Annotated in this window: 55 protein-coding genes (1 of these 55 only partly in view); 19 read left to right on the plus strand and 36 right to left on the minus strand. The window is 72.7% G+C overall.

Annotated features, from left to right (window positions below):
* The coding region (locus ABFX51_RS04820; RefSeq protein ID WP_346052440.1) for a helix-turn-helix domain-containing protein at positions 1-211 on the minus strand (211 nt) is incomplete at its 3' end.
* 93 nt (positions 212-304) lie between these two features.
* On the opposite strand from ABFX51_RS04820, the gene ABFX51_RS04825 reads away from it, so the two are divergent.
* Positions 305-982: a helix-turn-helix transcriptional regulator gene (locus ABFX51_RS04825; RefSeq protein ID WP_346052442.1), complete on the plus strand. Its 678-nt coding sequence runs from the start codon at positions 305-307 to the stop codon at positions 980-982.
* An 8-nt stretch (positions 983-990) separates the two neighbouring features.
* On the opposite strand, the gene ABFX51_RS04830 is transcribed toward ABFX51_RS04825, so the two are convergent.
* The 3 genes from ABFX51_RS04830 to ABFX51_RS04840 are packed head-to-tail and all read right to left on the minus strand — an operon-like array spanning position 991 to position 3,859.
* Complete coding sequence (locus ABFX51_RS04830) at positions 991-2,436, minus strand: carboxylesterase/lipase family protein (protein ID WP_346052444.1); 1,446 nt, start codon at positions 2,434-2,436, stop codon at positions 991-993.
* Positions 2,433-3,143 (minus strand): MFS transporter, encoded by a 711-nt coding sequence (locus tag ABFX51_RS04835; RefSeq protein WP_342743444.1) that lies wholly within the window; start codon positions 3,141-3,143, stop codon positions 2,433-2,435. Before ABFX51_RS04835 ends, ABFX51_RS04830 begins: the two co-directional genes overlap by 4 nt.
* Positions 3,092-3,859: an MFS transporter gene (locus tag ABFX51_RS04840; RefSeq protein WP_346052446.1), complete on the minus strand. Its 768-nt coding sequence runs from the start codon at positions 3,857-3,859 to the stop codon at positions 3,092-3,094. Before ABFX51_RS04840 ends, ABFX51_RS04835 begins: the two co-directional genes overlap by 52 nt.
* A gap of 144 nt (positions 3,860-4,003) precedes the next feature.
* Here ABFX51_RS04840 and ABFX51_RS04845 point away from each other — a divergent pair, with 144 nt between their 5' ends.
* From ABFX51_RS04845 to ABFX51_RS04855, 3 genes are all read left to right on the plus strand, one after another.
* Positions 4,004-4,585 carry a TetR/AcrR family transcriptional regulator gene (locus ABFX51_RS04845; protein WP_091503560.1) on the plus strand — a complete coding sequence of 194 codons (582 nt, stop codon included), beginning with the start codon at positions 4,004-4,006 and terminating at the stop codon, positions 4,583-4,585.
* Between the two features lie 103 nt (positions 4,586-4,688).
* A complete protein-coding gene (locus tag ABFX51_RS04850; RefSeq protein WP_091503558.1) occupies positions 4,689-5,867 on the plus strand; it encodes a glycoside hydrolase family 64 protein in 1,179 nt (392 codons plus the stop codon).
* Between the two features lie 10 nt (positions 5,868-5,877).
* Entirely contained in the window at positions 5,878-6,573 is a 696-nt protein-coding gene (locus ABFX51_RS04855; protein ID WP_091503556.1) for a haloacid dehalogenase type II, read from the plus strand.
* 4 nt (positions 6,574-6,577) lie between these two features.
* Here the strand turns inward: ABFX51_RS04855 and ABFX51_RS04860 are convergent, their stop codons facing one another.
* From ABFX51_RS04860 to ABFX51_RS04870, 3 genes are read right to left on the minus strand one after another with little or no spacing between them, the layout of a single operon-like run.
* A complete protein-coding gene (locus ABFX51_RS04860) occupies positions 6,578-7,756 on the minus strand; it encodes a metal-dependent hydrolase family protein (RefSeq protein ID WP_091503555.1) in 1,179 nt (392 codons plus the stop codon).
* Positions 7,753-9,465: a hydantoinase B/oxoprolinase family protein gene (locus tag ABFX51_RS04865; protein WP_091503553.1), complete on the minus strand. Its 1,713-nt coding sequence runs from the start codon at positions 9,463-9,465 to the stop codon at positions 7,753-7,755. Before ABFX51_RS04865 ends, ABFX51_RS04860 begins: the two co-directional genes overlap by 4 nt.
* The gene (locus tag ABFX51_RS04870) at positions 9,462-11,477 is read right to left on the minus strand and encodes a hydantoinase/oxoprolinase family protein (protein ID WP_091503551.1); all 2,016 of its coding nucleotides are present in this window, start codon (positions 11,475-11,477) and stop codon (positions 9,462-9,464) included. The genes ABFX51_RS04865 and ABFX51_RS04870 overlap by 4 nt, the downstream gene beginning before the upstream one ends.
* A 154-nt stretch (positions 11,478-11,631) precedes the next feature.
* Between ABFX51_RS04870 and ABFX51_RS04875 the strand changes: the two genes are divergently transcribed.
* The 10 genes from ABFX51_RS04875 (at position 11,632) to ABFX51_RS04920 (ending at position 23,188) form a co-directional block, all read left to right on the plus strand.
* Positions 11,632-12,645 (plus strand): sugar ABC transporter substrate-binding protein, encoded by a 1,014-nt coding sequence (locus ABFX51_RS04875; protein ID WP_218153364.1) that lies wholly within the window; start codon positions 11,632-11,634, stop codon positions 12,643-12,645.
* A gap of 2 nt (positions 12,646-12,647) precedes the next feature.
* Positions 12,648-14,147: a sugar ABC transporter ATP-binding protein gene (locus tag ABFX51_RS04880; protein ID WP_091503550.1), complete on the plus strand. Its 1,500-nt coding sequence runs from the start codon at positions 12,648-12,650 to the stop codon at positions 14,145-14,147.
* Positions 14,144-15,139 (plus strand): ABC transporter permease, encoded by a 996-nt coding sequence (locus ABFX51_RS04885; RefSeq protein ID WP_245782816.1) that lies wholly within the window; start codon positions 14,144-14,146, stop codon positions 15,137-15,139. The genes ABFX51_RS04880 and ABFX51_RS04885 overlap by 4 nt, the downstream gene beginning before the upstream one ends.
* An 18-nt stretch (positions 15,140-15,157) precedes the next feature.
* Positions 15,158-16,366, plus strand: coding sequence for a hydantoinase/oxoprolinase N-terminal domain-containing protein (locus ABFX51_RS04890; RefSeq protein ID WP_091503549.1), 1,209 nt, complete (start codon positions 15,158-15,160; stop codon positions 16,364-16,366).
* Positions 16,363-17,463: a DUF917 domain-containing protein gene (locus tag ABFX51_RS04895; RefSeq protein WP_091503548.1), complete on the plus strand. Its 1,101-nt coding sequence runs from the start codon at positions 16,363-16,365 to the stop codon at positions 17,461-17,463. Before ABFX51_RS04890 ends, ABFX51_RS04895 begins: the two co-directional genes overlap by 4 nt.
* Complete coding sequence (locus ABFX51_RS04900; protein WP_091503547.1) at positions 17,460-18,980, plus strand: PucR family transcriptional regulator; 1,521 nt, start codon at positions 17,460-17,462, stop codon at positions 18,978-18,980. Before ABFX51_RS04895 ends, ABFX51_RS04900 begins: the two co-directional genes overlap by 4 nt.
* Before the next feature lie 262 nt (positions 18,981-19,242).
* Entirely contained in the window at positions 19,243-21,717 is a 2,475-nt protein-coding gene (locus tag ABFX51_RS04905; RefSeq protein WP_245782815.1) for a sensor histidine kinase, read from the plus strand.
* Positions 21,717-22,130 carry a roadblock/LC7 domain-containing protein gene (locus ABFX51_RS04910; RefSeq protein WP_091503545.1) on the plus strand — a complete coding sequence of 138 codons (414 nt, stop codon included), beginning with the start codon at positions 21,717-21,719 and terminating at the stop codon, positions 22,128-22,130. The genes ABFX51_RS04905 and ABFX51_RS04910 overlap by 1 nt, the downstream gene beginning before the upstream one ends.
* Positions 22,131-22,152: 22 nt before the next feature.
* Positions 22,153-22,524, plus strand: a complete 372-nt coding sequence (locus ABFX51_RS04915) for a DUF742 domain-containing protein (protein ID WP_091503544.1) — start codon at positions 22,153-22,155, stop codon at positions 22,522-22,524.
* Positions 22,525-22,627: 103 nt separating this feature from the next.
* Positions 22,628-23,188 (plus strand): GTP-binding protein, encoded by a 561-nt coding sequence (locus ABFX51_RS04920; RefSeq protein WP_281245143.1) that lies wholly within the window; start codon positions 22,628-22,630, stop codon positions 23,186-23,188.
* On the opposite strand, the gene ABFX51_RS04925 is transcribed toward ABFX51_RS04920, so the two are convergent.
* The 9 genes from ABFX51_RS04925 to ABFX51_RS04965 all read right to left on the minus strand — a co-directional run bounded on the left by ABFX51_RS04925 (position 23,185) and on the right by ABFX51_RS04965 (position 33,506).
* Positions 23,185-24,861: a hydantoinase B/oxoprolinase family protein gene (locus ABFX51_RS04925; protein WP_091503542.1), complete on the minus strand. Its 1,677-nt coding sequence runs from the start codon at positions 24,859-24,861 to the stop codon at positions 23,185-23,187. The genes ABFX51_RS04920 and ABFX51_RS04925 overlap by 4 nt on opposite strands.
* On the minus strand, positions 24,858-26,903 hold the full coding sequence (locus ABFX51_RS04930; RefSeq protein WP_346052453.1) for a hydantoinase/oxoprolinase family protein: 2,046 nt from the start codon (positions 26,901-26,903) through the stop codon (positions 24,858-24,860). The genes ABFX51_RS04925 and ABFX51_RS04930 overlap by 4 nt, the downstream gene beginning before the upstream one ends.
* Positions 26,904-27,354: 451 nt before the next feature.
* Positions 27,355-28,023, minus strand: a complete 669-nt coding sequence (locus ABFX51_RS04935; protein WP_091503540.1) for a GntR family transcriptional regulator — start codon at positions 28,021-28,023, stop codon at positions 27,355-27,357.
* Positions 28,020-28,886: an ornithine cyclodeaminase family protein gene (locus tag ABFX51_RS04940; protein WP_091503539.1), complete on the minus strand. Its 867-nt coding sequence runs from the start codon at positions 28,884-28,886 to the stop codon at positions 28,020-28,022. The genes ABFX51_RS04935 and ABFX51_RS04940 overlap by 4 nt, the downstream gene beginning before the upstream one ends.
* Entirely contained in the window at positions 28,883-29,884 is a 1,002-nt protein-coding gene (locus tag ABFX51_RS04945) for a proline racemase family protein (RefSeq protein ID WP_091503537.1), read from the minus strand. The genes ABFX51_RS04940 and ABFX51_RS04945 overlap by 4 nt, the downstream gene beginning before the upstream one ends.
* A gap of 2 nt (positions 29,885-29,886) precedes the next feature.
* Positions 29,887-30,771 carry a dihydrodipicolinate synthase family protein gene (locus tag ABFX51_RS04950; protein ID WP_091503536.1) on the minus strand — a complete coding sequence of 295 codons (885 nt, stop codon included), beginning with the start codon at positions 30,769-30,771 and terminating at the stop codon, positions 29,887-29,889.
* Positions 30,768-32,132, minus strand: a complete 1,365-nt coding sequence (locus tag ABFX51_RS04955; RefSeq protein ID WP_346052456.1) for an FAD-dependent oxidoreductase — start codon at positions 32,130-32,132, stop codon at positions 30,768-30,770. The genes ABFX51_RS04950 and ABFX51_RS04955 overlap by 4 nt, the downstream gene beginning before the upstream one ends.
* Positions 32,113-32,379 (minus strand): (2Fe-2S)-binding protein, encoded by a 267-nt coding sequence (locus tag ABFX51_RS04960; RefSeq protein WP_346052458.1) that lies wholly within the window; start codon positions 32,377-32,379, stop codon positions 32,113-32,115. The genes ABFX51_RS04955 and ABFX51_RS04960 overlap by 20 nt, the downstream gene beginning before the upstream one ends.
* Positions 32,376-33,506 (minus strand): NAD(P)/FAD-dependent oxidoreductase, encoded by a 1,131-nt coding sequence (locus ABFX51_RS04965; protein ID WP_346052460.1) that lies wholly within the window; start codon positions 33,504-33,506, stop codon positions 32,376-32,378. The genes ABFX51_RS04960 and ABFX51_RS04965 overlap by 4 nt, the downstream gene beginning before the upstream one ends.
* 48 nt (positions 33,507-33,554) lie before the next feature.
* On the opposite strand from ABFX51_RS04965, the gene ABFX51_RS04970 reads away from it, so the two are divergent.
* Entirely contained in the window at positions 33,555-34,487 is a 933-nt protein-coding gene (locus ABFX51_RS04970; protein ID WP_091503532.1) for a 5'-3' exonuclease, read from the plus strand.
* A 270-nt stretch (positions 34,488-34,757) separates the two neighbouring features.
* Here the strand turns inward: ABFX51_RS04970 and ABFX51_RS04975 are convergent, their stop codons facing one another.
* The 3 genes from ABFX51_RS04975 to ABFX51_RS04985 are packed head-to-tail and all read right to left on the minus strand — an operon-like array spanning position 34,758 to position 36,488.
* Positions 34,758-35,393, minus strand: a complete 636-nt coding sequence (locus ABFX51_RS04975) for a GOLPH3/VPS74 family protein (RefSeq protein WP_091503530.1) — start codon at positions 35,391-35,393, stop codon at positions 34,758-34,760.
* Complete coding sequence (locus ABFX51_RS04980) at positions 35,380-35,598, minus strand: type II toxin-antitoxin system antitoxin (protein ID WP_091503528.1); 219 nt, start codon at positions 35,596-35,598, stop codon at positions 35,380-35,382. The genes ABFX51_RS04975 and ABFX51_RS04980 overlap by 14 nt, the downstream gene beginning before the upstream one ends.
* A gap of 2 nt (positions 35,599-35,600) precedes the next feature.
* On the minus strand, positions 35,601-36,488 hold the full coding sequence (locus ABFX51_RS04985) for an SPFH domain-containing protein (RefSeq protein ID WP_091503527.1): 888 nt from the start codon (positions 36,486-36,488) through the stop codon (positions 35,601-35,603).
* A gap of 82 nt (positions 36,489-36,570) precedes the next feature.
* Between ABFX51_RS04985 and ABFX51_RS04990 the strand changes: the two genes are divergently transcribed.
* Positions 36,571-37,482: an ABC transporter ATP-binding protein gene (locus ABFX51_RS04990; protein WP_091503525.1), complete on the plus strand. Its 912-nt coding sequence runs from the start codon at positions 36,571-36,573 to the stop codon at positions 37,480-37,482.
* The gene (locus ABFX51_RS04995) at positions 37,479-38,666 is read left to right on the plus strand and encodes an ABC transporter permease (protein ID WP_091503524.1); all 1,188 of its coding nucleotides are present in this window, start codon (positions 37,479-37,481) and stop codon (positions 38,664-38,666) included. Before ABFX51_RS04990 ends, ABFX51_RS04995 begins: the two co-directional genes overlap by 4 nt.
* On the opposite strand, the gene ABFX51_RS05000 is transcribed toward ABFX51_RS04995, so the two are convergent.
* From ABFX51_RS05000 to ABFX51_RS05050, 11 genes are all read right to left on the minus strand, one after another.
* Positions 38,657-39,865 carry a GNAT family N-acetyltransferase gene (locus ABFX51_RS05000; protein ID WP_091503522.1) on the minus strand — a complete coding sequence of 403 codons (1,209 nt, stop codon included), beginning with the start codon at positions 39,863-39,865 and terminating at the stop codon, positions 38,657-38,659. The two genes, ABFX51_RS04995 and ABFX51_RS05000, sit on opposite strands and share 10 nt — an antisense overlap.
* A gap of 45 nt (positions 39,866-39,910) precedes the next feature.
* Complete coding sequence (locus ABFX51_RS05005; protein WP_245782814.1) at positions 39,911-40,285, minus strand: DUF4333 domain-containing protein; 375 nt, start codon at positions 40,283-40,285, stop codon at positions 39,911-39,913.
* 35 nt (positions 40,286-40,320) lie between these two features.
* A complete protein-coding gene (locus ABFX51_RS05010; protein WP_091503520.1) occupies positions 40,321-41,520 on the minus strand; it encodes a GNAT family N-acetyltransferase in 1,200 nt (399 codons plus the stop codon).
* 41 nt (positions 41,521-41,561) lie between these two features.
* Positions 41,562-42,200 carry a DUF4333 domain-containing protein gene (locus ABFX51_RS05015; RefSeq protein ID WP_346052465.1) on the minus strand — a complete coding sequence of 213 codons (639 nt, stop codon included), beginning with the start codon at positions 42,198-42,200 and terminating at the stop codon, positions 41,562-41,564.
* Between the two features lie 64 nt (positions 42,201-42,264).
* A complete protein-coding gene (locus ABFX51_RS05020; protein WP_346052467.1) occupies positions 42,265-45,009 on the minus strand; it encodes a DEAD/DEAH box helicase in 2,745 nt (914 codons plus the stop codon).
* Between the two features lie 52 nt (positions 45,010-45,061).
* Positions 45,062-45,907, minus strand: coding sequence for a diacylglycerol/lipid kinase family protein (locus tag ABFX51_RS05025; RefSeq protein WP_346052469.1), 846 nt, complete (start codon positions 45,905-45,907; stop codon positions 45,062-45,064).
* Positions 45,908-46,861 carry a twin-arginine translocase subunit TatC gene (gene tatC / locus ABFX51_RS05030; RefSeq protein WP_346052471.1) on the minus strand — a complete coding sequence of 318 codons (954 nt, stop codon included), beginning with the start codon at positions 46,859-46,861 and terminating at the stop codon, positions 45,908-45,910.
* An 18-nt stretch (positions 46,862-46,879) separates the two neighbouring features.
* A complete protein-coding gene (tatA, locus tag ABFX51_RS05035) occupies positions 46,880-47,167 on the minus strand; it encodes a Sec-independent protein translocase subunit TatA (protein ID WP_346052473.1) in 288 nt (95 codons plus the stop codon).
* A 31-nt stretch (positions 47,168-47,198) separates the two neighbouring features.
* The gene (locus ABFX51_RS05040; RefSeq protein ID WP_346052475.1) at positions 47,199-47,411 is read right to left on the minus strand and encodes a bacteriophage holin; all 213 of its coding nucleotides are present in this window, start codon (positions 47,409-47,411) and stop codon (positions 47,199-47,201) included.
* A gap of 9 nt (positions 47,412-47,420) precedes the next feature.
* Entirely contained in the window at positions 47,421-48,401 is a 981-nt protein-coding gene (locus ABFX51_RS05045; RefSeq protein ID WP_091503508.1) for a helix-turn-helix transcriptional regulator, read from the minus strand.
* Positions 48,398-49,375, minus strand: a complete 978-nt coding sequence (locus ABFX51_RS05050; protein WP_091503506.1) for a helix-turn-helix transcriptional regulator — start codon at positions 49,373-49,375, stop codon at positions 48,398-48,400. Before ABFX51_RS05050 ends, ABFX51_RS05045 begins: the two co-directional genes overlap by 4 nt.
* A 72-nt stretch (positions 49,376-49,447) precedes the next feature.
* Between ABFX51_RS05050 and ABFX51_RS05055 the strand changes: the two genes are divergently transcribed.
* Entirely contained in the window at positions 49,448-50,146 is a 699-nt protein-coding gene (locus ABFX51_RS05055; RefSeq protein WP_091503505.1) for an SDR family oxidoreductase, read from the plus strand.
* On the opposite strand, the gene ABFX51_RS05060 is transcribed toward ABFX51_RS05055, so the two are convergent.
* From ABFX51_RS05060 to dop, 6 genes are all read right to left on the minus strand, one after another.
* Positions 50,134-50,904, minus strand: a complete 771-nt coding sequence (locus ABFX51_RS05060; protein ID WP_091504270.1) for a DUF1684 domain-containing protein — start codon at positions 50,902-50,904, stop codon at positions 50,134-50,136. The two genes, ABFX51_RS05055 and ABFX51_RS05060, sit on opposite strands and share 13 nt — an antisense overlap.
* 11 nt (positions 50,905-50,915) lie before the next feature.
* Positions 50,916-52,274 (minus strand): Pup--protein ligase, encoded by a 1,359-nt coding sequence (gene pafA / locus ABFX51_RS05065; protein WP_346052478.1) that lies wholly within the window; start codon positions 52,272-52,274, stop codon positions 50,916-50,918.
* 157 nt (positions 52,275-52,431) lie between these two features.
* Positions 52,432-53,193 (minus strand): proteasome subunit alpha, encoded by a 762-nt coding sequence (gene prcA, locus ABFX51_RS05070; RefSeq protein ID WP_346052480.1) that lies wholly within the window; start codon positions 53,191-53,193, stop codon positions 52,432-52,434.
* 55 nt (positions 53,194-53,248) lie between these two features.
* Positions 53,249-54,100 carry a proteasome subunit beta gene (gene prcB / locus ABFX51_RS05075; RefSeq protein ID WP_091503500.1) on the minus strand — a complete coding sequence of 284 codons (852 nt, stop codon included), beginning with the start codon at positions 54,098-54,100 and terminating at the stop codon, positions 53,249-53,251.
* Between the two features lie 77 nt (positions 54,101-54,177).
* Positions 54,178-54,372, minus strand: a complete 195-nt coding sequence (locus ABFX51_RS05080; RefSeq protein ID WP_091503498.1) for a ubiquitin-like protein Pup — start codon at positions 54,370-54,372, stop codon at positions 54,178-54,180.
* An 84-nt stretch (positions 54,373-54,456) separates the two neighbouring features.
* The gene (gene dop / locus ABFX51_RS05085) at positions 54,457-55,959 is read right to left on the minus strand and encodes a depupylase/deamidase Dop (RefSeq protein ID WP_346052482.1); all 1,503 of its coding nucleotides are present in this window, start codon (positions 55,957-55,959) and stop codon (positions 54,457-54,459) included.
* 102 nt (positions 55,960-56,061) lie between these two features.
* On the opposite strand from dop, the gene ABFX51_RS05090 reads away from it, so the two are divergent.
* On the plus strand, positions 56,062-56,142 hold the 5' portion of the coding sequence (locus ABFX51_RS05090) for an NUDIX domain-containing protein (protein WP_428832438.1). It continues 471 nt past the right edge of the window; 81 of the gene's 552 nt are visible here — the first part of the coding sequence; its start codon is at positions 56,062-56,064; the stop codon falls past the right edge of the window.

Raw genomic sequence — 56,142 nt, forward strand, 5'->3', positions numbered from 1 at the left:
GGCGCAGCGCGTCGGCGAGCGCGTCGGCCGAACGGCGTTGCGCCGCCTGGGCGCGGCCGCGTTCCAGGTCCCGCAGCGCGCGTTCGCTCATGCCGGAGGCCTTGGCCAGTTCCGCCTGGGTCAGCCCGGCGGCGCGGCGGTGGCGCAGCAGCAGGCGCCCGAACGCCGGGGTGGCGTCCGGGCCGGTGCCGGGATCTTGTGCGTCGTTCACCACCGCCCATTCAACCGGCAGAATTGCCGGTGGTCGAAACCTGCCGGTGGTTCCGCCTCCTCCGCGCGCGGGGGACGGTGTTTGCTGGAGGTCATGTCTTCGCGTATAGCGTGGGCCGAGGGCGGCAACCGTCCCCGGCTGCACTCCGTCCCGCCCCGGCGCCCGGCCGTCCGGGTCGCCATCGTGGCGGCCGATCCGTTCGTCCGCACCGGGATACTGGCCGAGCTGCGGGACAAGCCCGGGGTGCAGGTGGTCGACGCGCGCGAGGACGGCGGGGCCGAGGTGGTGCTCGCGGTCGCCGAGGCGGGCCGTGAACTGGGCGAACTGCTGACGACGACGCCGAACGCGCGGCTGGTGCTCGTCGCGGAGGACACGCGGCCGGCGGAGCTGTGGACGGCGGTGGAGCACGGGCTCGTCGTGCTGGTGCCGCGTGCTGAGGCCACGACGGCCCGCCTGCTGCAGGCGATCGCCGACGCCCACGCCGGCCGCGGTGACGTGCCGCCGGAGCAGCTGGGGCCGTTGCTGCGCGGGCTGTCCCGACTGCACCACGACGTGCTGGCGCCGCGCGACCTGACGCTGAGCGGGCTGTCCCGCCGGGAGGCCGACGTGCTGCGGCTGCTCGCGGAGGGCATGGACACGGCGGAGATCGCGGCGGAGATGACCTACTCCGAGCGGACCGTGAAGAACATCCTGCACAGCCTCCTGTCGCGGCTCGGGCTGCGCAACCGCACGCACGCGGTGGCCTACGCCTTGCGGGAGGGCATGATCTGACGGGTTCGTCACCCCCGTAGCTCCCACGGCATCCGGCTCAGCGCGCCGGGCACCTCGCGCATCCGGTCGTCGAACACCTTGGCGCGCCGGGCGGCGGAGTCGTAGGCGCTCCAGCCGGCGTCGCCGTCGCGCGCGAAACGCACGAACGCGTCGTGCATCGCGGCCGCCAGGTGCGGCGGTGCGTCCGGCCCCAGCAACCGGGCCACGCCGGGGGCCTGGAGGTGGTCGAAGAAGAACGGGAGGTCGGTGCAGTGCGCGGCACCGAGCCCGGGGGCCTGCCACCCGAACTGGTAGGCGTAGACCGGGATCCCGGCCCCGGCGGCCACCTCGGCGAGATCGCGGGCGGGCGCGCGGAAGGTGCGGTCGGTCAGCGCCTGGGCGAGCGCGTGGCCCGGGTTGCCCGTCCGCAGTGCCCGGAGGTAGTGGCGCAGATCCCGGGGTGTGAGCCCGAGGTTGGCGAAACCTTCCTCGCACGCTTCGGTCGACGGGGCGGGTGTCACCTCGCCGAGCATGAAGTTCCACTCCTCGGCGGTCACGCCGATCAGGAGTGCGTCGAGTGCGCCCGGCACGGCGAGCGCTTCGCCCGGCGCCGTCGTGACGACCTCACCGTCGTGGGTGGGCTGCCAGCGGAAGGCGGGTTTTCCGGTACGGCGGGCCCGGTCGTCGACGGCGGCCGGAGGCGCCTGTACTTCCTCGGGCAGCCACGCGGTTTCCAGCTCCAGCCGCCGCCCCAAGGGCACGCGCCCGAGCGCGGCCCGCATGGGCGGAACGCCGAGCTGCGCGGCGAACTCGGCGGAGAGCGCTCGCATCCGGTCCAGTGACGCGAGCAGCGGGGTCCCGGCGCTCATCACGGCCAGCCGGTGGAACAGGCCGCGTGCGGCGGGCACGCCGGAGAGGGCGAGCGCCGCTGTCGCGCCTGACGACTGCCCGGCCACCGTGACGCGATCCGGGTCACCGCCGAACGCCTCGATGTTGTCGCGGACCCACCGCAGTGCCGCGGTGAGGTCGAGCAGCGCGCGGTTCGCGACGCCGTCGTCGAGGATCATGAACCCCTCCGCGGCGAGGCGGTAGTTGGGGACGACGAGCACGACCCCGTCCCGCGCGAAGGTCTCGCCCGTGTACCACGGGCTGGCGTTGCTGCCGGTGAAGAACCCGCCGCCGTGCAGCCACACCACGACGGGAACGCGTGCACCCCGGTCCGCGGGCGCGTACACGTTGAGGTTCAGCGGGTTGCCGCCCACCACGACGGGGTCGGGGAACAGTTCCTGGGCTACCGGCGCGTGAGGCGCCGAAGCACCTGGGGCCGTGGCCGGGAAAACGCCGTCCCACGGCGCGGGCGCGCGGGGTGGGTCGAATCCGGCGCCGGGGTCCTGCGCGTACGGGATGCCCAGGAAGACCGCGGCTCCATCGAGTAGGCGTCCTTCGACGAGGCCGGACGCGGTGCGCACGATCATCGGCGGGCGCTCCGGTTCCCCTCGAGGAAGAGCGCGATCACGGCGGTGGCGACGCTCAGCGCGGCGAGGGCGAGCAGGGCGGCGCGGTACCCGTGCACGACCGCCGCGGGATCGTTCGCCGCGCCGGGCCCGGTGACGGTCGAGGCGAGCGTGACCAGTGCGGCGATGCCGAGCGCTCCCCCGAGCTGGCGGCACATGTTCAGCAGGCCCGAAGCGACCCCGGCGTGGCGTGGATCGACGCCCGTGGTGGCCGCGACGATCCCCGGCATCATCGTCAGGCTCGTCCCGGCGCCGACGACCAGGGTGGGGGCGAGCACGTGGGTGACGTAGGCCGGGTGCGCGGGCAGCCCCGAGAGCCACCACAGCCCGGCGGCGGCGACCAGCGCCCCGCCCACCACGAGCGGGCGCGGGCCGAGCGCGGGGATCAGCCGCTGGGAGACGAGGACGCCGAGACTGATCACGGCCAGCATCGGCAGCAGGGACAGTCCCGCCCGCAGCGCCGTTTCGCCCAGCACCTGCTGGAAGTACAGCGAGAGGAAGAACAACGGCGTGGTGACCACGGCGCCGATGCACACGGTCAGGGCGTTGCCGATCCGGACGTTGCGCCGGGCGAACACCGCAGACGGGATCAACGGTGCGGCGGCCCGGCGCTCGATCACCGCGAACACGGCCAGCAGCACGACCCCGGCCACCAGTGCGGCGAGCACCTGGGCCGCCCCCCAGCCTGGTCGGGCGCCACCGAGATCCCGTAGACGATGGCGGCGACGGCGAGGGTGACCGTGACGGCACCCGGGACGTCGATGCGGGCGCGCTCCCGCGCGAGCGGGGTGGCCAGCAGTGAGGCGCGTGTCGCGACGAGCAGGCACGCGCCGATGGGGACGTTGACGAGCAGCACCCAGCGCCAGCTCAGCGCGGCGGTGAGGACCCCGCCGAGCACGATGCCGGCGGCCCCGGCGCTCGCGGCCGCGACGCCCCACCAGGTCAGGGCGCGGGTCCGGGCGCCGGGGTCGGTGTGGCTGGCGGTAATCAGGCTCAGGCTCGACGGCCCGAGCGCCGCGGCGCCCGCCCCTTGCACGAGACGTGCCACGAGCAGCATCGCACCGTCCGAGGCGAGACCGCCGAGCAGGCTCGCCGCGGTGAACACGACCAGCCCGGCCACGAAGACCCGGCGGCGGCCCAGCAGGTCACCGGCGCGCGACGCGAGCAGCAGCAGACCGCCGAAGGTGATCAGGTAGCCGTTGACGACCCACTGCTGCCCGGCGGGCGACAGGCCGAGACCCGCCTTCATCGCGGGGAGCGCCACGTTCACGATGCTCGAATCGAGCACCACCATGAACTGCGCCAGGCACGCGATGACGGCGACGCCTCTCAGGCTCACCCCCGGTTTGACGAGCTGCTGAGCCGGTTGCGTTACGGAGGACATCGCCCCCACCCTTCTGACCGCAAGTTGACGGATAGCCTGTCCGTCAACCACGGTAGCCAATGCCGGACAGGCTGTCCACCATTGGGTCCGAGAAGCCGGATAGACTGTCCACCAACTCAGGACCTCCTGCGGACAGGACTTCGCGTGACCACGGACAGGCCGACGTTCCCCACCAGGCGGGCCGCCGCAAAGCGGAACCGGGACAAGATCCTCGACGCCGCCCGCGCCGCCTTCGCCGAACCCGGCGTGGAGGTGTCCATGGCGGAGATCGCGCGCCGCGCCGGCGTCGGCATGGCCACCCTCTACCGCAACTTCCCGGGCCGCCGGGAACTGCTCGAAGCCCTCTACGCCGGCGAGGTCGACGCCCTCTGCGAGGCCGCCCGCGCCGACGACGGACAGCCGCCGGGCGAGGCGCTCCTCGCCTGGCTGCACCGGCTCTTCGCCTTCCTGCCCGGCAAACGCCTCATCGTGGCCGAGTTGCTCGAACTCAGCGTGGACGACAGCCCCGTCGTCGACGGCAGCAGGGCCCGGGCGCTCGCCGCGGGCCGGCCGCTGCTGACCGCGGCCCAGGACGCCGCCGAGATCCGCGCGGACCTCACCCTGGAGCAGATCTTCGACCTGGTCGCCGCGATCGCCAAGATCTCCAGCGATCCCCGCTACCTCGAGCCGATGCTGCGGACCATGCTCGACGGCCTGCGCACGCCGGCGGCCGCCCAGCTGGACTGAACCACTGACAGAAAGGTCCAGACAATCCGACTTTCGTCGGTTGACGGTCCCCGAAACCCTTGCCTAGCCTCGGAATCTCCCCGCAATTCAAGGAGGTATTCCGGTGCTCTCCCGCCGCGCCTTCCTGGGCCTGTCCGCCGCCACCGCCGTCACCGCGGGTACCGCGCCCCTCTGGCCCGGCTTCCCCCAGGCCGCCGCCACCCCGGCCACCTTCGCACTCGACCTGGTCAACTCCTCGGGCTCCGGCACCGTCTACGCCTACGTCACCGGCTTCGCGCCGGACAACCGCCTCGTGCTGCTGGCCGCGGACGGGTCGCCCTACTACCCGTCGTCCCCCTCGTCCACGCTCACCCCGCTGCCCGTCGACTGCGCGATCCCCGTGGGCTCGGGGCGCCGCGTCACCGTGCCCCGCATGTACGGCGCCCGCATCTACGTCGTCACCGGCTCGAAGCTGGACTTCTTCCTCAACCCCGGTCCCGCGCTGGTGCACCCCAGCTTCCTGAACACCTCCGACCCCAACTACGGCCGGAACTGGTCCTTCGCCGAGTTCACGTTCAACGACGTGCAGCTGTTCGCCAACATCAGCTACGTCGACTTCGTGGGCCTGCCGCTGGGCATCGCGCTGACGTCCTCCGCCGGCACCCAGTCGGTGCAGGGCCTGCCGGCCGGTTCCGTGGACGCGGTCGCAAGCGCGCTCAGCGGGCAGGGCGGCGCCTGGCCGCAGCTGATCCAGAACGGCCCCGACGGCCGCCCGCTGCGCGTGCTTTCCGCGCACCACAAGGCGAGCCAGTTCGCCGGGTACCTCGACGGCTACATCGACCAGGTGTGGCAGAAGTACTCGAGCCAGACGCTGACGGTCGACCCGCAGAACGGCACCGGGCCCTTCACCGGGCGCGTGACGAACGGCGTGCTCACCTTCAACAACGGCGAGACGTTCAGCAAACCGAGCACCGCCGACGTGTGGAGCTGCGACAGCGGCCCGTTCGCCATCGCCGCGGGCGCGAGCAACGCGCGCAAGGCGATCATCCCCCGCCTCGCCGCCGCGCTGAACCGCACCACGCTCCTGGCCAACCCGAACCAGCCCACCGGCGAGAACCCCGCGCAGTTCTACCAGAACGCGCAGACCAACCACTACGCCCGCGTCGTGCACAGCAGGCTGCCCGGCAACCGCGGCTACGCCTTCCCGTACGACGACGTCACCCCGGGCCCGGACTTCAGCGGCTCGGTGTTCGCCGGCGACCCGCAGGTCCTCACGGTCACGGTGCGCGCTACGCACGCGTGATACTGGCGGGATGACGATCCGCGTACTGGCGTTCGACATCTTCGGCACGACGGTGGACTGGTACACCGGCGTGTCCCGGCAGGCGGCGGAGGTCTTCGGCGAGCTGGGTGTCCGGCTCGACCCGGGGGCCTTCGCCCTGGAGTGGCGGGACAAGTACCTGCCCTCCATGGCCCGCGTGCAGCACGGCGAGCGCGAGTGGGCGTACTTGGACACGCTGCACCGCGAGTCGCTCGACGAGCTGCTCGCCGAACACGGCGTGGACCTCGACGAGGCCGCCCGGCAGCGGCTCGTGCACGCCTGGCACCGGTTGCCCGCGTGGGACGACGTGCCCGACGGCCTGCAGCGGCTGCGGAAGTCCTACACCGTCGCGGCGCTGTCGAACGGCGGGTTCGCGTTGATGACCAACCTGGTCAAGGCCGCGAACCTGCCGTTCGACTGCATCCTCTCGGCCGAGCTGGCCCGCACCTACAAGCCCGACGCCCGCGTGTACCGCACGGCGGCGAGCCTGCTCGACGTCGACCCCGGCGAGGTCCTGATGGTCGCCGCGCACGGCTGGGACCTCGCCGGGGCGGCCGCCGCCGGGCTGCGGACGGCGTTCGTCGAACGTCCTCGTGAGAAGGGCCCGGACCGGGAGGCCGACAAGGACGTCGACGCCGAGTTCTCGGTGCACGACTTCGGCGAACTCGCCGAAAGGCTCGGCGTATAGGTCGTTATACGAGCATTCCGCCTCGCACGACCCGGCGCGGGCCCGCCCACAGCACGGACGGGTCCGTGAACGGGTCGCCGTCGAGCACGAGCAGGTCGGCGGCACAGCCGACCGCGATCCGGCCGAGGTCGGGGCGCCGCAGCAGCGCCGCGTTGACCGACGTGGCGGACCGCAGCACCGCGAGCGGCCCCTCGACCTCGGTCTGCAGCCGCAACCCGTTGAGCTGCTCGTCCTCCAGCACACCCATCAGGTCCGAGCCGAACCCGATCGGCACGCCCGCCGCGCGCGCCAGTTCGACCGCGTGCTTGCCGGATTCCAGCACCTCGCGGTTCTTCTCCCGCGACACCGCGGGCATGCCGAGCTCCTCGCCACGGCGGTCCATCGCGTCGTAGGCGGCGAGTGTCGGCACCAGGAACGCACCGGAAGTCGCCATGAGGGACGCGGTTTCGGCGTCGAGCAGGTTACCGTGTTCGATCGAGCGCACGCCGTTCTCCACCGCGTGCCGGATCGCCTCGGGCGAGTACGCGTGTGCCGCCACGTAGCTCCCGCGGCGCGCCGCCTCCTCCGTCACCGCCCGGATCTCGTCGGGCGAGTACTGCGGCACGCGGATCGGGTCGGTCAGCGAAACCACGCCACCCGACGCCATGATCTTGATGGCGTGCGCCCCGCGCCGGAACCGGTCGCGCACCGCGTGCCGCAGCGCGTCGACGCCGTCCACCACCTCGTTCATGAACTCGTGGCAGCCGCAGAAGTCGCTGTCCGTGCCCCGCGGGTCGCCGTGCCCGCCGGTCTGGCTCAGCGCCGGGCCGGTGTAGAGGTACCGCGGCCCGCTGATCAGGCCTTCCGCCAGTGCACGGGGAATGCCGGGGTCGCCACCGGCGACGTCGCGGACGGTGGTGAACCCGCGTGAAAGCGCTTTCCGCAGCCGGTCGGCGCCGGAGTAGGCGAGGTAGCTGGGCGTCGCCGACTCGATCTCCAGCAGGTCCAGCGAGATGCCGTAGGCGTGGAAGTGCGCGTCGATCAGGCCCGGCACGACCGTGCCGCCCCGCGCGTCGAGCACCTCGTCCGCCTCGAACTCACCGCCGAGCTGGACGATCCGCCCGTCCTCGACGTGCACCGGACCGTCGAGCAGCTCCTCGGACTCGCCGTCGAACACCGCCCCGTTGACCACCGACAGCCTCATGACGCGCTCCGCAGCCGCTGTGTGCCCACCTCGTCGACGGCGAAGGTCTCCGGATCGACGGCCACCCCGTACTCACGGGCCGCGGCTTCCGGCGACACGAACCCGTTGCGGACGTCGCGGGCCACGCGCTCGGGCTCGCGTTCGAACGGGTTGCCGTAGCCGCCACCGCCGCCGGTGTCGTTGACCAGCACCTCGCCCGCGTCGAGGCGGTTGTAGCTGCCGCCCTGGACCACCTCGCGGTCGGTGCCGGGGTTGAGCACGATGCGGTTGTTCTCCCCCGGCTTGCCGCCCGCGATGGGCCACGGCTTGGTCTTCGTCTTGTACACCAGGCAGATCCCGGTCGAGGGCGCGGTGAACCGGTACACGCGGCTCACGCCGACGCCACCTCGGTGCCTGCCCGCGCCGCCCGTGTCGGGCCGGTAGCCGTAGGACTCGATGAACATCGGCGACTTCGTTTCCAGCACTTCGACGGGGTTGTTGCGGCAGCCGGGTTCCGACAGGTGCATGATCCCGTCCTCGCCGTCGCCGCCGGCGTGCGCGCCGAAGCCGACGGCTTCGTTCGTCGCCTCCAGCCAGGATTCGCCGGTGCGCGGGTTGACGCCCAGGCCCATCATCGAGCAGACGTCACCGCCCGAGCACGCGGGCACCTGGTCCGGCATGCCCTGGGCAAGCGCTTTCAGCACCACCTCCCCGGCGAGCAGCCCGGTCCACAGCGTGAACGTCGGCATCGGCGGGACGGCGTGCATCACCGAACCCGGCTCGGTGACCACGCGCAGCGGCCGGAAGTTGCCTGCCACGACCGAGGTGTCCGGGGTGGTGAGCGACTTGAACACCAGGCTGCACAAGGCTTCCGTCTGCCCGAGCGGCAGGTTGATGGGCCCGCGCACGCCGTGCTCGCTGCCGGTCCAGTCGATCACCAGCTCCTCGTCGGTGACGGTGACCGTGACGCGCAGCTTGATCATGCGGTCGAGGTCCACGCCGTCGGAGTCGACGTAGTCCTCGGCGGTCCAGGTGCCCTTGGGCAGCTTCGCCAGCGCCAGCCGGGCCAGCCGCTCGCCGTGGTCGTTGATCGCGTCCATCGCGGCCACGAGGGTGTCCGTGCCGTACTTCGCCGCGATCTCCTGCGTGCGCCGCACCCCCGTGACACACGCGGAAACCTGCGCCTGCAGGTCGCCGATCGTGCGCTCGGGCATCCGGCTGTTGAACCGGATGATGTTGAACACGTCGTCGTTCTGCACGCCCTCGGCGTAGAGCCGGGTGGCGGGGAAGAACAGGCCCTCCTGGTACATGTCCGTGGAGTCCAGGACGTAGCCGGGGTCCTTCTGCTTCAGGTCGAGCACGTGGATGCGGCACGAGGCGAACCCGATGAGCCTGCCCTCGGCGTGGACCGGCGCGAACACCAGCGGGTCGAGCGTGTGCGCGGACGACCAGTACGGGTAGTTCAGCACGAACACGTCGCCCGGCCGCATCGCGTCGGCGCCCAGGAACTTCACCGCCTCCTTGATGCCGTGGTCGTTGCCGCGCGTGAAGATCGCGATGCCCGGCGCGTCCGCGACCACGTCCCCATTGGCGTCGTGGATGCCGATGCCGTAGTCGTGGATCTCGTAGACCACGGTGTTGTAGGCGGTGCGGCACAGGTTCCGCGCCATCTCCTCGGCCGACGCCAGGAGCCCGTGCCGGATGATCTCGGTGGTGATCTGGTCGCTCATCGTTCCCCTACGGTGATCACGAGTTCGCCGTGAGGACCGACCCGCAGGCGGTCCCCGGCGTGGATGACGGTGGTGGCGGTGTGCTCGGCGATCACGGCGGGGCCGTCGAACTCGTCGCCCGCCAGCAGGTTTTCGCGCGTGTACAGCGCGTACGGCACGGCGGGCTGCTCCTCCGACACGAACACCGGGCGGCTGCTCTCGGCCGCCACCGAGCCGGACGTCCGCGACGGCAGCAGGGGCAGCGTCGGCTTGTCCACCGAGCCCGTCGCCCGCAGGCGCAGCGTCGTGACCTCCACCGGGTCGGTCATGGTGTGCCCGTACTGCCGCTCGTGCAGCCGGGCGAACTCACTCTCCACTTCGGACAGACTCGTGAAGGTGACCGTCACCGAGTGCTCCTGCCCGGCGTAGCGCACGTCGAGGCTGCGGCTCAGCGTGGCCTCGAAACCCTCGGAGGCGAGCAGTTCCCGCGCCTCGGCCTCCATCCCGGCGTAGGCCGCCTCGACCTGCTCGGCGTCCAGTTCGCCCAGCGGCGCGACGAGCGTGCGCGCGAAGTCGTGCTGCACGTCGGCCATGAGCATGCCGAACGCGGAGAACGCGCCCTGCCCCGGCGGCACGACGACGGTGGGGATGCCCAGCTCGGCCGCCACGTCGACGGCGACGAGCCCGCCGCCACCGCCGAACGACAGCAACGCGAAGTCCTTCGGGTCCCTGCCGACCTCGACGGTGATCGCCCGGACCGCGCCCATGATCTTGGTGCTGGAGATCCGCACGATGCCGCGGGCGAGCGCGGGCACGCTCATCCCGAGCGGTTCCGCGACCGAGGAGAGCGCCTTCTCCGCCAGCACCCGGTCCAGCACGAGCTTGCCGCCCAGCGGGGCGTCCGTGCCCAGGTACCCGATCGCCAGCGCCGCGTCGGTGAACGTCGGCTGCGTGCCGCCCCGCCCGTAGGACGCCGGGCCGGGTGCCGCGCCCGCGCTCTGCGGGCCGACCTGCAGCGCCCCGGCCTCGTCGAGGTGGGCGATCGAGCCGCCGCCCGCGCCGATGGTGTGGATGTACAGCGACGGGGTGTTGATCGGCAGGCCCTCGAACTCCGCGCCCTGGTACAGCACCGGCTCGCCGTCGAGGATCAGCGACGCGTCGAGGCTCGTGCCGCCCATGTCGATCGTGATCAGGTTCGGCTCGCCGATCAGCCCGGCGAACGCCGCCGCGCCGATCACGCCCCCGGCCGGGCCGGACAGGATCAGGCTCACCGGCTGCTCCCGCGCGGTGCCGACGGTCATCGCGCCGCCGCCCGAGCGGGTCATCAGGAACCGGCCGGTGAACCCGCGCCCGGTCAGCTCGCCTTCGAGGTCGTGCAGGTACTGCCGCACGATCGGCTTGACGTAGGCGTCCAGCACGGCCGTGCTGGTGCGCTCGTACTCGCGGTACTCCCGCGACAGCTCGTGCGACAGGGTCACCGCCACGCCGGGTGCGAGCTCGGCGAGCACCTCGCGCATCCGCAGCTCGTGCTCCGGGTTGGCGTAGGCGTGCAGGAACGCGACGGCCACGGACTCGTAGCCGCGCTCGGCGATGACCCGCGCGACGCGCCGGGCGTCCTCGACGTCGAACGGGGTGTGCACGCTGCCGTCGAACAGGCTGCGCTCGGTCACCTCGAACGTGTCGTAGCGCTCCAGCAGCGCCTCGGGCTTGCGGTAGGTGATGTCGTAGTTGGTGCGCCGGTCGGTGCGGCCGAGCAGGTAGACGTCGCGGAAGCCGCGGGTGCCGACCACCGCGGTGCGGGCACCGGTGCGGGTCAGCAGCGCGTTGAGGCCGAGCGTCGTGCCGTGGGTGAACATCGCGATCTCGCCGACGTCCGCGCTCGCCACGCCGAACGCGTCGAGCACTCCGGTGGTGGGCGAGGCGGGCGTCGTCGCGACCTTGTCGAACCGCAGCTCGCCCGTGGCGGGCAGCAGCTCGACGACGTCGGTGAAGGTGCCCCCGACGTCGATCGCCAGCCGGCTGGTGTTGGTCATGCGGCGCAGTATCGGGGTTTCGGCGAGAGCACGGCTGGATGACGGAGCACAGGTCCCGCGGCCGGGGCTGTGCTGCTAGCACATCGGCCTCCGGGTGCGCACAGTCAGCATTCCCCCACCTCGACCACTGGAGAAAGGCGGAGGAGGAGCTGCAATGAAGACCTCGCTTCGACTCACGGCTCTGGCGGGAGCGGCGGCACTTGCGGTGTCGCTGTCCGCGTGCAGCCGGCCCAGCACCGACGCCGCGACGGCCACCTCGGCGGCCCCCGCGGACAAGACACTGTCCATCGGCTTCTTCGGCTTCGCGAAGGCCAACTCCTTCGCCCAGGCGACGTGGGCCGGCATCCAGGAGTACGCGGCGGCGCACAACGCGAACGCCACCTTCCTGGACTCGAACTTCGACGGGCCCACCCAGGTCAACCAGCTGCAGGACGCGGTGACGTCCAAGCGGTACGACGTGGTGATCGTGCAGGCCAACGACGGCACCGCGATCGTCAACGCCGTCAAGCAGGCCGTCGCCGCCGGCATCACGGTGGTCATCGAGTTCACCCCGGTCGGCGGCGACTACTCGACCACGCAGCCGCAGGTCCCCGGCACGATCAGCATCGTGGACGCGCCGGTCCTCAACGGGCAGGGGCTGGCCACGCTCGGTCTCGGCGCGTGCAAGGAGGCCGGGTCGACGCCCTGCAAGGTGGCCTACCTGGAGGGCTTCGCGAACTACCCGCTCGACACCGCCCGCACCAACGCGACGGTGGACGCGCTCAAGGCCGGTGGCGCGGACGTCGTCGCCAGCGTCGTCGGCGGCTACACGCAGGACTCCGGGCGCGCGGCGTTCCAGAACGTGCTGCAGGCCCACCCCGACGTCAACGTCGTGATCGGCTCCTCGCAGGCGATCGAGGGCGCGGCGCCGCTGGCGGCGGGGCGCAACATCAAGTTCGTCGGCAACGGCGGTTCCACGCAGGCGTTCCAGGCCGTGCAGAGCGGCACCTGGTACGGCGTGTACGTCATCCCGGAGAAGGCCGAAGGCGCGAAGGCGGCGGAGCTGGGCCTGGCGAAGGCACGCGGGCAGCAGGTGCCGGTCGCGACCGACGCCCGCACGCTGACCCCGTACCAGGCGCTCGGCACCAAGCACACGCTGCAGGGCCAGACCGCCGACTACTCGGACTGACGATGCGCGCACCCGCCATCTCCGTCCGCGGAGCCGGGAAGAGCTACAGCGGGGTCTCCGTCCTGCGCGGTGTCGACCTCGACATCGCGCCGGGCGAGGTGCACTGCCTCGTCGGCGAGAACGGCGCCGGCAAGAGCACGCTGCTCAAGATCCTCGGCGGCGCGATCAGGGCCGACGAGGGCACCGTCTCCTTCGACGGCAAGCCCGCGGCACTGCACACCCCGCGCGATTCGATCCGGCACGGCGTCAGCCTCATCTCCCAGGAGGGGGCGCTCGTGCCGGCGCGGACCGTGCTGGAGAACGTGTTCCTGGGCCGCTGGGCGAACCGCGCCGGGTTCGCGCGGCGGCGCGACGACCGCCGCGCGTTCGACGAACTGCTGGCGGTCACCGGGTTCGACGTGGACCCGCAGGCCCGCGTCGCCGACCTGTCCATCGGCACGCAGCAGCAGGTGGAGATCCTGCGGTCGCTGGCCCGCGGTGCCCGCGTGCTGGCGATGGACGAGCCGACGGCGGTGCTGACCGAGCACGAGAAGGAGAACCTGCTCGGGCTCATCCGCAGGCTCGCCGCCGACGGCCGGACGATCATCCTGGTGTCGCACTTCCTCGACGAGGTGCTCAGCGTCGCCGACCGGATCACCGTGCTGCGGGACGGGAACCTCGTGCTCTCCGACGACGCCGCCAACCACACGCCCGCCACCCTGGTGCGGCACATGGTCGGGCGGGAGCTGGAGGTGCTGCACGCGGACCCGCCGCCGCTGCCCCCGGACGCGCCGGTGCGCCTGGCGGCACGCGGGCTGCGGCGCGGGCTGGTGGACGGCATCGACCTGACCGTGCGCGCCGGGGAGATCCTCGGCATCGCGGGGCTGGTCGGCAGCGGCCGCAGCGAAACGCTGCGGCTGTTGTTCGGCGCCGACCGGGCCACCGCGGGTGTCGTGGAGGTGGACGGGAAAGCGCTGTCCCGGCTGACCCCGCGCCGCGCGATGGCGGCCGGGATCGCGCTGGTGCCGGAGTCCCGCAAGGAACAGGGCCTGGTGATGGCCCGCTCGGTGCGGGAGAACGTCGCGCTCGCCTCGCTCGGCGCGCGCCGGCTGGGCCCGTTCGTCCGCACCCGCGGCGAGCGGACCGCGGTCGGCGAGGCGTCGCGCTCGGTCGACATCCGCGCGGCGAAGCCGGATGCCGCGATCGAGACGCTGTCGGGCGGCAACCAGCAGAAGGCGTTGTTCGCGAAGTGGCTGCTGCGGCGCCCGCGGGTGCTGCTGATCGACGAGCCGACCCGCGGGGTGGACGTCGCGGCGAAGACGCAGATCCACCGGCTGATCGTCGAGCTCGCCGCCGAGGGCATGGCGGTCGTCGTCGTGTCGTCGGAGATCGAGGAGGTGCTCGGCCTCGCCCACCGGGTGCTCGTGCTGCGGCACGGCCGCGTGGCTGGCGAGTTCAGCCGGGGCGCACCGCGCGAGGACGTGCTCGCCGCGGCGTTCGGACAGGAAGGGGAACAGTCGTGACTGTGGACACCGCGCCGGAGACGGCGAGCGCCGCACCGGCCGGCAGGGCGCTGCGGCGGGGCGGGCGGATGCGCGACTACGGGATCCTGGTCGCGCTGCTCGCGATCGTGGTCGCGCTGTCGCTGAGCACCAGCACGTTCCTGAGCACGTCGAACCTGGTCAACCTGCTCGACCAGTGCTCGGTCGTCGGGCTGCTCGCGGCGGGCGCCACCGTGTGCATCATGAGCGGCGTCTTCGACCTCACCGCGAGCGCGTCGCTGGCGCTGTCGGCGATCGTCGGCGTGCAGGTCGGCCGGAGTTTCGGCGTGTTCACCGGGTTCGCCGCGGCGATCGCCGCCGGCGCGCTGCTCGGGCTGGTCACCGGCACGATCGTGGTGCGCAGCGGGGTCAACTCGTTCATCGCGACGCTGGCGACGAGCATCATCTACCGCGGCCTCGCGGTAGTGGTCACCGCGGGCTCGATCGTCTACCCGCTGGCCACCCAGCAGGAGGACTTCGGGATGCTGACGTGGCCCTCGCTGTTCGGGCTGACGTCGGCGACGGTGGTGTTCGTCGTCGTGGTCGCCGCGATCGGGGTGCTCATCTCCTCGACCACGTTCGGCCGCCGCGTCTACGCGGTGGGCGGCAACGCCGAGGCGGCGCGGCTGTCCGGTATCCGGGTCGGCCAGATCCAGGTCGCGGCGTACGTCGTGAGCGGCGTCTGCTCGGCCCTGGCCGGGCTGATCCTGGCCTCCCGCGCCGGTTCGGCGCAGTCGAGCATGGCGACCGGGATGGAGCTGTCCGCGATCGCCGCGGCGGTCATCGGTGGCACCAGCATCCTCGGCGGCGAGGGCGCGATCTGGCGCGGGGTCGTCGGTGCGCTGCTGCTCACCCTCATCGGCAACGGGTTCAACCTGCTGGGCTGGGACACCATCTACCAGCAGGTCGTGCAGGGCTGCCTCATCCTGCTCGCCGTGGCCGTTGATCGCTACCTGCGGAAAAAGAGCAGGTAGGACAGGTAGATTGCGGCAATGGCGGTCAGGATCGGGGTGAGTCTCGGTCCTGGACGGTCGAGTGCGGTGACCGTCCAGGACGGCACTGTGCTGGGGCAGCTGGCCGGGAGCGACCCGGCCAAGCTGCTCGCCGAGGTCGCCCGCACCGGGTCCACGGGGCTGGTGATCGACGTGAGCAGGCTGCTGGCCGACCACGTGCTGCACCGGCACGAGGAGCTCTCCCCCGTGGCGATGATCCGCGTGCTGCCCCGCGCGGCGACGGACCCGGCGCTCGGGCGGCATCCCGACGACGTCGTCGAGCGCCTGGTCACCCGCCGCTACACCGTGCCCGGCGGGCATGACCTGTTCGGCCGTGAGCTGCGGCCGATCGACCGCGGCGCGCTGCGCGCGGTCTGCCAGGAGATCCAGGACAGCCCGGCGCGCGACATCGCCGTCGTCGCGTCGGGCTCCCCCGCCCAGCCCCGCCACGAGCGGGAGGTCGCCGACGCGCTCCAGGCCGCGATGCCCGACGCGCGGATCTCGGTGGCCTACGAGTTCGGCGGCCAGGGGCTCGCCGCCCGGGAAGCGACCGTCGTGCTCAACGCGGCCCTGTCCGGCGCGGGTGGCCGGATCCTCGACGCGTGCGAGCGAGGTGCCCGTGGAACCCCGTTCCAGATCGCCCGCGGCGACGGTGGCTGGGTGAGCCCGTCGCGGTTCCGGACGCTGCCCGTGCTCGGCATCGGCGCGGCCGACGCGCTGCAGCTGCAGGGCGCGGCGAGCCTCGCGGGCGCGGAGGACTGCCGGGTGCTGCTCGACCGCGTGCCCGAGCCGATGGTCGGGGACGTCCGCAACGGGCTGGCCGCGGTGCGCCCGCAGACCGTCGCCGAGCTGGGCACGGTCCTCGTCGTGCCGACGGCGGCGCTCACCAGGGCGGGGGCGTCCCGCGCGAGCGACATCGCGCTGGTGAAGGCCGAGCGCCCCGCCGACGAGCTGACGTGCGTGGGCGCCGCGGTGAGCAGGCCGATGGCGTGGCTGGACGAGATCGCGTTCATCGAGTCCACCGCCGAGCTGGAGGGCATCCGCCGCGACGCGCACGCCCGCGCGACCGCGATCGCCACCGCCAACGGGGCCACCCCGGGCAGCGCGGACGTGGTGGAGATGTCGACCGTGGCCGTGCCCTACAGCCCGTCGGGCACCGTCCGGGTGCGGGTCAGGGTCGCGGGGGTGGCCGAGGAGCCGGGAGCATGACCACGCGTTACGTCGGCGCCGCCACGACGATCACCGCGGACGACGTCACGGCGCTCTACGAAGGCGCCAAGTTCTACTCCCCCGCCGTCGCGCCCGAGAAGACCACGCTGCAGTCGTGGACGGCGGACCTGCTGGAGCGCAACGGTCCCGTCACGCTGGTGCGGCCGGACTCGATCGCTCCCGAGACCCGCTGCGCGGCCATCTGCGTGATCGGCTCCGGCGCGGCGCTAGCGGACCTGCCGCCCTCGGGCGACGAGTTCGCGCTCGCCGTGCGCGAGCTGGAACGGCTCACCCGGCGCCGGTTCGAGGCGGTGTACCCGCTCGCGGCGGCCACGGTGAGCGCGCTGGCCCCGCTGGCCGCGGCCTCGCAGCTGGACGTGCCGCTGATCGACGCCGACGGCATGGGCCGCACGTTCGCCCTGATCCACCACACGGCCATGCACCTGGCGGGGCTGTCCCCGACGCCGCTGGTGATCCGCGGCGCGACCGGGGAGAACGTCGCGATCACCGTGCCGGACGCGGCCCGCGCCGACACCCTCCTGCGGTCCAATGTGGACGTCGTCGGCGGCTGGGCGGCGCTGGCCGCCTACCCCACGACGGCGGGCGAGCTGCGCCGGGCCGCGCTCACCGGCACCGTGTCCCGCCTGGTCAACGTCGGCCGCCTGCTGCTGGAGTCCGGCGACCCCGACGTGCTGGTGGCGCGCCTGGCCGCCGTCACCGGCTGCCGCCGGATCGGCCGCGGCCGGATCGTGGAGCTGGAGCACCTGAGCAGGCCCACCGACGTGACGATCCCGGCGCACCCGTCGACGGTGGTGGTCGACGAGCTGGGCGGGCAGGGCAGGCAGCTGCGGCTGGAGCTGCGCAGCGAGGTGGTCGCGGTGTTCGCAGACGGCGCGCTCGCCGCCGCGGCCCCCGACCTGATCTGCCTCGTCGACGTGCTGCACGGCGAACTGTCCAGTCTGGACAGCCTGGAGCCCGGCGACCTGGTGGACGTGCTCGTGATGCCCGCCGACGCGGTCTGGTACTCCCCCGAGGGGCTGGCGATGGTCGGGCCGGCCTCGCACGGCATCCCGCTGACCCATCCGAGGCGCCGATGAGCGGCAAGGCACCACTGGCTCCCCTCGTCCTCGCCGAGCTGCTGCGGGTCGACCCGCTCGCGCGCGCGGCGGCCGTCCACCTGCCCGATCCGGCCCGCGCCGTGCACGAGGTGGTGCTGGCCCAGACCTTCGACCGGCTGCACCGCGCCGCGCCGCACTCGCTGGTGGTGCTGCACGACGACGCCGCGACCGGCGGCTGGGCGCTGGCGGCCGCGCTGCACGCGGGCTGGGAGCGCAACGTCTCCGCGGTCGTCGTCCCGAAGACGGCGATGAGCGCGTCCAGCGCCGTGCTCGCCGACCGGCTGGGGATCGCCCTGCTCGCGACTGAGGACGACCCGGTGGACGTCGCGCTCGCGCTGGCGGGCCAGGTCTCCGCTCCGCAGGCGGCCCGCGCGCAGCGGGTGGCGGTGTGCGCGGAACGGCTCGCCGGGCAGTCGAGCATCCGCGGGGTGCTGGGGGTGCTCAACAGCGAGCTGGCGCCCGTGCCGGTGGCGCTGCTGATCGGTGGCGCACTCGCCGCCGGGCGCGCCGCGGGTGCGGAGGAGCGGGCGGACGCCACGGCCGTGCGGGTCGAGATCAACGCCGCCGGTCACCCGTGGGCGGAGCTGGTGGCGTCGGTGCCCGCGAAGAGCGCGGGCGCGGCGGGGCACGTCGAATCGCTGCTGCGCCTGGCGCGGCTGCCGCTGCTGGCGGTGTGGGCGCAGACCCGGATGAACAGCTCCGCGCAGGCCGCGCAGGAGCAGGCCGCGTTCGGGCTGCTGCGGCGGCTGGCCACCGAACCACCCGCGTCGGTGACCCCGGCCGCCGACGTGGCCGTGCCGTCCTGGACCGGCGAGCTGGGCTGGCGCGTCGAGGGGCGCAACCGCGCGGTGTGGCTGTCGCCGCTGCACGGCGGCACACCGGCGGAGGAGCTGACGCAGCTGGTCAGGGCGGCGTGGCAGCGGCACCGGCCGGACTGGCCGCTGATCGCCGACTCCGACGGCTGGCTGTCGTGGCAGAACTCCCCCGAGGACGCCGAGGACGACACGGCCGCCCTGCGCCGCGCGCTCGGCACGATGACCCGCACCGCGGCGAGCCACGGCCTCGTGCTCGGCGTCGGCGGGGCGCATCCCGGTGTTCCCGGGCTGATGCGGTCGGTCACCGAAGCGCGGCTGGCCGCCCACGTGGCCGGGGACGGCGGCCCGGGTTCGGTCCAGTGGTTCGACCAGGTGGGTGCCAGGGCGGCGCTGGCGTGGCTCCCGCGCGGGCAGATCGCGGAGGTCGCCGACCTCTGCCTGGCCGACCTGATGGGCGCCCGCGACCGCGAGGCGCTGGTGGACACCGTGCTGGCCGTGCTCGACTGCGGTGGTTCGCTCAGCCAGGCGTCGGCCCGGCTGGGGGTGCACCGCAACACCGTGCTGTCCCGCGTGGCGAGGGCGAAGGAACTGGGCCTGGTGTTCGACGATCCCGCCCGCAGGCTTGCCCTGCACGTGTTGTGCTACTCGCTGGCGTCACTCTGGGTACCCGGCCGGGTTTGAACGCGGTTCCCCCTGCACGAGGGGGCTTTTCCCCGGCGGTATGCTGCACAGCGCGCAGGTCTCTCGAAGGGGATTCGGACAGTCGGCGGCGATGTCAAGTTACACAGAGGAATGATCCGAAACGTGAAGTTGACTCACAGTTGCTGTCACGATTAACCTGCGCAGGCGCTGGAGACGCCACCGGGCCGACCCGGCGCCACATGTCAACTGGGTGCGGGGGCCCTGGCCAGTTACAACGAGTGCGGGAAGGCCCTCAGGAGCCTTGAAGAAGAACTTCGGACCACGCAAGGGACGTGCTTCGATCCGGACGAGGGTGTTGTCGATCGCCTTCGTGCCCAGCATCGCGCTGCTGGTGGCCGGCGTCGCACTCGCAGGATATCTGCTGTACTCCGCGATCTCGGCGCGGTCGTTCATCACGAAGGTGCACGACTCGTCGCCGATCGCCGTGCAGTTCTTCGCCGCGGTCCAGCAGGAGCGCCAGCTCACGCTGACCGAGCTGGCGACGAACGGGTCCGTGCGGCCCCAGCTGGAGCAGGTCAGGGCGAAGACGGACAGCACCGGCGCCGGGCAGGGCCAGAACCTGGCCGGCCTCTACGACCAGGCACCGCCGCGCGTCCAGGCGAGCATCAACCAGACCGCCGCGAACCTCGCGCAGCTGCCCGAGTTCCGCGCGAAGGTGGACGCGGGCCAGGTCTCCCTGCTCGACGCCTACACCTTCTACAACCGGATCCTCGACACCTACACCGACGGCCTGCTCGGCGTCGCCGAGGGGACGCCGGACGCGAAGACCGCGTACCTGCGGGCCACCGCGATGCCGCTGTTCGTGGCGGCCGACCAGATGGCGCGCAGCGTCGCGCTCGCCTCGGGCGGGATCGCCAACGGCGGTCTGTCCGACGACGAGTTCAACGCCTTCATCGCGACCGTCGGCGCCTACCACGCCGGCTTCGACAACGCGGTGCCCGAGATGATCCCGTCGGTCGCGCAGCAGTACAACGCGCTGAAGGCGAGCCCCGCCTGGTCGACCGTGACGGCCGTCGAGGCCTCGATCATCGGCGGCAACCACCGGACCCTGCCCGCCGGCATCACGCCGCAGCAGTGGCAGGCGGCCACCACCCAGGTCGCCGGCGCGCTGATGAACCTCTACATCCAGCAGAGCACCAACGCCACCAACGTCGAGATCGACACCGGTAACCGGGACCTGGTCACGGCGATCGCGGCCGGTGCGGCGGCGATCATCCTCGCGCTCATCGTCACGGTCATCGCGTGGCGCCTGTCGACCAGGCTCGTCCGCCGCCTCCACCGGCTGCGCGAGGAGACGCTGGAGATGGCCGACACCCGGCTGCCGGAGCTCGTCGGCCGGGTCCGCAACGGCGAGGACGTCGACCTCGACACCGAGATGTCGCTGCTCGACCACGGCGAGGACGAGATCGGGCAGGTCGCCGACGCGTTCAACAAGGCGCAGCAGACCGCCGTCGCCGCCGCCGTGGACGAGGCCAAGACCCGCGAGGGCACCAGCAAGGTGTTCCTCAACATCGCGCACCGCAGCCAGGTGCTCGTGCACCGGCAGCTCAAGGCGCTGGACGAGGCCGAGCGCAAGCAGGAGGACCCCGACCAGCTGGACCTGCTGTTCAAGCTGGACCACCTGTCCACCCGCGCCCGCCGCAACGCCGAGAACCTGATCATCCTCGGCGGCGAGCGGCCGGGCCGCCAGTGGCGCAACCCGGTCGCGCTGGCCGACCTGATCCGCGGCGCCACCGCCGAGACCGAGGACTACGCCCGCGTCAACGTGGGCAAGATGCCCGCGGTCGCGGTCAACGGGCCGGTGGTCGCCGACCTGATCCACCTGCTGGCGGAGCTGATCGACAACGCCACGTCGTTCTCGCCGCCGCAGTCGCGCGTCGAGGTGTGGGGTGACGTCGTCGGCCGCGGCGTGGTGCTGGAGATCGAGGACCAGGGCCTCGGCATGGAGGCCGAGCAGATCGACGAGCTGAACTCGATGCTCGCCGACCCGCCGGACTTCAGCATGATGGCGCTGTCGGCCGAGCCCCGGCTCGGCCTGTTCGTGGTGGCGCGGCTGGCGTCGCGGCACGGCATCGCGGTGACGCTGCGGCCCTCGGCCTACGGCGGCACGCGCGCGATCGTGCTGGTCCGTTCCGAGCTGCTCACGCCGGTGCAGCTGGCCGACGAGCCCGAGCCGTCCGCCGTGTCCGCCCCGGTGCCCCCGCAGGCGCAGGCGGCGAACCACCCGAGCCTGCCGGTGCGCCGCCCGCAGGCGGTGCCCTCGGCCGAGGAGACCGCGCGGCACAACGGCACGCTGGGCGCGCCCGCCGCGGAGAGCACCCAGCGGGTGGACCTGTTCCGCCCGGCGCGGGAGCAGCAGCCCCCGGCACAGCCGCAGCGCGAGCCGCAGCACCAGGCCCGCCAGCCCCAGCACCAGGCCCGTTCGCCGCAGCCGAGCAGGCCGTCCCAGGACACCAGGACGTCCCGTGACACCCGGTCCTCGCAGCCGCCGGGCCCGCTGTCACCGGACCGTCCCCAGCTGCCCCGCCGCCGGCGCCAGCAGAACCTGGCTCCGCAGTTGCGCACCGACGAGGTGACCTACGAGGAACCCACGTCGTACGAGCCGAGGGAGGACCCCGACCAGGCTCGCAGCAGGCTCGCCTCGTTCCAGCAGGGGACGCGGCGGGCCCGCAGCACCGACCCAGCCGCCACCGATTTCTTTGGAGAGCACAGATGATGGCCAATCCGGGCTTGAACGAACTGGACTGGTTGCTCGACGATCTGCTCCAGCAGGTCGCCGGAGCCGACCGGGCCGTGGTGCTGTCCGCTGACGGGTTGCTCATCGGCCGGTCGTCCAACCTGACCGAGGAGGACGGGGAGCACCTCTCCGCCGTCGCCTCGGCGTTCCAGAGCCTCGCCAAGGGCACCGGCAGGCACTTCGGCGGTGGCCAGGTGCGGCAGACCGTGGTGGAGATGGACCACGCGTTCCTCTTCGTGACCGCGGCGGGGTACGGGGCCTGCCTGGCCCTGCTCACCAGCGAGGAGGCCGACATGGGCCTCGTCGCCTACGCGATGAACATGATGGTCAAGCGCGTCGGGGCGGTGCTCAGCTCCGCTCCGCGCGTGGAACACGCCGGTGGCCCGGCGTGAACCGAGAGCCTGACACGACGCCATGACAGCCGAGGAAGAGGCGTGGTTCGATGACGCCGCCGGACCGCTGGTCCGGCCCTACACGGTCACCGGCGGCCGGACCCGGACCGACACGATCGGGCTGGATCTGCTGACGCTCGTGGTCGCGGTGACCTCGATCATGGACGCGGCGCACCTGCCGCAGGAGTACGCCCGCGTCGTGCGCCTGTGCCAGCAGCCGATGTCGGTGGCCGAGGTCGCCGCGTACCTCGAGCTGCCGCTGCCGGTCGTGAAGGTGCTGCTGGCGGACCTGATCGAGCAGAACCACGTGATCTTCCGCAGCGCGACCCCGATGACGGCGGCCCCCGACGAACGCATCCTCCAGGCGGTGCTCGATGGCATCCGCAGACTCTGATAGGGCGGCAAGCACAGTGGACTCCCCCGTTCGAGGACAGCTCTCGAACCCCGGCGCCCGGCCGGGCGTCCCGCAGTACCGGCGCAACCTCAACGCGCTCACCCTGAAGCTGCTCATCGCAGGCGGTTTCGGCGTCGGCAAGACGACGATGGTGGGCTCGGTCAGCGAGGTGCCGCCGCTGCGCACCGAGGAGGCGCTCACCGCGGCCTCGGCCACGGTCGACGACCTGACCGGGGTCGAGCGCAAGACGACCACCACGGTCGCGCTCGACTTCGGCCGCATCACGATCAACCCCGAGCTGATCCTGTACCTGTTCGGCACCCCGGGGCAGGACCGGTTCTGGTTCATGTGGGACGAGCTGGCCATCGGCGCGCTGGGCGCGGTGGTGCTGGCCGACACCCGCCGCCTGGAAAGCTGTTTCCCGGCGGTGGACTTCTTCGAGCGGCGGCAGATCCCGTTCGTCGTGGGCGTCAACTGCTTCGACGACGCGTACCGCTACGGCACCGAAGAGGTCCGGGACGCCCTCGAACTCGACGAGAGCGTCCCGGTCCTCCTCTGCGACGCGCGGGACAAGGAGTCGACCAAGCAGGTGCTCGTCACGTTGATCGAGCACGTCATGGCCACCCAGCGCAATCTCGCGGGTACCTTGCCGCGGTTGTCCTAGCCGCCGATCCCGTAGCGGCTCATCGCCGTCTCCGGGGTGATGTTGCGGTCGGCGACGTCGGCGCGGACGTCGTCGGCGGAGCGTTCCACCGGGTCGCCGTAGCCGCCGCCACCGCCGGTCGCACAGCGGATCACGTCGCCCTTGCGGATGGTCGCGCCGTTGACCTTCAGCATCCGGCGCTCGTCCGGCCGCCCGGGGTTGATCACGACCTCGGGCCCGACCGCGTCCTCACCGCCGAACAGGCCCCACGCCGGCTGCCGCGACCGCTCGAACCACAGCGACAGCGAGCAGTCGGTCTGGGCCTCGTACTCCCGGACCACGCCGTTGCCGCCGCGCCACCTGCCCGCGCCACCCGAGTCGGGGCGGATGCGGTACTCGGTGATGCGGAACGGGTACCGCGTCTCCAGCACCTCGATGGGGATGTCCTTCAGTGAACCGTTGACGTTGTTGATGAGAGCGCTTTCCCCGTCGGACCCCGACCACGCGCCCCAGCCGCCGACGGTGGCCTCCAGGCTGACGAACTCCCTGCCGTAGCGGGGGTCCGTGCCCGAGGTCAGCACGATCATCGAGTCGCCGTGGCTGGCTCCCGCGACCCGGTCGGGCATCGCGGGCGCCAGCGCGCGGGCCACCATGTCGATCAGCAGGCCGAGGTGCGAGAAGTACCACTGGCACGCCGCGGGCGCGGTCGCCCCGAGCACGGAACCCTCGCGCACCTGCGTGGTCATCGTGCGGAACGAGCCGCCGTTGCCCGGCAGGTCGGGGCTCACCAGCAGCTTGTAGCCCACGCGCAACGCCGAAACCGCTTGGGCCACACCACAGTTGACCGGGCCGGTGGTCTGGTCCGCGGACTCGGTGACGTCGAAGTCGATCGTGTCGCCGGCGACGGTGACCTTGAGCCGGATCGGGATCGGCGCGTCCAGGTCGACGCCGTCGTTGTCCAGCACGCCTTCCGCCGCGTACACGCCGTCCGGGATGGCCGCGATCGTCTCGCGCTCCAGCAGCTCGGTCTGGCGGAAGATCTCGTCCCGCGCCGCCTCCAGCGTGTCCAGCCCGAACCGCTCGACGATCTCCTGCAGCCGCTTCTCCCCCATCGTGATGCACGCGATCATGGCGTGCATGTCCCCGGTGGTCGGGTAGGGGAACCGGACGTTGCGCGCGATGGTGTCCATCAGCGCGGCCTCGTCCTTGCCGCCCGAGACGAGCTTCTGCGGGCCGAGCCGCAGGCCCTCCTGGAAGATCGACACGGAGTCCATCGACCCGCCGGGGTCCTTGGACCCGACGTCGATCCAGTGCGCCCGCGAAGCCGTGAACCCGACGAGCGTGTCGCCGACGAACACCGGCCCGAAGATCGTCACGTCGTTGAGGTGGGTGCCGCCGAGGTAGCTGTCGTTGAGGATCCAGACGTCGCCCGGCTGCCACACGTCGCGGCCGAACTGCTCCTCGGTCGCGCGGGTGCAGGTCTCCAGGTTGCCGAGGAAGATCGGCAGGCCCGCGGACTGCCCCAGCACCTGGTGGTCGGCGTCGAGCAGCGCGACGACGCAGTCGCCGCATTCGTAGATGATGGGCGTGTAGGCCGAGCGGATGAGGGTCGCGTTCATGTCGTCGGCGGCCGAGGTCAGCGCGTTGCGGATGATCTCGACCGTGACCGGGTCGACGGTCGTGGCTGCGGTCACTGGCTCTCCTTGCTGCGGATGATGAGCGAACCGATCTCGTCGACGGAGACCGAGTACTGCGGCGGGACGACGGTGGTCGCGGTGTCCTCGACGATGACGCCGGGGCCGTCGAACGTGTGGCCGGTGAGCAGGTCGTCGCGGCGCACCACGATCGCGTCGCACGGCCGGCCGCCGAACACGACCTGCCGGACCTCGTGCGGGAACTCCGGGGACTCCGCGTGCGGCCACTTCTGCGGCTCGGGGCGGCCCAGGTCGCCGAACGCGGCGGTGCGCACGGTGACGAACTCGATGGGGGCGCCCAGGTTCGCGTGCCCGTACCGGCTGTGGTGCATCTCGGCGAACCGCTCGGCCATGACCTTCAGGAAGTCCGGAGTGGACGGTTCGGCCGCGTCGGCGATGGGCACCGTCAGCGTGTATTCCTGTGCCTCGTAACGGATGTCGACCGAGTGCGCGACCGAACGCTGCCCGTCGGGCACGCCCTCCTCGCCCAGCGTCGCCAGCGCCTGCTCCTCCAAGCGCGTGAGCACCGCGGTGAGGTCGGCACCGTCGAGGTCGGCGTCGAGGAAGAAGTACGGCTCGGTGAAGTCCTTGCGGATGCGGGTCTGCAGCATGCCCCAGGCGGAGAACGCGCCGGGGAAGCGCGGCACGATCGTCTCGGCGATGCCCAGTTCGCGGGCGAGGAACACCGCGTGCATGGGGCCCGCGCCGCCGAACGCGACGAGGCTGGAGTCCCGCGGCTCGATGCCCCGCGACACCGTGATGGTGCGGATCGCCTGCGCCATCTTGGAGTTCGCCACGTCGCAGATGCCCTCGGCCATCGCGACCGCGTCGAGCCCGAAGGTCTCGCCGAGCTCGCCGACGGCTTTTCGGGCGCCGGCCGTGTCGAGCGTCATCTGCCCGCCCGCGAAACCCTCGGGGTCGATGCGGCCGAGCACGAGGTTGGCGTCGGTCACGGTCGGCTCGGTGCCACCGCGGCCGTAGCAGACCGGCCCCGGCCGGGCGCCCGCCGAGCGCGGCCCGACCCGCAGCCCGCCGGCCTCGACCCAGGCGACGGACCCGCCGCCGGCGCCGACGGTGTGGATGTTGACGACGCTCATCAGCATCGGCAGGCCTTCGAGCTGGGCCTCGGCCGAGGTGTCGGGCTCGCCGTCCACGATGAGCGAGACGTCGAACGAGGTGCCGCCCATGTCGACGCCGATGAGGTTCGGCCTGCCGCTGACGCGGGAGAGCTCGGCACACGCGATCGCGCCGCCGACCGGGCCGGACAGCAGGGTCTGCAGCGGCCGGGCTCGTGCCGAGTCGGCGGTGAGGATGCCGCCGGAGGACTGCATGACGTGCAGCGGGACGGCGAGGCCGCCCTCGCGCAGGCGGACTTCGAGGTTGCTGAGGTAGCGGCGGACGATGGGACCGGTGTAGCTCTCGACGACCGCCGAGGAGGTGCGCTCGTACTCGCGCCACTCCTTGGCCGCCTCGTGCGACAGCGAGACGGTGAAGTCCTCGCCCAGCTCCTCCAGCAGGATCTCGCGGGCGCGCAGTTCGTGGGCGGGGTTGGCGTAGCTGAACAGGAACGCGACGGCGATGGCGCCGTGGCCGCGTTCCTTCGCCGTGGCCGCCGCGGCCCGCACGGCGTCCTCGTCCAGCGGGGTCAGCTCGCTGCCGTCCGGCGCGATGCGGCCGCCGATGCCGAGCACGTCGCGCCGGGGCACGAGCGGTTCGGGCTTGCGGTAGTGCAGGTCGTACAGCCGGGTCCGGGGACCGCGGGCGATGTGGTAGGTGTCCTCGACCCCGGCGGTGCCCAGCAGCAGCACCGGCACGCCGCGGCGTTCGAGGAACGCGTTGAGGCCCTGGGTGGTGCCGTGCACCAGGAACCCGATGTCCCCGGGCGTTTCGACGACGGAACCGAGCCCGGCGAGCACCCCTTCGCTCAGGTCGTCCGGGGTGGTCGAGGCCTTGGTCGCCGCGAACACCCCGGCCTCGTCGTCGTAGGTGACCACATCGGTGAAGGTGCCACCGATGTCCATCGACACGCGGTACCGCGCCATGACGAACTCCAATCCAGCAGACGTGCCTGGAAAGCTAGAAGTCCGCACGGCGGCGGCGGTGTGCTCACCGCACCCGTGAGCGCCCGCTCACTATGCGCGGCGCACGAGCGGGGGCGGGAGGTGCCGGGCGGCCACCGGCGGCGGGAAGCCGGGCGTGTCACGGGGTCCGGGTGGGGTGGTTGCTGCGGCGGGTTGGGGGCCCCGCGGGTGGCGCCGCCCCGACGGCGGGGTCACCGCCACCCGCCACTCCTGGCGCCGCGCGAGCACCAGCGCCACCGCCCGCGCCGCCCCGCCGGCTGCCATCGCCACTGCTCAGGCCGCCGCACAGGTGCCCCCAACGCCACCACCCGAGGCGCAACCCACCACCAGGCAGGCCACCCGCGCCACCCACCGCACCGAGGCGCCCCCAGCGCCACCCACCACCCCACCGCGCCCACCGCGCGGCCCGGCCTCAACGGGCCCAGATGCCCCGCACGTGCCGGATGTGGCGGTCCATCAGCGCCTCCGCCCCGTCGGCGTCGCCGGCGGCGATGAGGTCCAGCAGCTGCGCGTGTTCGGCCGCGGAGGGCACCAGCTCCCCGCGGTCCGCCAGCGAGCGCAGGCCGTAGATCCGCGAGCGGGCGCGCAGCGAACGGACCGTCTCCACCAGGTGCGGGTTCCCGCCCTGCGCGAGCAGCCGCAGGTGGAACTCCATGTCCGCCTTGATGTGCGTGATCAGGTCACCCGCGGCTGCGGCGTCCGCGATCGCCGCCGCGACCGGGCGCAGCTCGTCCAGCACCGCGCGATCGACCCCGGCCTCGGTGATCCGCCGGACCGTCGGCACCTCGATCAGCGCGCGCAGCTCACTCAGGTCATCGAGGTCCTTTTCGGACAGTTCGGTGACGCGGAACCCCTTGTTCCGCACGGTATCGATGAGCCCTTCCTTCGCCAGGTCGAGCATCGCCTCGCGGACGGGCGTCGCCGAGACCCCGAACTGCGCCGCCAGGCTGGGCGCGGAGTACACCACACCCGGCCGCAGCTCACCGGAGATGACGGCCGCGCGCAGGGTCTGGATGATCTCGTCCCGCAGGTTGCCGCGGGCGCCGAACGAGGGCAGCACGGGCTCGTGGTCAGCCGTCATTCCCCCTCCTCGTACTCGGCCGCGGCGACCACCAGATCCTCCCACGCCATGCCGACGCTCTTGAACAGACGGGGCGCCTCGGGAGACACCGCAGCCTCGCCCCGCACGACCGCCGCCAGGCCGACCAGTTCCGCCGGATCGCAGGCCCCTGCCGCCACCGCCTGCACGACATCCCCGGCCTCCCGAAGCGCCGTCGCCACCGACTCCACGACGACCGTCGAGCGACGCACGGTCTCGTCGTCCACCTCGCGGACGTCCGGCTCGTGCGAACCGACCGCGACCACCGTCGCGTGCGGCCGGAGCAGTGCCCCGTCGAACAGCGGCTCACGCGCGGTCGTGCAACACGCGACGAGATCCGCGTCCCGCACGTCGTCCGCCGTGCCGACCCGCCCGCCGACCTCCGCCGCGAAACGCCCGGCACGCCCCGGGTCCCGGCCCACGATCACGACGTCCACCACGGGCCGCACCACCCGCAGCGCCGCCACGTGGCTACGCGCCTGCGGACCGGTGCCGAACACGAGCAGCCGCGCCGGGCCGGGCGCGGCGAGCGCGTCGACGGCCACCGCCGACACGGCCGCCGTCCGGACGTTCGTGAGCGCCACCCCGTCCAGCACGGCCAGCGGCGCCAGGGTTTCGCCGTCCAGCAGCAGGTACTGCCCCTGGATCCGGGCGAGGCCGCGGGCGGGGTTGCGCGGCGCCACGCTCGCCACCTTCACGCCCGTGTACCGGCCCCACTCGGCCGGCATGAGCAGCAGCTGCCCGTGGCGCACCGGCACGACCGACCGCGGCGGCCCCGCGTCCGGGTCGAGCCCCGCGCGCAGGGCCTCCCGCAGCGCGCCGATCGCCGCGGCCTCCCCGATCACAGCTGGAACCCCGCCGGGAACGGGTCGTCGGGGTCGAGGAAGTACTGCGCGGTGCCGGTCAGCCACGCCCGCCCGGTGATGGTCGGGACGACCGCGGGCACGCCGGCGACCTCGGTCTCCTCCACCAGCCGCCCGATGAACTGCGTGCCGATGAACGACTCGTTGCGGAAGTCGGTGTGCAGGGGCAGTTCCCCGCGTGCGTGAAGCTGCGCCATTCGCGCGCTGGTGCCCGTGCCGCACGGCGACCGGTCGAACCAGCCGGGGTGGATGGCCATGGCGTGCCGCGAGTGGCGCGCGTCCGAACCGGGGGCGGCGAGGTAGACGTGGTGGCAGCCGGTGATCTCCGGGTTCGCCGGGTGCACCGGCAGGTCGTGCTCGTCGATCGCGGCCATGATCGCCAGCCCCGCGTCGAGCAGCCGCTGCTTCTCCGCCCGGTCGAAGGGCAGGCCGAGTTCCGCCAGTTCGACGATCGCGTAGAAGTTCCCGCCGAACGCGAGGTCGTAGCGCACCTGCCCGAGCCCGGGCACCTCGACCTTCCGGTCCAGCCCGACGGAGAACGACGGCACGTTCCGGATGGTCACCGACCGGGCGGCCCCGCCCTCGACCGCGACCTCCGCGACGACGAGCCCGGCCGGGGTGTCCAGCCGCACGGTCGTGACGGGCTCGGTCACCTCGACCATGCCGGTCTCGACCAGCACGGTCGCCACGCCGATCGTGCCGTGCCCGCACATCGGCAGGCAGCCGGAGACCTCGATGAACAGCACACCCCAGTCGGCGTCGTCCCGCGTGGGCGGCTGCAGGATCGCGCCGCTCATGGCCGAGTGCCCGCGCGGTTCGTACATCAGCAGCTGCCGCAGGTGGTCGAGGTTTTCGATGAAGTACCGCCGCCGGTCGAACATGGTCGCGCCCGGCACCACGCCGACGCCGCCCGTGATGACGCGCGTCGGCATGCCCTCGGTGTGCGAATCGACCGCGTGGAAGACGCGCTGGGTCCGCATGGTCAGCGCAGCCCTTCCGCGAGCGCCTTCTCGGTCGCCTCGCGCACGAGCTTCTCGTGCTCCGGCGTGAGCGGCACGCGCGGGTGGCGGCACGGCCCGCCGTAGCGGCCCGCGATGTCCATGCTCAGCTTGATCGCCTGCACGAACTCGGTGCGGGAATCCCAGCGCAGCAACGGGTGCAGCTGCCGGTAGAGCGGCACGGCCCGGTCCAGCTCGCCCGCGCTCGCGGCGCGCCACAGCTCCACGCACGCCTTCGGCAGGGCGTTCGGGTAGCCCGAAACCCAGCCGGGCGCGCCCGCGACCGCCAGCTCCAGCGACACGTCGTCGGCGCCGCACAGGACATCCAGGCCCGGCGCCAGCTCGGCGATCCGGTACGGGCGGCGGACGTCGCCCGAGAACTCCTTGACCCCGACGATGAGGCCTTCCGCGTGCAGCTCGGCGAGCAGTTCGGGGACGAGGTCGACCTTGGTGTCGATGGGGTTGTTGTAGGCGACGATCGGCAGGCCCGCCTTCGCGACCTCGCGGTAGTGGGCGATGACGGCCCGTTCGTCCGCGCGGTAGGCGTTGGGCGGCAACAACATCACCGCCGGGCAGCCCGCCTCGCCCGCCTGCTCGGCCCACCTGCGTGCTTCGGCGGCGCCGTACGCGGCGACGCCGGGCATCACCGTGAAGCCTTCAGGCGCGGCCGCCACCGCCGTCGTGACGACGCGGGCGCGTTCCTCCGGCGTGAGCGTCTGGTACTCCCCCAGCGAGCCGTTCGGCGTCACGCCGTCGCAGCCCTCGGCGGCGAGCCACGCCACGTGCTCGGCGAAACGGTCGTAGTCGACCTCCAGGTTTTCGGTCAGCGGCAGTGCGGTTGCCACGAGAACGCCGTGCCACGCGGTCATGAGCCCTCCAGGGTTGGGGTGGGGTGGGTTTCCGACAGGGTCCCGAGCGGGACCGGATTGGCGATCGGCCTCGCGGCCATCGCGAGCAGGTCCTGTGCCGTGTGCGCCCGGCCGCGCTCGGCGGCGACGAGGCACGAGGTGGCGAAGCCGCACACGCGGCCCTGGCACATCCCCATGCCGGGCCGGGCGAGGAGCTTCACCGAACGGGCGTCCGTCGCACCGAGGTCCACAATGGACTCTCGTACGCGGCCGACGGTCACCTCCTCGCACCGGCACAGCTGGGTGTCCTCGCTCAGCCAGGTGCGCCAGCCCGGCCGCACGGGGTGGGTTTCGTGCAGCAGGCGGGCGAACGCCCTGGCCTGACGGCGTTTCCGCAGCAGCCGGGCCACCCTCGCGTTGTCCGGGACAGCGCCGACCGTGGCGAACGCCGCGTGCAGCCCGGCCAGCTCGCCCTCCACAAGGGACAGTGGTGCGCCGCCGACGCCGCACACCTCCCCCGCCAGGTACACCCCGGGCACGCTCGCCCGCTGCTGGTCATCGGCGTCCGCGACGAGGCTGCCGTCGACGTCGAGCCGGGTTGCGCAGCCCAGCTGCAGCGGGATCTCCAGCTGCGGGGTGAACCCGTACCCGACGGCGATCGCGTCGCACTCGACCTCACGGGTGCCGACGATGTTCCAGTCCGCGTCGAGGGAGGCGATCGTCGCTCCCTGCACGCTGCCGGTGCCGTGTGCGGCGACGACGGTCGTGCGGACGCGGTACGGAATGCGGTGTTTCAGCAACGTGCGGGCGTATCCGGCGCCTTCCGCCAGCTTCGCCAGCGGCGGGCGCCGCGCGAAGCCCGCGGGCGAACCGGCCTCGCACACCGCGACGACGCGTGCCCCGGCTTCGGCGAGCCCCGCGGCCACGGGCAGCAGGAACGGCCCGGTCCCGGCGACGACGACTCGGCGTCCGGCGGTCACGCCCTGCCCCTTGAGCAGCGCCTGCGCGCCACCGGCCGTGAACACGCCCGGCAGCGTCCAGCCGGGGAACGGCAACTGCCGGTCGTAGGCGCCCGTCGCGACGATGAGCGTGCGGGCGTGAACCTCGCCTTCGTTGGTGTGCAAGGTGAAGCCGGGTTCGACGTGCCAGACCTGCCGCCCGTCCAGGAACTCCGGCGCGGCCGCGCGGAGCCGTTGCAGCTCGCGCCAGTGGTGGTGCCCGGCGCCGGTGTCGCCGTCGCGGTGGCGCCAGTACTGGCCGCCCACCCGCTGCCCGGCGTCGAGCAGCACGACCCGCGCACCGGCCTGGGACGCGGCGACGGCGGCGGCGAGCCCTGCGGGACCAGCGCCGAGGACGGCGATGTCAGCAGGCGAGGTCGGCACGTCCGGCTCCTTCCTGCGGCTCGATCCGGTCGCCTTCGCGGGGTTCGGTGAGGCAGGCCCGCTGGTTGGGGCGTCCGTTGACGACGACGAGGCAGTCGAAGCAGACGCCGATGCCGCAGAAGATCCCGCGCGGCTCGCCGCCGTGCCGCGTCGTGCGCCAGGACCGGCGGCCCGCCGCGATCAGCGCCGCGCCGACGCTCTGGCCGTCTTCGGCCTCGATTTCCTCGCCCTGGAAGGAAAACCTCACGCCGCCTCCTCCTCGAATCGCTCCGGCCGGAACGGGTGCAGGTCCAGCTCCGGCTTCTCCCCGGAGACGACCTGTGCGATCAGCCGTCCCGTCGCGGCGGACAGGCCGATCCCCGCGCCCTCGTGCCCGCACGCGTGCACCAGCCCGGGCACCCGCGGATCGGGGCCGATCACCGGCAGGTGGTCGGGGCAGTACGGGCGGAACCCGAGATAACTGCGCAGGAGTCCCACGTCGGCGAGGAACGGGAACACGCCGATCGCCTGCGCGGCGAGCTTCCGCACGACGGGCAGCGAAAACGTCCGGTCGAAGCCCACCCGCTCGCGGCTCGCCCCGATCAGCACCGTGCCCGCCTGCGTGCCCTCGACGACGACGGAGGTCTCCAGGCCCTCGTCCCCGCTCGCGACGTTCGCCACGTAGTCGGCGGTGTAGACCTTGTGCCGCACCACCACCGGCAGCGGTTCGGTCACCAGCACGAACCCCCGGCGCGGCAACACCGGCACGGGGGCGCCCGCCAGCGTCGCGACCTCGCCGCCCCACGTGCCGGCGGCGTTGATCACCCACTGCGCGGGCAGGAAACCGGCGCTGGTCTCGACCCCGGTCAGCGCGCCGTCACCGTCGCGGCGGAAGCCGAGGACCTCGGTTCCGGTGAGCACGGTGGCGTCCCGCAGCAGCCGCGCGGCGGCGAGCATCGGCTGCACCTGCATGTCCTGCGGGTAGAAGACGCCGCTCGTCACCTCCCGCGTCAGGTTCGGCTCCAGCTCGAACAACTCCGCGGGCGTCACGTCCCGGGCGTCGACCCCGCTGTCGCGCTGGGCGGCGGCGAGCTTCGCCAGCCCGGCGGCGGCTTCGGGCGACTGGGCCACCACGACGCCGCCCTTCGGCTGCAGTTCGAGCGCTTCGGCGCCGAAGCGCTCGCCGAACTCCCGCCACAGCCGGACCGACAGCAGCGCGAGGTCGAGCTCGGGCCCGGGTTCCTTGTCGGACACCAGGATGTTGCCCTCACCGCCGCTGGTCGTGCCCCCCGCGACGGTGCCCCGGTCGACGACCGTGACCCGCAGCCCCGCCCGCGCGCAGAAGTGCGCACAGGCCGCCCCGACCATGCCCGCACCCACCACGACGACATCCATGCTCAGTAGTATGTCACATTGCACAAGCCCGTCTGGCAGGCTGAAGGCGTGACGCTAGCCCTGCTGGATTCCGCGAGCCTGTACTTCCGGTCGTTCTACGCGCTGCCGGAGTCGATGACGGCGCCCGACGGGACGCCGGTGAACGCGGTGCGCGGGTTCGCCGACACGCTCGCGCGGATCCTCACCGACCGGCGGCCCTCGCGGCTGGTGGCGTGCCTCGATGCGGACTGGCGGCCGCAGTTCCGGGTGGACCTGCTGCCGAGCTACAAGGCGCACCGGGTCGCCGACGAGGCCGCGAACGCCGAGGAGGTGCCGGACACGCTGACGCCGCAGGTGCCGATCATCCTGGACCTGCTGGCGGCGGTCGGGCTCGCGACGGCCGAGGCGCCCGGCTACGAAGCGGACGACGTGATCGGCGCGCTCACGGCGCGGGAGAAGAGCGACCCGGTCGAGGTGATCACCGGGGACCGGGACCTGTTCCAGCTGGTCCGCACCACGCCGACGCCGGCGTCGGTGATCTACGTGGGGAAGGGCTGGGCGAAGGCGGAGGTGCTGGGCCCGGCGGAGGTGGCGGAGCGCTACGGCGTGCCGGTGGACGGCGCGGGCCCGGCGTACGCGGCGATGGCCGCCCTGCGCGGCGACCCGTCGGACGGCCTGCCCGGCGTGGCGGGCATCGGCGAGAAGACGGCGGCGAAGCTGATCACGCAGTTCGGTTCGGTGCAGGAGCTGCTGGCCGCGGCGAAGTCCGGGAACAAGGACCTGCCGCTGAAGATGCGCCTGAAACTCACCGCGGCGGAGGACTACCTGACGGTCGCGCCGACGGTCGTGGAGGTGGCGGTGAACTCCCCGGTGACCCTCTCGGGCTCCGACGCCGTGCCACCCGCGGTGCGGGACCCGGAGCGCCTGGAGGAACTCACGAACCGCTGGAACCTGGGCGGTTCGGTGAAGCGCCTGGTGGCCGCCCTGGACGCGGTTCGGTAGGGGTTTCGGCGCCGGGCGGCGGAGCGGAGCACCGCGCCGTCACGACGGAGAGCGCGGCGGAGAGGGGCGCCACACCTTCACGGTGGCGAGTGGGTAGGCGGGGGCCGGGATCCGGGGCCGAGAGCTTGAACCGCCGCGGCCACCCTCGGGCTACCCTCGGGCTGTAGCCCTCCAGACGCCCCGGCAGCGCCTTCGAAATCCGGGCCCGGCCACCGCCCGGAACTCCAACCGCCCGCCCCCTCCCGACGGCAACCCCGCAACCCTCCCCCCTCAACCCCCTGACGACTGGGCCGCGTGCTGGGCGCGGATCGCGCGGCGGAGGGCCTTCGTCACCGGGGTGATGGGGGCCGACAGCGCCTCCAGCCGGTCGCGGTACTGGCGGCGGTCCCGGCCCGGCACCACGACCCGCAGCTGCCCCGCCGCCGCGAGGGCCGTCAGCGCCGCGACCTCACCGTCCACACGGGACGGTGCCTGGCTCCCCCGCACCGCGCGGCGCACCAGCTCCGCCTGCCGCTTCGCGCGCGGCCGGTCCCTCAGCGTGATCCGCGTGTAGGGCACCACACCAAGGACCCGCGCCCGCTCCACCGAGATCACCCGCGCCGCCGCGAGCTCGTCCCGCACCGCACCGAAGATCTCCTTGCGCCCCCGGCTGATCCACCGGCCCCACGACTTCGGCGCGGACTCCGCGATCTGACCCCACACCGCCGCCAGCACGGGATCCCGCGGCGGCGCCCCGGTCGCCTCGGGCTTGCCGTCCGCGTCCCGCAACCGTCCACTCAGGACGAGTTCCGCGAGCGCCGCCGCGCGCAGCAGGTGGCCGAGGTCCTCCCTGGCGGTCAGCCGGTGCTTCTCCGGGTGGAACGCCAGCAGGAACATCCTCGCCGGCAGGCTCTCAGGCGGATTCATCCTCGTCTCCTTCGGACTTGCGCGGCCGCCCCCTCGGCCGCATCCGGCCGACGTCCCTGGGCAGCCGCCCGGCTTCGGCGAGCGCCCGGCGCAGCAGGAACTCGATCTGCGCGTTCGTGCTGCGCAGCTCGTCGGCCGCCCACTTCGCGAGCGCGTCGTGGACGGCCGGGTCCAGCCGCAGCAGGATCTTCTTGCGCTCGGCCACGACTACGAATACAGCGTCCCGGTGTTGACGACCGGCTGCGCGTCCCGGTCCCCGACCAGCACCACCATCAGGTTGCTCACCATCGCCGCCTTCCGCTCCTCGTCGAGGTCCACCACGTCGTGCCGCGCCAGCCGGTCCAGCGCCAGCTCGACCATGCCCACGGCACCCTCGACGATCCGCTGCCGCGCCGCCACGATCGCCCCCGCCTGCTGCCGCCGCAACATCGCCTGCGCGATCTCCGGCGCGTACGCCAGGTGCGTGATCCGCGATTCGATCACCTGCACCCCGGCCGAGGCGACCCGGGCGCCGATCTCCTCGCTGAGCTTCTCCGTGATCTCGTCGGCGTTGTCCCGCAACGAAAGCCCGGGCTCGTCGTGGGTGTCGTACGGGTAGGCGTTCGCGATGTGCCGCACCGCCGTCTCCGTCTGGATGGCCACGAACTCGACGAAGTCGTCCACTTCGAACAGTGCCTGCGCGGTGTCCCGCACCTGCCACACCACGACGGCCGCGATCTCGATCGGGTTGCCGTCCGCGTCGTTCACCTTCGCCACGTCGGTCTCGTGGTTGCGGATCCGCGTCGACACCCGCCGCCGCACGGCGAACGGGTTCACCCACTGGAAGCCGTCCTCCCGCACCGTGCCCGTGTACCGCCCCAGCAGCTGCACGACCCGCGCCTCCCCCGGCGCGACCGGCGTCAGCCCCCGCAGCAGCACCGCACCCACCACCGCGACCAAGGCACCCAGCGCAGCGAGCGCGGGCACCGTGACGGCCAGCGCCACCCCGCCCAGCACGAGCACCACCGCGACCACCAGCACCACCAGCCCCGGTACCGCCTTCGCCCGCCGCTCCCGCACCCGCGGCGCGGGCATGTCCACCGCCGTCTCGGTCATGTCTTCCCCTCGATCCGGTCTTGCGCTCCCAGCCGGGAACTATCATAGTGATATCACATTTTTCGCGCTGAGGGGAGCCGGGATGACCGGAAGACGACTCGAGATCGACGGGATCTCCAAGACCTACGGGACCACCACCGCGTTGCGCGGCCTGACGTTCGACGTCCGCGCCGGTGAGCTGTTCGGTTTCGTCGGCAGCAACGGCGCCGGCAAGACCACGGCCATGCGCATCGTGCTGGGCGTGCTGGCGGCCGACAGCGGTGCGGTGCGCTGGGACGGGGCGCCGATCACGCTCGAAACCCGCCGCCGCATCGGCTACATGCCGGAGGAACGCGGGCTCTACCCGCGGATGAAGGTCGGCGAGCAGCTGACCTACCTGGCCCGGCTGCACGGCCTGAACGCCGCCGCGGCCCGCCGCGCCGCGCAGGAGTGGACGGAACGGCTCGGCGTCGCCGCCCGGCGCGACGACGAGGTGCAGAAGCTCAGCCTCGGCAACCAGCAGCGCGTGCAGCTCGCCGCCGCGCTCGTGCACGACCCGGAGATCCTGGTGCTGGACGAGCCGTTCTCCGGGCTCGACCCCGTCGCGGTGGACGTGATGAGCGACGTGCTGCGGGAGAAGGCGGCGCAGGGCGTGCCCGTGGTGTTCTCCAGCCACCAGCTCGACCTCGTGCAGCGGCTGTGCGACCGCGTCGGCATCATCCGCGACGGCGCGCTCGTCGCGTGCGGCGGTGTCGACGAGCTGCGGGCGGGCGGCGCCGTCCGGCTCGTCGTCGACGCGCCACAGGCGCCGCCGGACTGGGCCGACGTCCTGCCCGGGGTGCGGGCGCTGGCCCGCGAGGGTACCCGGACCGAACTGGAACTCGCCGACGGCGCCGACGACCAGGCGGTGCTGCGGGCGGCGCTGGCGACCGGGCCGGTGCACGAGTTCGCCCGGCGGCGGCCGTCGCTGACCGAGTTGTTCCGCAGTGCCGTCACCGAGGAGGCCGCCCGATGAACCACGGGACGTGGGGCGCGATCGGGCTCGTCGCGCACCGGGAGATCACCACGCGCCTGCGCTCGAAGGCGTACCTGATCAGCACTGCGGCGCTCATCCTCGTGCTGGTCGCGTTCACCGTGGTGCTCAAGCTGATCGGCGGCACGACGTCGGACCACACGATCGGCTACACCGCGCCCAACGCGTCGCTCGCCGCGCCACTGCAGGTGAGCGCGCAGGCGATCGGGCAGCATGTCACCACCCGGCCGGTCGACGAGGCCCAGGGCCGCGAGGCGGTGCGCGACGGCTCGCTCGACGCGCTGCTGGTCGGCGACGGCACTCGCGTGCGGGTCGTCGTGCAGGAGGACCTGAACTCCGACCTGCGCACCGCGCTCAACGTGCTGGCGAGCCGGCTCGCGCTCGACCAGCAGATCACGCGGCTGGGCGGCGACCCCGCGCAGGTGAACGCGGCGGTGGCGAGCGCGTCGGTGGACGTGGAACCGCTGAGCCCGCCCCGGCAGTACGACCCCCAGCAGCTCGTCCTCGGCATCATCGCGGGCGTCCTGGTCTACGTGTCGCTGATGATCAACGGGCAGCTCGTGGCGCAGGGTGTGGTCGAGGAGAAGACCAGCCGCGTCGTGGAACTGCTGCTCGCCACGATCCGGCCATGGCAGCTGATGGCAGGCAAGGTGCTGGGCATCGGCGCGGTCGGCCTGCTGCAGGTGCTCGCGATCGCCGCCGCGGGCCTGGCCGCGGGGCTCGCGACCGGGGTGCTGACGCTCGCCGTGTCCGCGGCGGCGGGCACGGTCGTGTGGCTGGTCGTGTGGTACCTGCTGGGTTTCCTGATGTACTCCATCGTGTTCGCGGGGCTCGGCGCGCTCGTGTCACGGCAGGAGGAGGTCGGCGGGGCGGTGACCCCGGCACTGCTGTTCGTCGTCGCCGGGTACGTCGTCGGCGTCTCGGTGCTGCCTGCCGACCCCGGCAACCGGCTGGTGGAGATCCTGTCCGTGCTGCCGTTCTTCGCCCCCACGCTCATGCCGATGCGCCTGGGCCTCGGCGGCGTGCCGGTCTGGGAGGCCGCGCTGTCGGTGCTGCTCGTCGCGGCGCTGATCCCGGTGCTGGTGTGGTTCGCGGGCCGGATCTACCGCAACGCCGTGCTCCGCACCGGGGCGAAGGTGCGGTTGCGCGAGGCGCTTCAGAACTGAGTGCCGCAGAACGGGACGCTGCCGGTGGCGAACAACGCGTTCGCCACCGGCAGCGCCTCCGGGCGCAGCACCTCGATCCGGCCCGTCTCGGCGAGCAGGCGTGGCGCGCGGTCGCCGAGGTAGAGCATCGCCAGTTCCGTGAGGCCGAGCCGCAGGTCCGGCGCGTCCTCGACGCGCTCCACCCCGCCGGGCGAGATCCGGTAGCGGCCCGAGTTCTCCGGCAGGACCGGGTCGGTGACCTCCAGCACGACCGGGTCGGCGTCGCCGTACGTCCGGGCGGCCAGCGCGGCGGGCACGTCCACCAGCCGCAGCCACCCGCTGTCCTCCAGGCCCACGACCTCGCACGCGCGGGGGTCGGTCAGCAGCAGGCCGATCGGCTCGTCCAGCGGCCGCATGGGTGCCCGCACCTCGGCCACCAGGTCGACGCTGAGCAGGTACCGCCACAGCCCGGTGAGCGCCCCGGTCCCGGTCGCGTGCAGCTCGCCCACCACCAGCGCCGCACCGGCCTCGGGCTGCTCGAACGTCCGCCGCTCCTCGGGGCGGTAGAGCACGAAACCGTCGTCCCCGCCCGGGCCGGTGTGCACCGCGACGTGGTGGCGGTCGACCAGCCTGCGGTGCGCCCACTGCCACCACACGCCGGGCCGGTCGATCATGCCCGTGCGGTACGGCGCGATCCGCTCGTACAGCCCGGGCAGCAGCTCGTGCGCCTCGTCCGGCTCCAGCAGCCGCACCCGCCCGCCGGACGGCGCGTCGTCACGGAACCTCGCTCGTCCTTTGTGGACACGCAGGGTCTTGCCGCGCGTCGCGACGCCGTAGCCGAACCGGCCGTAGATCGTCGCCTCGCTGGCGTGCAGGTAGGCGAAGACCTCTTCACGCCGCAGGCAGTCGCGCAGCTGCTCCCGCATCAACGCGGTCAGCACCCCGCGCCGGGTGTGGTCGGCGCGCACGGCGACCCCGTCCACGGCGGCCGCGGGCGGCGTCTTCCCGCCCGGTACGGCGAGCCGCGTGCCGAACGAGCCCGCCGTGCCGATCAGCCGCTCCCCCGCGAACGCGCCGAACTTGCGGTCGGCGGGAAAACCCGCGGCGCGCCGCTCCCAGTCCTCGTCGGTGGGACGGGGCGCGTGCAGGGCCCGGCCGAGCACCTCGAAGGCGGCGCGCTGCTCGCCGTGCACCAGCGGACGGATCGTGAAGTCGGTCATGACCCCGATCCTGCCCGTGCCGGCGGGGCACGCCCACCGAATTTCTCACCTGGGCTGGGAGACCTGGTACGTCCCGTCGAGCCCCTGCACGGTCAGCGTCACGTTCTTGCGGACCCCGCCGACGACCACCTCGCAGTCGAACGAGATGCCCGCCTGCACGAACTGCCCGGAAGGACACCGCACTTCGCCCACATCGGCCAGCCCGTAGGACTGGGTGAGCACCTGCCGCACGCCGTCCTCCAGCGCCCGCGCGTCGAACACGCGGGGCGCCGGGGACAGCGTGCTGCTCGACGGCATCCCGCCGCCGGTGGTGCCGCCCAGCGAGGTCGGCGCGGGCGGCGCGTCACCTCCCCCGCCGCATCCGGCGAGCGGCAGCACGCTCGCGGCGAGGCAGGCGCAGAGGCGGGCACGCCGAGACACCGCGGTTCCCCCTGGCAGCTGTCGGTCCGATGTGGTCAGAAGTGTGTACCACACCAGGCCGACGGGCGGGTGGCGAACAGGCGGTCCGCGCGGGCCACCGCGTCCGGGTCCGCGGCCTGGACGCGGCCGGCCGTCACGAGCGCCGACGCCGGCCACGCCCCGAGGTAGAGCATCGCCAGCGCGTCCACGCCGAGCCGCAGCTCCGCGGGGGCTTCCGTGCGGGACACACCGTCCTGGCCGACCCGGTACCGCCCGCTGTTGTCCTCCAGCAGCGTGTCGGCGACCTCCAGCACGACCGGCTCGCCCTCGTACTCGCGCGCGGCCAGCGCCGCCGGCACGTCCACCAGCCGCAGCCACAGGTCATCCGTCACCGCGGTGGTCTTGACCACGCGGTAGTCGGTGCACAGCAACGCGGTCGGCTCGTCCACCGGGCGCCCCTCGGCCCGGATCACGTCCACGAGGTCCACCGAGAGCAGGTACCGCCACAGGCCCGCGAACGCCTCGTCGTTCGCCGCGTGCAGGCCGATCACGTCCAGCACGGCCGGTTCCCGCCAGCTCTTGCGCTGCACGGAGTACACCGCGAAGCCGTCCACCCCGTCGGGTCCGGAGTGGACGATCGTCACCGGCGGCTTGTCCTCCTCGCGCATGTGCCGTTCGAAGGCGGGCCACCAGTACGGCGGGCGGGTCATCGCGCCGGGCCGCGGGTGGGGCAGGCCGGCGTAGATCTCCGGCAGCCGTTCGAGCGCGGCCTTCAGCCCGAGCGTCTCGATCTCCCCGCCCGCGGGGACCTCCGGCCGCAGCGTGACCCGCCGTGGATCGATCTCGTGGTCGTGGGCGAGCGTCGAGACGCCGTAGCCGAAGCGGCCGTAGATGGGGCCTTCGCTCGCGTACAGGGCGGCCAGCGGCACACCCCGCTCGGCGAAGTCGGCGAGCTGGGTGCGCATCAGCTGGCTGAGCACGCCGCGGCGGGTGCGGTCGGCCCGCACGCCGACGCCCGTCACAGCGGCCACGGGAAGGCGCTTCCCGCCCGGCACGGTCAGCTCGGCGTCGAACGAGCGCGCGGTGCCGATCAGTTCGCTGTCGAACGCGCCGAGGGTTCGCCCCGGCTGGTACATCCGCCCGACGTAGGTCCAGTCCTCGTCCTTGAGCGGCGGCACGTGCAGTGCCGCCCGGAACAACTCGCTCGCGGTCCGGGTCTCGTCGGGTCGCAGAGCACGTACGGTGTAGTCACTCACCCCGCCGATACTCGCCGAGAAACCCCGGCGCGGCCACCTCTTTACCGCGGGTGCCCGACCTGGTAGTTGCCGTTCCCGTCCTGCACCGTCACGGTCACCTGCCGCTGCCGCCCGCCGATCGTGGCGGTGCACGTGAAGGTGGTGCCCGCCTTGACCTCCTGGTCCGGCGGGCAGCTCACGGCGGTCGCGGTGTCGCCGTACGTGGCGAGCATCTGCTTGACCCCGTTCTGCACGGCGGTCTGGTCCAGCACCTTCGTGATGAAGAACCCGGGCTGCCAGAACCCGGTGATCCCCACCACGGCGAGGACGACGACCACGACGCCGGTGATGATCCACAGCAGCTTCCCGCTGCCGCCGCCCTTCTTGACCGGGGCGCCGAACCCGCTCGGGGTGCCGTAGTCGTACTGCCCCTGCGGCGGCTGCTGCTGCCCGTAGTAGGGCTGCTGCGGGTACTGCGGCTGCTGGGGGTAGGCGGGCTGTTGCGGGTACTGGCCCTGCTGCGGATACGCGGGCGGGTACTGGCCCTGTTGCGGGTACGCGGGCTGCGCCGGGAACCCGCCGGTCTGCGGACAACCCGGCTGCTGGGGATAACCGGGCTGGCCCTGCGCGGGAAACCCGCCGGACCCCGGCGCCTGGCCGCCCCACTGCTGCGGGTCGTTGCCGCCGTACGGCGTGCTCATCGGAACTCCCTCCGCGCGTCTCGCTCTGCGCGATCCAACCACACCGCGTCACGGCCCGAAACCGCTACTCGGCCCCCGCCGCCACCACGCCGCGCCGCAGCGCCTTGACCGCCTTCGCCGCTGCCGCGCCCACCTGGTCCTCGCGGCCCAGCACAGTGCGGATCTGGTCGAGCAGGTCGATCACCTGCCGGGACCACCGCACGAAGTCGCCCGCGGACAGCTCCTGCCCGTTGGCCTCCGCCGTCGTGAGCACCTGCTCCAGCGACTCGCCCCGCGCCCACCGGTACACCGGCCACGCGAACCCGGCGTCGGGCTCCCGGGTGCGGTCCAGCCGGTGGCGGCGCTCGTCCTCGGCCAGCTCCGTCCACAGCCGCACCGTGTCCTGCCACGCCCGCGGCACCGCCCCGGACGGCAGGCGCGGCTCACCGGCCGAATCACGGCGGGCCTCGAACACCAGCGTCGACACGATCGCCGCCAGCTCGGCCGGGCTGAGGCCCCGCCACACGCCGTGCCGGATGCACTCGGCCGCCAGCAGGTCGGATTCGCTGTACAGCCGGGCGAGCCGCTCGCCGTGCTCGGTCACCCTGTTCTCGCCCTTGCCGAGGTAGCCGCGCTCGTCGAGCAGGTCCCGGATCCGGTCGAACGCCCGCGCCAGCGAGTGCGTCGTGGCCGCGACGCGGCGCTCCAGCTGCTGGGTCTCGGCCTCCAGCCGCTGGTACCGCTCGACCCAGCGCAGGTTCGCCTCGCGCTCGGCCAGCCCGTGGCACGGGTGCGCGCGCAGTTCGCGGCGCAGCATCGTCAGCTCGGCGTCGTCCTGGGCACCCGATCGCCGCCGCTGCCTGCCCGGCAGGGAGATCCCGGCGTTGCGCAGGCTGGACGCGATGTCGCGGCGCGTCTTGGGCGAGCGCAGCTCGACGTGCTTGGGCAGCTTGATGTGCCCGAGCGGCTCCACGGGCGACGGGAAGTCCGCGAGCGACAGTGGTCCGGACCAGCGGTCCTCGGTGACGACGACCGGCCGCGGTTCGCGGATCGGGTCGAGCCCCGGGTCGACGACGACCGCGAGCCCGGCGCGCCGTCCGGCGGGCACGGCGATCACGTCGCCCTTGCGCAGCCGCTCCAGCGACTCCGCCGTGCTCGCGCGGCGGGCGGCGCTGTTCTGCTTCGCCAGCGCCTTCTCCCGGTCGGAGATCTTCTTGCGCAGCTCCACGTAGGACAGCATCTCGTCGAAGTCGCCGGTGATCGCCTCGCGGTAGCCCGCCAGCGCCTCCCGGTTCTTCTCGATCCGCCGCGACAGCCCGACCACCGACCGGTCGGCCTGGAACTGCGCGAACGACTGCTCCAGCAGCTCGCGCGCCTCCTGCCCGCCGAGCTGGCGGACCAGGTTGATCGCCATGTTGTAGCCGGGCCGGAAGGACGAGCGCAGCGGGTACGTGCGCGTCGACGCGAGCCCCGCGACCTGCTTGGGGTCCACCCCCGGCTGCCACACGACGACCGCGTGCCCCTCGACGTCGATCCCCCGGCGCCCGGCACGGCCCGTCAGCTGCGTGTACTCCCCCGGCGTCAGGTCGACGTGCGCCTCGCCGTTGTACTTGACCAGCCGCTCCAGCACGACCGTGCGGGCGGGCATGTTGATGCCCAGCGCCAGCGTTTCGGTCGCGAACACGACCTTCACCAGGCCGCGGACGAACAGGTCCTCGACGGTCTCCTTGAACGCGGGCAGCAGCCCCGCGTGGTGGCTCGCGATGCCGCTTTCCAGCGCCTCGCGCCACTCCCAGTACCCCAGCACCCCGAGGTCGCCCTCGGGCAGGTCTCCGGTGTGCTCGGCGATGATCCGCCGGACCTCCGCGCGCTCCTCCGGCGAGTTGAGCTGCAGGCCCGCACGCGTGCACTGCGCGACGGCCGCGTCGCAGCCCGCGCGGGAGAAGATGAACACGATCGCGGGCAGCAGGCCCGCCGCGTCGAGTCGCGTGAGGATGTCCACACGGGACGGTGGGCGGAAACGCGGGCCGCGAAACTGCTGCCGTCCGCGGTTGCGCGGCCCGCGGAACCCGGCGGGCGCGTGCATCCGCCCGACCTCCTCGACCCGCCGCAGCAGGCCGGGGTTCATCCGCAGTTCGCCATCGTCCGCGAACAGGTCGAGCAACCGGTTCCCCACCATCATGTGCTGCCACAGCGGCACCGGGCGGTGCTCGTCCACGACGACCGTGGTGTCGCCCCGCACCTCGACGAGCCACTCGCCGAACTCCTCGGCGTTGCTCACCGTCGCGGACAGGCCCACCACGCGCACGTACTCGGGCAGGTGCAGGATCACCTCCTCCCACACCGCGCCGCGGAACCGGTCGGCCAGGTAGTGGATCTCGTCCATCACCACGTAGCCGAGGTCGGTCAGCGCCGAGGAGCCCGCGTAGAGCATGTTGCGCAGCACCTCGGTGGTCATCACGACGATCTGCGCGCTGCCGTTGATCGCGGTGTCACCGGTGAGCAGGCCGACGGCGTCGTTGCCGTAGCGGTCGACGAGGTCGTTGTACTTCTGGTTCGACAGCGCCTTGATCGGTGTCGTGTAGAAGCACTTGCGGCCCTCGGCGAGCGCGAGGTGCACGGCGAACTCGCCGACGACGGTCTTGCCCGCGCCGGTCGGCGCGCACACGAGCACGCCGTGGCCGTCTTCCAGCGCCTCGCAGCCGCGGACCTGGAAGTCGTCGAACTCGAACGACGCCTCCGCCGCGAAACGGGTCAGCTGGGGGTGTTTCCCACGGCGCCGCGAAGCCTGGTAGGCCTCGGCCGGGGACGGAGAAGGGCTAGCGGCCACCTCGCCAGGGTGTCACACCCGCGCCTGACCTCGCATGCGGGAGGCCGGGAGATCACGCGACGACGGTGAGCGCGCCAGGCACGCAGCGCACGGTGACCGGTCCGGTGGGCAGCGGTTCGCCGTCGACGACCAGTGGCAGGGCCGTCCCCCCGATCCCCTCGATGCGGACCTCCCTCGCCCGCAGGGTCCGCACGGCGGGGTGCCGCAGGTGCGCCCCGGCCCGCAGCTTCGGCAGCAGGCGCACCAGGTCGGCCCGGCTCGCCCGGCCCACCAGCGTCACGTCGAACAACCCGTCGTCGGGGCGCGCGGAGGGGCAGATCGGGATGCCGCCGCCGTAGTAGGCCGTGTTGCCGACGGCGACCAGCGTGGCGTCCAGCTCGAACCGTTCGTGCTCGGTGCGGACCGCCACGGGGTGGCTGCGGAAGCGAGCCAGCTCGGCGAGCACCGCCACGTCGTAGCGGCGCGGGCCGCGAGGCCAGCGCAGGGCGTGTGCCCGCCGCGCGACCGCCGCGTCGAAGCCCGCGCACAGCACGGTCGCGAACCAGGCGTCCCCGGCGGAGCCCAGGTCCAAGCGCCGCCGACGGCCCTCGCGCAGGGCCGTGAGCAGCACTTCGAGCGCCCCGAGGGGGTCGAGTGGCAGGTCCAGCGCCCGCGCGAGGTCGTTGCCGTTGCCCGCGGGCAGCAGCCCCAATGGCACGCCGTGGGCTGCGCAGTATCGCACCGCGTGGTGCACCGCGCCGTCGCCACCGAGCACGACGAGCAGGTCCAGCCCGCTCGCCGGCCCGGTCCCGACGTGCAGCTCGTCCACGACCGGCCGCAACCGGGCCGCGACGGTGTCCGCGACCCGCGCCGCCGCGCCGGAACCCGAGCCGGGGTGGACGACCAGCCCGGCCCGCACCTACGTCACGTCGTCGGTGCTGCCGTGCCCGGCCTTCTCGGCCGGTTCCTCGTCGATCTTCGTCGGCGTGTAGTCGAACGGCGCCGGCTGGTCGTCCGGCACGTTCGCCCACTCGGACTCGCTCGCGGCCCGCTCCTTGCGGCGGTCGTGCACGCGGGCGATCTGGATCGCGATCTCGTTGAGCACCGTGAGCGCCCCGGCCAGCCCCAGCATGGAGAACGGGTCCGAACCGGGCGTGGCGAACGCGGCGAACACGAACAGCAGGAAGATGATCCCGCGGCGCCACTTCTTCAGCTGCGGGTACTTGAGCACCCCGACGAAGTTGAGCATCACGATCAGCAGCGGCAGCTCGAAGCTGACGCCGAAGATCACCAGCAGCGACAGCACGAACGAGATGTACTTGTCCGCCGTGAGACCGGTGACGAAGAAGTCGCTGCCGAAGCCCATCAGCAGCGCGAGCGCGTGCGGGATGAGCAGGTACGCCAGCACCGCGCCCGCGACGAACAGGGCGCTCGCGAACCCGACGAACGTCAGCGCGTACTTGCGCTCCTTCGAGTACAGCCCCGGCGCGATGAACGCCCACAGCTGGTACAGCCACAGCGGCGAGGTGAGCACCGCACCGGCGGCGACGCCCACCTTCAGCTGGATCATCAGCGCCTCGAACGGCACCGTCTGCAGCAGGTAGCAACCCTGCGCCCCGTTGAGCCTGCGGTCAGCGGGGATGGCGCAGTACGGCTGGTTCACGATGTGCCCGAGCGACGGGATCGGGCCCAGGTGGGTGTTGAACCAGATGAACCCGAAGATCCCGCCCGCCACGACGGCGAGCAGGGCGTAACCGAGCCGCCTGCGGAACTCGTAGATGTGCTCGATCAGGGTCATCGTGCCGTCGGGGTTGTGCCGACGGCTGCGCTTGCGCCGCCGGTCCCGACGGCTGGAGGAGGCGGCGTCCGCCACTGGAGGGTTCCCGTCCGGTCAGCTGGCGTGCTTCTGCTGCTCTTGCTGCTTCTTCAGCTCGTCGAGCTGGCGCTGCAGCTCCGCGACCTGCTGGTCGGCCGCCGCGGGCTGCGCCGTGGCGGCGGGCAGCTCCTTCTTCTCCGGCTCGGCGGCGGACTCGCCCGCCAGGTCCTTCGTCTCCGCCTTGAAGATCTTCATGGACTTGCCGATGGAGCGGGCGGCGTCGGGAAGCCGCTTGGCACCGAACAGCAGAACCACGATCAGCACCAAAATGATCAAGTGCCACGGCTGCAACCCGTTCAGCATGAGTGGCCTCCTTCTCGTCTCTTGCCCAATGCTACTGGTTGTCCGGAGTGCGCCGACGCTGCTCGAGCGCGATCCGCAACCCGGCCGAGCGCGCCCGGAGCAGCCCGGTGCGCTCGCCTGTACTCGTCACGACCATGCTCATCGCCGAACGGAACCGGCGCAAGCCCCTGAGCACAGCAATCAGCAGGACGGCCAGCAGGACCAGGCCGGCGGCGGCGAGCACGATGCTCGGCAGGTACGACACGCGGTCACCCTACTGGCCCAAGGTTGACGGAAGGTGACGAGCCCGGGCCAGCGCGTCGGCCGCCCGTCGACGAACCGAGCCGGCCAGCGTGGCGGGGCTCTCCACCCGCGCGTCGCCGCCGAGGCTGAGCACCAGCCGCACCATCCACGACTCGTCGCCGTAGCGCATCCGGACCCGCAGCCGCCCGCCCGGCAGCTCGGCCAGCTCCTCGCACGGGTAGTACTCGGCCACCCACCGCGCGTCCGGGTCCAGCACCAGCTCGGCGACCTCCTGCCCGGGCCGCGGCGCGAACACGCCGTCGGTGAGGTCGGTGGGCCGGGCGGTCGGCGGCGGCGCGGCCGGCTCGTCGAGCACCTGGACGTCGTCGATGCGGTCGAGCCGGAACAGCCGCACGCCCTCGGCGCGTCGGCACCAGGCCTCCAGGTACCCGACGGCCTGCACGATCAGCAGCCGCATCGGGTCGACGGTGCGCTCGGTGATCTCGTCCCGCGAGGCGGTGTAGTAGCGGATGCGCAGCGCCCGGCCGGCCTGCAGCGCCCGCTGCACGACGCCGCGGGTGTGCGCGGTGCGCTCGCCCTCGCGCAGGGCGAGCCCGACGACCACGCCGGAGGGCTGGGCCTGCCCGGCGGCGGCCTCGATCTTGGCGATGGCGCGGCGGACGGCGTCGGTGTCGAGCAGGCCGGGGGTCTCGGCGAGCGCCCGCAGCGCGACGAGCAGCGCGGTCGCCTCCCCGCCGGTCAGCCGCAGCGGCCGGTTCATCCCGGCGTCGAAGGTGACGGTGACGGTGTCGCCGGCGAAGGACAGGTCGATCAGGTCACCGGGCCCGTAGCCGGGCAGCCCGCACATCCACAGCAGCTCCAGGTCGCGGCGCAGCTGCTTCGGCGTGACCCCGAAGTCCCTGGCGGCGTCGTCGATCCGGATGCCCGGCCGCGCCAGCAGGTACGGCACCAGCGCGAGCAGGCGCGGCATCCGGTCGGTCGCAGCGCTCACGAGTCCTCCCCCGCGACGGCACGAAGGCGTTCGTGCACGGCCTTGGCCAGCACGTCCGGTTCGAGCACGAGGACGTCGGGCCCGTGCCCGGCGATCCAGTCCGCCGCGCTCTCCGGGTAGTACAGCTCCAGCTCGGCCAGGTCGCCCTCGACCCCGGCGACGGTGAGCCGCCCGGTCAGCTTCGCGCGCCGCCGCACCCCGGCCGCCCGGCGGTCGGCGATCCACAGCTTCGCCGTGGCGACCGGCGAGGACTCCTTGCCCGTGCTGCTGCCCGCGACGAACTCCAGCAGGTTCACGTCCTCGGGCCGGTCCACCTCGCCGGGCGCGCCCGCGGGCCGCACCTCGCCGACGATGCGGGACAGCCGGAAGCAGCGCGGGGCGCCGCGGTCGCGGTCGTGCCCCACGACGTACCAGCGGGCGCGCCACGACACCACACCCCACGGTTCGAGGGTGCGGGTGAGCCGTTCCGCGGAGCCGGAGCGGCGGTAGCCGAACCGCACCGGCTGCCGGTTCTGCACGGCGGCCAGCAGCGGGGAGAACGCGGGCTCGGCGCGCACGCGGGACTCGACGACCGGCGGCGCCGTGTGGTCGACCTCGACCCCGGCGGCGCGGAGTTTGACGAGCGCGCCCTGCGCCTGCCCGGTCAGCTCGGGGGAATCCCACAGCCGCACGGCGAGCCCCACGGCGGCGGCCTCGTCGGGCGCGAGCTCGATCTCGCCCAGCTCGTAGTCGCGCCGGGCGATGCGGTAGCCGTCGGCGCCGTCGAACACCGAGTTGCGCCCGGTCTCCAGCGGGATCCCCAGCTCGCGCAGCTCGGTCTTGTCACGCTCGAACATCCGGGAGAACGCCTCGTCGCTGGCGGCGTCGGCGTACCCGGGCACGATCCCGCGGATCCGCTCGGCAGTCAGGTACTGCCGGGTGGACAGCAGGGCGAGCACCAGGTTGACCAAGCGCTCGGCGCGGGCGGTGGACACGCGAACACAGTAGCTCGGATCCGCGAACCCCTCCCGGAGGTCCCGCTATTACACGCCGTAAATTTCGAACCCATGACCGAACGAGTGCTTCTGATTACCGGAGCGTCACGGGGCCTGGGCGCGGCGACGGCCCGCCGCGCGGCGGGGGCGGGCTGGCGCGTGGTGCTGGTGGCCCGCTCGCGGGAGAGCCTGGCGCCGCTGGTCGCCGAGCTGGGCGAGGACCGCGCGCTGGCCGTGGCGGCGGATGTGGCCGAGTGGAGCCAGATCTCGGCCGCGGTGGCGGCGGCCGAGGACCGCTTCGGGCGGCTGGACGCGGCGTTCGCCAACGCCGGGCAGATGGTGCCGGTGTCGTTCTTCGGCAACGGGGGCACGGACCCCGAGCAGTGGCGCGACATGGTGCTGACGAACGTCTACGGCGCGGCGATCACGGCCCGCGCGGCGCTGCCCGCACTCGCCCGCACCCGCGGCCACCTCGTCCTGACCGGTTCCGTGGCGGGACGGCACGTCCGCCGCGCGAACCTGTACTCGGCGACGAAGTGGGCCGTCACGGGTCTCGCGGGCTCGATCCGCGAGGAGGCGGTCGGCACGGGCGTGCGGGTCACCCTCCTCCAGCCAGGCATCGTCGAAACGGACCTGATCTACGAGGAGATGCGCCGCAAGCCCATGCTTGACCCCGACGACGTCGCCCGCGCCGTCTGCTACGCCCTCGACCAGCCCCCTGCGGTGGACGTGAACGAGATCGTCCTGCGACCCACCGGTCAGGAGCTGTAGAGGATCTTCTCCCCCGCCGTCACCTCGAACGGGAGGTGGTTGCCCGGCGGGGGCAGGGGGCACGTGGCGAACTGGATGAACGCGCACGGCAGGTTCACCGCGCGGTTGAAGTCCAGCACCACCCGCCCCTGCTCGTCCGGCGCCGCGACGGCCAGGCTGCGGTTCGCCGCGTACGTCGTCACGCCGCTCGTCCCGTCCGTGAACAGCACCGAGAACCCGTTGCCGCCCTTGCCGTTGAACGCCGTCAGCCGGTGCGTCGCGCCGTCGTGCTCGAAGCGCAGCACCCCGGGCGAGGTGTAAACGTGCGACAGGCCCTCGACGACCGCGCCGACCGTCACCGGGCGCGGCTCGTCGAAGGGCTCGAACACACCCTCCACCACCCACGCCGGATCGGGCTCGTATGCGGGCACGCCCCGGAACGCCGCCCGCGCCGGGCTCGCCGGGTCGTGCACGCGGACCACGTACCCGCCCCGGCGGGCGACCTCGATCTTGCGCTCCCCGGCGTCGATCAGGTGCCCCGGCCCGCTGTTGACCAGCTCGAACCGCTCGGTGCCCGCCACCGCCAGCTCCTCGCCGGGCGAGACGGTGACGACGGCCGCGCCGTCCTCCTCGTGCCACTGCCCCGGCACCCCGTCGAACCGCTGGGGACTGTCCGTCAGCCAGTGCAATCCGGTGATGGACAGCCACCCGTGCGGCTCGGCGAGCACGCTTTCCCGGTCCCGGTGCCACTCGCGCCACGCGGCGGCGAACCGGTCCACCTCGACCGTCGTCACAGCGAGCTGATCAGCCGGTCGACGCGCTCGTCCACGGCGCGGAACGGGTCCTTGCACAGCACGGTGCGCTGCGCCTGGTCGTTGAGCTTGAGGTGCACCCAGTCGACCGTGAAGTCGCGGCCCGCGGCCTGCGCGGCGGCGATGAAGTCGCCCCGCAGCTTGGCCCGCGTGGTCTGCGGCGGGGTGTCCTTCGCGAGCTCGATCTCCCCGTCGTCGGTGATGCGCCGCACCAGGCCCTTGCGCTGGAGCAGGTCGAACAGGCCGCGACCACGCCGGATGTCGTGGTAGGCCAGGTCGAGCTGCGCCACCCGCGGGCTGGACAGGTCCAGGTCGTGCTTGGCCCGGTACCGCTCCACCAGCCGGTGCTTGATCGCCCAGTCGATCTCGGTGTCGATCTTGGAGAAGTCCTGCTGCTCGACGGCGTCCAGCGCCCGGCCCCACAGCTCGATCACGCGCTGCGCGACCGGCCCGGAGTCGTTGGCCTGCACGTGCTGCACGGCCCTGCCGTAGTACTCGCGCTGGATGTCCAGCGCCGAGGCCTCCCGGCCGCCCGCCAGCCGCACCGGGCGCCGCCCGGTCAGGTCGTGGCTGATCTCCCGGATCGCGCGGATCGGGTTGTCCAGCGTGAAGTCCCGGAACTGCACGCCCTGCTCGATCATCTCCAGCACCAGGTGCGCGGTGCCGATCTTGAGCAGGGTCGTCGGCTCGGCCATGTTCGAGTCGCCCACGATGACGTGCAGGCGCCGGTAGCGCTCGGCGTCGGCGTGCGGCTCGTCACGGGTGTTGATGATCGGCCGCGACCGGGTGGTGGCGCTGGAGACGCCCTCCCAGATGTGCTCGGCGCGCTGCGACAGGCAGTACACCGCGCCACGCGGGGTCTGCAGGACCTTCCCGGCCCCGCAGATCAGCTGCCGGGTCACGAGAAAGGGCAGCAGCACGTCCGCGATCCGCGAGAACTCGCCGGCGCGCGTCACCAGGTAGTTCTCGTGGCAGCCGTAGGAGTTGCCCGCGGAGTCGGTGTTGTTCTTGAACAGGAAGATGTCGCCGCCGATGCCCTCGTCGGCCAGCCGCCGCTCGGCGTCCACGAGCAGGTCCTCGAGGATGCGCTCCCCGGCCTTGTCGTGGGTGACCAGCTGCACCAGGTCGTCGCACTCGGCCGTCGCGTACTCGGGGTGCGAGCCCACGTCCAGGTAGAGCCGGGAGCCGTTGGACAGGAACACGTTGGACGAGCGCCCCCAGGAGACGACCCGCCGGAACAGGTACCGGGCGACCTCGTCCGGCGAGAGCCGGCGCTGGCCGTGGAAGGTGCACGTGACCCCGAACTCGGTCTCGATGCCAAAAATCCGCCGCTGCATCTCTCAATGCTAGGCGCTTTCGGCCCAGTCGCGGAGCGCCGTTCGGGCGGCGACACACCCGGAACCGGAAAATTCCCTACCGCGGCCCGGGTTTCCCACGCAGCGGGACGCCGGCCCCGGTGCCCCCGGAGCCGGCGTCCCGCTGCGTGGTCTCGTGTCAGCCCGCGGTTTCCCCGTTCTGCGACTGCTCGCCGCCCTCGGCGGGCTGGTCACCGTCCGCGGCGGGCTCGGGCTCCGGCAGCAGCGCGTCGAGCGCGGCACCGGTGATGCGCCGGAACGCCCGGCGCGGCCGGTTGCGGTCCAGCACGGCCACCTCGAGCTTGACCGGCTCGCTCTCGCCGTTGTTCGGGGAGGTCGAGCGCAGCGTGCGCACCGCCATCGGCAGCGCCTGCTCCAGCTCGGCGTCCTCCTCGAAGCCCTCCTTGAGCTTGGTGACGATGGGCTCGGTCTGCCCGCCCATCACCACGAACTGCGGTTCGTCGAAGATCGACCCGTCGTAGGTCAGCCGGAACAGCTGGTCCTCCGCCGACGTGGCGCCGACCTCCGCGACGCAGATCTCCACCTCGTACGGCTTGAGCTGCTCGGTGAAGATGCTGCCCAGCGTGGCCGCGTACGCGTTGGCGAGCGCCCGGGCGCTGACGTCCCGCCGGTCGTACTGGTAGCCCTTGAGGTCGGCGTGCCGGATCCCCGCGACCCGCAGGTTCTCGAACTCGCTGTACCGGCCGACCGCCGCGAAGCCGATGCGGTCGTAGATCTCGGAGAACTTGTGCAGCGTCGTCGACGGGTTCTCGGCGACGAACAGCACACCGTTGCGGTACTTGAGCACGACGACACTGCGCCCGCGCGCGATGCCCTTGCGGGCGAGCTCCGAGCGCTCGCGCATCAACTGCTCGGGAGAGGCGTACAGCGGCATCGTCACGGTGACGGCTCCAAAGTGCTTTGGTCGGAAAGGGGGTTCGGGGGTGGGGCGCCGCTCAGCTGCGGCCCGAGGCGGCCTGCTCGCGACGGCCCTCGACGACCGCCTCCGCGACGGCCGCGGCCTGGTCGGCGGGCAGGTGCTCGGCACCGCGCTCCGCGGTGACCGTGATGACCGTCGGGAAGATCCGGCGCACCAGGTCGGGACCGCCGGTGGCCGTGTCGTCGTCCGCCGCGTCGTAGAGCGCCTCGACCGCCGTGCGCACGGCGGCCTCCTCCGAGGCCTCCGGGTCGTAGAGCTTCTTCAGCGCCGACTTCGCGAACAGCGAGCCGGAGCCGATCGCGTGGTAGCCCGCCCGCTCCTCGTACCGGCCGCCCGCCACGTCGTAGGACACGATCCGGCCGGCGCGCTTGGGGTCGTCGGCCTCGATGTCGTAGCCGACGAACAGCGGCAGCACCGCCAGGCCCGCCATCGCCGCGTCCAGGTTGCCCTTGACCATCGTGGCGAGCTTGTTCGTCTTGCCGTCCAGCGACAGCGGGACGCCCTCGATCTTCTCGTAGTGCGCCAGCTCGACGGCGTAGAGCCGGATCATCTCGATCGCGAGCCCCGCGGTACCCGCGATCCCGACCGCCGAGTACTCGTCGGTCACGGCGATCTTGTCCATGTCGCGCGACGCGATCAGGTTGCCCGACGTCGCCCGCCGGTCACCCGCGATCAGCACGCCACCGGAGAACGCCACCGCGACGATCGTGGTGCCGTGCGGCGCGTCCACCTCGTGCGCGGCCGCCCCCGGCGCCTGCCGGTGCCACGGCAACAGGTCAGGCGCCTGCGACTTGAGGAACTCGGCGAACGACGAGGTCGTGGTCGAGAAATAGGCTGCGGGCAGCGAGGAGCCCGAGGTGTTGTCCATGCGTGCTCGTGATTCCCATCAACGTAGGTCAGTGGGGCAAACGGGTGCGGTGAGCCTAGTGGCCCGGGCGGGAGCGGTTACTCGCCGCCCTTCTGCACGTAGGCTCGCACGAAGTCCTCGGCGTTCTCCTCGAGCACGTCGTCGATCTCGTCCAGGATCGTGTCGACGTCCTCGCCGAGCTTCTCCCGGCGCTCCTGGCCTGCCGGGGCACCGCCCTCGAGTTCCTCGTCGGAGTCGCCGCCGCCGTGCTTTTCGATCTTTTCCTGAGCCATCTCGCCTCCCGGTGAGCTGTTGGTTCCAGACTACCCAGTGGGAACGACAATCGGGGGATGCGCCAGGACACGGCTTGGCACCCGTCAGTCGCTGCCGGTGAGCGCCTCGACCAGTTCCTCCGCCGTCGCCGACGCCTCCAGCAGCGCTCCGACGTGCGCTTTCGTCCCGCGCAGCGGTTCCAGGGTGGGGATCCGCACGAGCGACTCCCTGCCCACGTCGAAGATCACCGAATCCCACGAGGCGGCCGCGATGGAGCTCGCGTACTTCTCCAGTGTGCGCCCGCGGAAGTAGGCGCGCGTGTCCTCCGGCGGGTTCGTGATCGCGTGCCGGACCTCCTCCTCGGTGACCAGCCGCTTCATCGAGCCGCGCGTCACGAGGCGGTTGTACAGGCCCTTGTCCAGCCGCACGTCGGAGTACTGCAGGTCGACCAGGTGCAGCCGCGGGGCGCCCCAGTTCAGCTGGTCGCGCTGGCGGTAGCCCTCCAGCAGGCGCAGCTTGGCCGGCCAGTCGAGCCGGTCGGCGCACTCCTGCGGGTCGCGGGCCAGCGCGTCCAGCACCTCGCCCCAGACCCGCAGGACCTCCTTGGACTGCTCGTCACCGCCCTCGCGCTCCAGGTGCGCCGCGGCCAGCTCGTGGTAGGCGAACTGGATCTCCAGCCCCGTGTAGGACTTGCCGCCGGCCAGCCCGACCTTCGTCTTCAGCGTCGGGTCGTGGCTGATCTGGTGCACCGCGCGGACCGGCTCGTCGAGCTTGAGGTCGTCGAACCGCTGCCCGGCCTCGATCATGTCCAGCACGAGCGCGGTGGTGCCGACCTTGAGGAACGTGGAGTACTCGGCCAGGTTCGCGTCCCCGATGATGACGTGCAGCCTGCGGTACTTGTCCGCGTCGGCGTGCGGCTCGTCGCGCGTGTTGATGATGCCGCGCTTGAGCGTGGTCTCCAGGCCGACCTCGACCTCGATGTAGTCCGAGCGCTGCGACAGCTGGAACCCGGCCTCCTCGCCCTGCGGGCCGATGCCGACGCGGCCGGAGCCGGTGACCACCTGGCGCGAGGCGAAGAACGGGGTGAGCCCCGCGATGACCGACGTGAACGGCGTCGACCGGTTCATCAGGTAGTTCTCGTGGGTGCCGTAGCTGGCGCCCTTGCCGTCGACGTTGTTCTTGTACAGCTGCAGCGGCGGCTGGCCCGGCACGGTCGCGGCCTTGCGCGCCGCCTCCTCCATGACCCGCTCGCCCGCCTTGTCCCAGATCACCGCGTCGCGCGCGTTCGTGACCTCGGGCGCGGAGTACTCGGGGTGCGCGTGGTCGACGTAGAGCCGGGCGCCGTTGGTGAGGATGACGTTGGCCGCGCCGAGGTCCTCGACGTCGGGGTCGTGACCGGGCCCGCCCGGCCCGGCGAGGTCGAAGCCGCGGGCGTCGCGGAGCGGGGACTCGACCTCGTAGTCCCATCTCGCGCGCCGCGCCCGGGGGATGTCGGCCGCCGCCGCGTACGCCAGCACCACCTGTGTGGAGGTGAGCACCGGGTTCGCGGTGGCGTCGCCCGGCACCGCGATGCCGTACTCGACCTCGGTTCCCATGATCCGCCGCATGTGCCAAGCCTACGGGTCCCGGCGACGGCGGGTGAGCGGCCTCCTGGTTGCGGGGTGGTAAACCACTCGCCCGTCGTAGAGTCCGGGCCTGTGCGGGAAGAACTGGTCGCGGTCTACGACGAGCGGGGAGGGGTCGCGGGCAGCGCGACGAGGGCGGAGATGCGGGCGCGCGGGCTGCGGCAC

The sequence above is a fragment of the Amycolatopsis dongchuanensis genome (assembly GCF_039542405.1).
Lineage (GTDB): Bacteria > Actinomycetota > Actinomycetes > Mycobacteriales > Pseudonocardiaceae > Amycolatopsis_E > Amycolatopsis_E sacchari.

Excerpts from the sequence above, each read along its gene's own strand:
- ABFX51_RS04825 (WP_346052442.1), top strand. The coding sequence starts at position 305 with ATGTCTTCGCGTATAGCGTGGGCCGAGGGCGGCAACCGTCCCCGGCTG.
- ABFX51_RS04830 (WP_346052444.1), bottom strand. The coding sequence starts at position 2,436 with ATGATCGTGCGCACCGCGTCCGGCCTCGTCGAAGGACGCCTACTCGAT.
- ABFX51_RS04840 (WP_346052446.1), bottom strand. The coding sequence starts at position 3,859 with ATGTCCTCCGTAACGCAACCGGCTCAGCAGCTCGTCAAACCGGGGGTG.
- ABFX51_RS04855 (WP_091503556.1), top strand. The coding sequence starts at position 5,878 with ATGACGATCCGCGTACTGGCGTTCGACATCTTCGGCACGACGGTGGAC.
- ABFX51_RS04860 (WP_091503555.1), bottom strand. The coding sequence starts at position 7,756 with ATGAGGCTGTCGGTGGTCAACGGGGCGGTGTTCGACGGCGAGTCCGAG.
- ABFX51_RS04865 (WP_091503553.1), bottom strand. The coding sequence starts at position 9,465 with ATGAGCGACCAGATCACCACCGAGATCATCCGGCACGGGCTCCTGGCG.
- ABFX51_RS04870 (WP_091503551.1), bottom strand. The coding sequence starts at position 11,477 with ATGACCAACACCAGCCGGCTGGCGATCGACGTCGGGGGCACCTTCACC.
- ABFX51_RS04875 (WP_218153364.1), top strand. The coding sequence starts at position 11,632 with ATGAAGACCTCGCTTCGACTCACGGCTCTGGCGGGAGCGGCGGCACTT.
- ABFX51_RS04880 (WP_091503550.1), top strand. The coding sequence starts at position 12,648 with ATGCGCGCACCCGCCATCTCCGTCCGCGGAGCCGGGAAGAGCTACAGC.
- ABFX51_RS04890 (WP_091503549.1), top strand. The coding sequence starts at position 15,158 with ATGGCGGTCAGGATCGGGGTGAGTCTCGGTCCTGGACGGTCGAGTGCG.
- ABFX51_RS04895 (WP_091503548.1), top strand. The coding sequence starts at position 16,363 with ATGACCACGCGTTACGTCGGCGCCGCCACGACGATCACCGCGGACGAC.
- ABFX51_RS04900 (WP_091503547.1), top strand. The coding sequence starts at position 17,460 with ATGAGCGGCAAGGCACCACTGGCTCCCCTCGTCCTCGCCGAGCTGCTG.
- ABFX51_RS04910 (WP_091503545.1), top strand. The coding sequence starts at position 21,717 with ATGGCCAATCCGGGCTTGAACGAACTGGACTGGTTGCTCGACGATCTG.
- ABFX51_RS04915 (WP_091503544.1), top strand. The coding sequence starts at position 22,153 with ATGACAGCCGAGGAAGAGGCGTGGTTCGATGACGCCGCCGGACCGCTG.
- ABFX51_RS04930 (WP_346052453.1), bottom strand. The coding sequence starts at position 26,903 with ATGGCGCGGTACCGCGTGTCGATGGACATCGGTGGCACCTTCACCGAT.
- ABFX51_RS04935 (WP_091503540.1), bottom strand. The coding sequence starts at position 28,023 with ATGACGGCTGACCACGAGCCCGTGCTGCCCTCGTTCGGCGCCCGCGGC.
- ABFX51_RS04945 (WP_091503537.1), bottom strand. The coding sequence starts at position 29,884 with ATGCGGACCCAGCGCGTCTTCCACGCGGTCGATTCGCACACCGAGGGC.
- ABFX51_RS04950 (WP_091503536.1), bottom strand. The coding sequence starts at position 30,771 with ATGACCGCGTGGCACGGCGTTCTCGTGGCAACCGCACTGCCGCTGACC.
- ABFX51_RS04965 (WP_346052460.1), bottom strand. The coding sequence starts at position 33,506 with ATGGATGTCGTCGTGGTGGGTGCGGGCATGGTCGGGGCGGCCTGTGCG.
- ABFX51_RS04975 (WP_091503530.1), bottom strand. The coding sequence starts at position 35,393 with ATGAATCCGCCTGAGAGCCTGCCGGCGAGGATGTTCCTGCTGGCGTTC.
- ABFX51_RS04985 (WP_091503527.1), bottom strand. The coding sequence starts at position 36,488 with ATGACCGAGACGGCGGTGGACATGCCCGCGCCGCGGGTGCGGGAGCGG.
- ABFX51_RS04990 (WP_091503525.1), top strand. The coding sequence starts at position 36,571 with ATGACCGGAAGACGACTCGAGATCGACGGGATCTCCAAGACCTACGGG.
- ABFX51_RS04995 (WP_091503524.1), top strand. The coding sequence starts at position 37,479 with ATGAACCACGGGACGTGGGGCGCGATCGGGCTCGTCGCGCACCGGGAG.
- ABFX51_RS05000 (WP_091503522.1), bottom strand. The coding sequence starts at position 39,865 with ATGACCGACTTCACGATCCGTCCGCTGGTGCACGGCGAGCAGCGCGCC.
- ABFX51_RS05015 (WP_346052465.1), bottom strand. The coding sequence starts at position 42,200 with ATGAGCACGCCGTACGGCGGCAACGACCCGCAGCAGTGGGGCGGCCAG.
- tatA (WP_346052473.1), bottom strand. The coding sequence starts at position 47,167 with ATGCTGAACGGGTTGCAGCCGTGGCACTTGATCATTTTGGTGCTGATC.
- ABFX51_RS05055 (WP_091503505.1), top strand. The coding sequence starts at position 49,448 with ATGACCGAACGAGTGCTTCTGATTACCGGAGCGTCACGGGGCCTGGGC.
- pafA (WP_346052478.1), bottom strand. The coding sequence starts at position 52,274 with ATGCAGCGGCGGATTTTTGGCATCGAGACCGAGTTCGGGGTCACGTGC.
- prcB (WP_091503500.1), bottom strand. The coding sequence starts at position 54,100 with ATGGACAACACCTCGGGCTCCTCGCTGCCCGCAGCCTATTTCTCGACC.
- ABFX51_RS05080 (WP_091503498.1), bottom strand. The coding sequence starts at position 54,372 with ATGGCTCAGGAAAAGATCGAAAAGCACGGCGGCGGCGACTCCGACGAG.
- dop (WP_346052482.1), bottom strand. The coding sequence starts at position 55,959 with ATGCGGCGGATCATGGGAACCGAGGTCGAGTACGGCATCGCGGTGCCG.